Origin of the sequence: Burkholderia sp. BCC1977, assembly GCF_905339595.1 — a bacterium.
Classification (GTDB): Bacteria; Pseudomonadota; Gammaproteobacteria; order Burkholderiales; family Burkholderiaceae; genus Burkholderia.
The window spans coordinates 1-54,541 of record NZ_CAJPGQ010000033.1 but is presented as its reverse complement, the minus strand read 5'-3'; the positions used below and the strand labels follow the sequence as shown (position 1 = coordinate 54,541).

Here is a 54,541-nt window from a genome sequence, read left to right as displayed (position 1 = left end):
GCGTTCGGGGCGTGGTTGCGCGCGGGCGGTGACGCGCCGCGCGACGGGCTGGTGTGGGACTACCGGGCCTCGGCCAACGTCAGGATGCCGAAGTTCGGCGCGGCGAGGTAAGCGGAGCAGCGGGACTGCCTAGCGGCAACCTTGCTTCTCGGCCCATTGCTCCTGGGCGGCGACGCGGCGCTGCACGCGTTCGACGAGACCGGTCGAGAAGGTCCGCATGCTGACACCGCGACGCTTCGCGAGGATGGTTTGCGCGACGTCGGCGCGCGGGTTCGGCTGGCATGCCCAGTACAGCGTCATCAGCCAGCCGATGCCTGTCCACGCGAACAGGGCGTTGAACATCGCGATCGTCAGCTTGTCGTGCCGGCCGCGCCGGTCGGCGATGATGGCCGGAAGAAAATAGAGCGCGATCGCTGCGACCGAACCGGCCATCTGAATCAGGACTGCGTGTTGCATGTTGCTGCTCCATCCGAACTGCAATGAGGCCGATTGTCGCGCTTTTTCCGTTCGTGTGCCGGCAATTGATTGTTGCGCTTTTAATGACGATCAGCGCGTCGCGACGTCCTCCGGCTGCACTTCGTTGCGCAGCGCGAAACCTTCGTCGAGCCAGCCGGTGACGCCGCCGATCATCAGCTTCACCGGGCGGCCGAGGCGCGCGAGCCGGATCGCCGCGCGCGCGGCGCCGTTGCAATGCGGGCCCGCGCAATAGACGACGAACAGCGTGTCGGCCGGATGGTCGGCGAGCTTGCCGGCGACGATCTTGCGGTGCGGCAGGTTGCGCGCGCCGGGCACGTGGCCGGCGGCAAATTGCTCGGGGCTCCGGACGTCGAGCAGCACGAAATCGGGCGCGCCGGATGCAAGCGCGTCGTGCACGTCCCAGCAATCGGTCTCGAAACGCAGCGATGCTTCGAAGTGCGCGAGCGCGGTGGCGCTGTCGGCGGCGGGGATGTCGGTGACGTATGACATGAAAGGCGCTCCTGAAGGACGGCGCGGCATGCGCCGGAATGAAGGGCAGTATCGCGGTTCGGCGGCCGTCGCGGCAGTGGCGCGATCGACAAGTTCCGGTAACATCGCGCCATGCACAATCATCTCGTCGTCGCGCTCGCCTACGATCGCCTCTGCACCTTCGAATTCGGCTGCGTGGTCGAACTGTTCGCGCTCGAACGCCCGGAACTCGGCGTCGACTGGTATCGCTTCGCGGTCTGCGCGAGCGAGCCGGGGCCCGTGCGTGCGGCGGGCGGCATCACGGTCGCCGCGCCGTACCGGCTCGCGATGGTCGATCGCGCGGACACCATCGTGATTCCCGGCTGGCGCGATCCGGACGAGTTGCCGCCGGAACCGTTGCTGAAGAAGCTGCGCGCCGCGCATCGCCGCGGCGCGCGGCTCTGTTCGATCTGCTCGGGCGTGTTCGTGCTCGCGGCGGCCGGCGTGCTCGACGGGCTCACGGTGACGACGCACTGGCGCTACGCCGAGCGCCTGCAGGCGCGCTATCCGGCGCTGCGCGTGAATCCCGACGCGCTGTACGTCGACGAAGGGCAGATCGTCACGTCGGCCGGCTCGGCGGCGGGGCTCGACATGCTGCTGCATCTCGTGCGCCGCGATCACGGCGGCGCGATCGCGAACCGCGTCGCGCAGCGCCTCGTACTGCCGCCGCATCGCGACGGCGGCCAGGCGCAGTTCGTGCCGCGCCCGGTCGCACCGGGCGGCAGCGACCGGCTCGCGAAGCTGATCGACTGGATGCGCGCGCATGCGGCCGAGCCGCACACGCTCGCGTCGCTGGCTGCGCAGGCCGCGATGAGCACGCGCACGCTGCAGCGGCAGTTCGCGGATGCGACGGGGATGTCGCCGCTCGCGTGGCTGATCCGCGAGCGCGTGAACGTCGCGAAAGACATGCTCGAAACGCATCCCGCACTGTCGCTCGCGCAGATTGCCGCGCGCGCGGGGTTCGGTTCCGAGGAATCGTTGCGCCGGCATTTCCGGCGCGTCGCGGCGACGAGCCCCGCCGCGTACCGGCGCGGAATGGATCGCGGCGTCCGGCCGCCGGACGCGTGAGCGGCGCGTCTTCTCCTGCGGCAGCGTCGCCGGGCTGTCGTTCGCTTCTGGCCGGCTTCAAGCGCGCGTAAGATGGCGGTCGCCGTGCGGCGATCCTGGTCACGCATGCCGCGCCTTCCGCGCGGCAGCCAGACGCCGCCATTCCTCCATCAAAACCACAAGGACGATCGGCATGGGCGTCTTCGGCAAGCTGTTCGGCAAGAAACCGCGCGACGAAGCGGCATCGCCCGCACCTTCCGCGCACGACGCACCCGGCGCATCCGAAGGCACGGACGCGCAGAGCGGCCCCGACATCGCGCCGGAACTCGCGCCCGCGCTGCAGGCATTCCAGGCCGGCCGGCACGAGGCCGCGATCGCGGCCGCCGCGCCGCATGCGGAGCGGCTGGCCGATGCGGCGCGCCTGTGCGCGCTGTCGTACTCGGCGATGAAGCGTTACCGGGAAGCGTTTCCGTACTGGCTCGCGCTGTTCGACCACGAGCCGAGCGCGCACAACGCGGTGCAGCTCGCGACGACGTCGGCGATGTGCGACGAAGTGGCGCGCGGCGAAGCGTGGATGCAGAAGGCCGCCGAGGTCAATCACGACACGCACGAGCAGTCCGATGTCGCCGCGCGCGTGAACTTCATTTCCGCGTTGATGCAAAGCGGCCACCTGCGCGAGGCGCTGCCGCATCTCGCGTGGGTGCGCGACGTATACGGCCACGTGCGGATCACCGATTCGACCTTCCTCTACATGCGCGGCATTCCGTTCTTTTCGTCGTTCCTCGAGAACAGTCTCGAGATCCTGAAGGCCACGCAGCCGGCCGGCGCGATCGCACCGTGGTACGGCGAACTGAAGGGCAAGCTTGACGAAGAAGGCGAAGCGCAGCTCGCCGCGTGGGTCGATCGGTTGCCGGCCTGACCGGCGGGTCGTCGCGGGTCGTCGCGCATGGCGACGCCGGCCGCGTCTTGCCGGCGCGGCGTCGCCACGCGCATGCTCAGCGCGTGTTGGTATTGCGCGCGGTTTTCTTGATGCACGCGATCCGGTACACGCCGTCTTCCACTTCGACGCCATGCGTGTCGTGCGTGAAGCCGGGGAAGCGCAGGTCGTACTGCTCGAGCGCCTTCAGGTAGCCGAGCAGCGGGCCGTCGGCCGGCCCCGCGTTCTCGCCGGGCATCAGCAGCGGAATGCCGGGCGGATAGGGCACCACGCCCGTCGCGACGGTGCGGCCTTCCATCTCCGACAGTTCCAGCATCTCGATGTCGTTGTGCACGAGATGTTCGAACGCCTCGGCCGGGCTGAAGTCGGGCTGCGGCAGCGTCGAGAAGCCGCGCGACATCATCTCGGTCGTCTTCAGGTCGCTCATCGCGCTGAACATCAGGTCGCACAGGTCGCGCAGGCCGAGCTTGCCGTAACGGTCCGGATAGCGCGCGACGAGCTCCGGCAGCGCCTGTTCGAGCGGCACGTTCGCGTCGTAGTCGCGCTTGAAGTCGAGCAGCGTGTTGACGAGCGTGCCCCACTTGCCCTTCGTCACGCCGAGCGAGAACAGGAACAGGATCGTGAAGTCGGTCGTCTTCTCGACGACGATCCCGTGCCGGTCCAGGTACGCGGTGACGACCGACGCCGGGATGCCGACCGGCATCAGCCCGCCGTGCGGCGCGACGCCCGGCGTGACGATCGACACCTTGATCGGATCGAGCATGCAGTAGTCGTCCTCGATCTCGCCGAAGCCGTGCCACGTCTCGCCCGGATGCAGCACCCAGCATGACGGCTCGGTGGCGAGCAGCGTTTCGTCCGCTTCATGGAAGGGCACGCGCCGGCCCGTCTTGCGATCGACCACGGTGTCCGGCTGCCAGCCGTTGAAGAACCAGTCGTTGTTCTCCTCGCATTCCGCATGCAGCCGCGCGAGCATCCGGCGGAACGACACGGCCTCGCGGATCGCGTCGGTGGTCAGCGCCTCGCCGCCGGGGCCGTCCATCATCGCGGCGCTCACGTCGTTCGACGCGATGATCGCGTAGTTCGGCGACGTCGACGCATGCATCATGTACGCCTCGTTGAAGCGCGCATGCTCGATCGGGTTGCGGCCGTCGCGGACATGGATGAACGACGCCTGCGACAGCGCGGCGAGCAGCTTGTGTGTCGACTGCGTCGCGAACACGGTCGGCTTGCTCGCGTCGTGCTGCGACGGATCGCCGTGCATCGCATGACGGTCGCGGTAGATCGGGTTGAAGCGCGCGTAGCCGTACCATGCTTCGTCGAAATGCAATCGGTCGACGCTCTGGCCGAGCAGTTCCTCGACGCGCGCGACGTTGTAGCAGAGGCCGTCGTACGTCGAGTTCGTGATCAGCGCATGCACCGGCGTCGGATCGATGCCGTCGCGGCCGCGCACCAGCGGGTTCGCGTCGATCGCGAGGCGCACGGCGGCCGCGGTGAGCCGTTCCGGCATGATCGGCCCGATGATCCCGTAATGGTTGCGCGACGGGATCAGGTAGGTCGGAATCGCGCCGGACATCGTCATCGCGTGCTCGGCCGACTTGTGGCAGTTGCGGTCGCACAGCGCGACCTGGTTGCGCGTGACGCTCGCCATCAGGATCACGCGGTTCGACATCGACGAGCCGTTCGTCACGTGATACGTGCGGTGCGCGCCGAACACGCGCGCCGCGTAGCGTTCGCTTTCGCCGATCGGGCCCGAGTGGTCGAGCAGCGAGCCGAGTTCGCCGACCGAGATCGACAGGTCCGAGCGGAACAGCGCTTCGCCGAAGAATTCGAAGTACGCACGGCCGACCGGCGATTTCAGGAACGCGGTGCCGCCGGTGTGGCCCGGCGTGTGCCACGAGTATTCGTACACGCGCGAGAATTGCGCCAGCGCGCGGAACATCGGCGGCAGCACGGTCTCGCGGTAGCGTTCGATCGCGGCGACGATCCGCCCGCCGATGAACGCGGTGGTGTCCTCCAGCATCCAGATGAAGTCGTCGGCCTTGCGCATCGCGTCGACGGGAATCGCGGCCGCGCTCGCGCGGCTCGCGAGCAGGAACACCGGCACCGTCGCATTGCGCGCGCGCATCGCGTCGAGCACGGCCTGCGCGGGCACGTGACCGGGATCGTTGCCGAGCTCCCAGTTGAGCAGCAGGCACTGGATCGCGGGATCGGCGTCGACCACCGCGCGCGCGTCGTCGGCGGAGGTCGCGATCACGACGTCGACGAGCCGCGTGCGCAATTCTTCGACGAGCGCGGTGGCCGCGCGTCCGGTGGCCGTGCGTTCGTCGATGTCGTGCTGCACGAGCAGCGCCTTCATGCCGAGGCGGCGGAACGCCGGTTGGGTCAAGGAAGCGGTCATGGGTTATTCCCCCGTTTGCTGGGTTGCCTGGACGCCCGCGGCCGGCGAGCGTGCGTGAAGGAGGTCGGCCTTGTGTTGGCCGACGGAGATCCAGAAGGTCGCGACGAGCGCGACGATGGTCACGCCGAGCGCGAAGTAGCGCACCCAGCGCGGCGAGCGGCCGCCCGGATGGACGTGGGTTTCCTCGATTTCGCGCTGGCGGTTGATCGACAGTTCGTAGAACACGATCGTCGCGATCACGAAGATCAGCGACCAGCGCGTCTGCTGGCCGTCGGAGCCGACCATCGCCCACAGCGCGTAGACGGCGCCGATCAGGCCGACGATCGTGTAGAAGGTGAACTGGTGCGACGGCATCTTGCCGTAGCCGAGCACCTTGATCGCGATGCACGAGTAGATGTACGGCAGGAGCGTCATGATTACGGCGATCGACGCGATCTTGCCGAACTGCTCGCTCGCGCTCGGCGACATCGTCGCGAGCACCTGCACCGACATGATGACCGCGACGATCGCGAGGCCGGCCGACGGCACGTTCTTCGAGTTGACGCGGGCGAACACGCCGGCGAACAGGCCGTCGTCGGCCGCGGCCTTCGCGGTCTGGCCGACCAGCAGCGTCCAGCCCGCGAGCGAGCCGAGGCAGCCGAGCGCCGCGCAGATCGCGACCGCGTTCGCGGCGGTGTCGCCGAGCGCGAGGCGCGCGGCATCCGCGAACGGCGCGCTCGATGCGAGCAGCGCCTTGTTCGGGATCATCCCCATGATCACGGTCGAGCTGAGCACGTAGCAGACGGCCGCGAGCACGACGCCGCCGACGGTCGCGATCGGCACGTTGCGCGACGGGTTCTCGACGACACCGGCCGACACCGACGCGCTCTCGACGCCGATGAACGCCCACAGCGTGAAGTTCAGCGTCGCGCCGATCGCGCTGAAGCTGCTCGCGCCCGACACGTTCCAGCCGGCGAAGTACACGTCCTTGCTGAACCAGAACCAGCCGAACACGGCCATCCCGAGGATCGGCACGAGCGCGAAGATGGTCGTGACCGACTGCACGCGGCCGACCACGTTCGGCCCGAGGATGTTCGCGTAGGTGAACAGCCAGATCACGAAGATCTGCGCGAGCGCGAACACGAGCGGGTCGTGCAGGACCGGGAAGAAGTGCGTGAGATAGCCGAGGCCGGCGACCGCGAGGCCGACGTTGCCGAGCACGTTCGCGAGCCAGTAGATCAGGTTGGTCTGGTAGCCGATGTACGGGCCGAACGACTTGCGCGCATACGCGTACGGGCCGCCGGCGGCCGGGTCGATCGCCGCGAGCTTCGCGAACACCAGCGCGAGCGACACGGCGCCGACCACGGTGATCAGCCAGCCGAAGATCGCGATGCCGCCGGTGGCGGCGAGGTTCGCGGGCAGCATGAAGACGCCGGAGCCCATCATGTTGCCCGCGACCATCAGCGTGGCGGGGATGACGCCGATTTTCGGCGCGGAAGTCGCGGCTGGCGCGGCGGCGGAACGGGAGGAGGACGAGCTGGCATCGGACATGCGAGGCTCCTTGCAAAGACGTGATGCGGTTGAGGTGGCGCGGCCCTGCGCCGGTCGACGATTCCGGAATGGATCGTCGTTTTATTGAACGACAGCATCTTATCTCTTAATGAAGTTTGAATAAGAGTAAACGATGCAATTTAATATCTTGAATATTGACGAGGATCATTGAAGAAGGTGAAACGCTTTGGCGCGACCGGATGGGGCGTGCCGGGCCGGGTGGCGCGTGTGGGCTGGTCAGCCCGTGTTCGCGGGTGAAAGTGCGGTGCGGCGTAAATCGAGCAGTTAATCGAATTTTTGACGAACCGGTTAATTCAATTGATGAAATGAATGACTCGACAATCCCTGATTGAATTGGTCGGTTATTATCGAGCGCTCGAAATGCGCGCGCTTGCGCCCGTGATTATTTCTACCGAACGGTGATTCCGATGACGATGCTGCCTTCCCGCCTGCCGCTGATCCAGGCTCCGATGGTCGGTTCCCTGAGCCCGCTGACGATTGCAGTCTGCGAGGCGGGCGGGCTCGGCTCGCTCGCATGCGCGGCGCTCGGCCCGCAGCAACTGCGCGTCGAGATCCTGGCGATTCGCGCGCGCACGCCGGCGCCGTTCAACGTCAACTTCTTCTGTCATGCGCCGCCCGCGCCCGACGCCGAGGTCGACGCGCGCTGGCGCGCGGCGCTGACCGGCTACTACGCGGAAGCCGGGCTCGATCCGGCGGACGTGCAAGGCGGCGCCGGTCGCGCACCGTTCGACGACGCGGCGTGCGCGGTCGTCGAAGAGTTGCGGCCGGCCGTCGTGAGTTTTCATTTCGGGTTGCCGGACGACGCGCTGCTGGCGCGCGTGCGTCGCACCGGGGCGCAGGTCGTGTCGTCGGCGACGACCGTCGAGGAGGCGCGCTGGCTCGATGCGCGCGGCGTCGATGCGATCGTCGCGCAGGGCGCCGAGGCAGGCGGGCATCGCGGGATGTTCCTGACCGGCGACATCCACGCGCAGCCGGGCCTGTTCGCGCTGCTGCCGCAGATCGTCGACGCGGTGCGCGCGCCGGTGATCGCCGCCGGCGCGATCGCCGACGGCCGCGGCATCGCGGCCGCGTTCGCGCTCGGCGCACGGGCGGTGCAGATCGGCACCGGCTATCTGCTGACGCCCCAGGCCGGCCGCTCGGCGCAGCATCGCGCGGCGGTGCGGGCCGCACGCGACGACGGTACGCGCGTGACCAACCTGTACACGGGCCGCCCCGCACGCGGCCTGCTAACGCGCTTCATGCGCGAGCAGGGGCCGATGAGCGCGCTTGCGCCCGCGTTCCCCCTCGCGACGGCCGCCGTCGATCCGCTGCGCGGCGCGTTCGAGCGGCAGGGGCGCGACGATTTCTCGCTGCTGTGGTCGGGCGAGGCCGCGGCGCTGGCGCGGGAAGAGGATGCCGGGGCGCTGACCCGGCGCCTGTGGGATGACGCGATGGCGTGCGCGGCGGGCCTGCGCGACGCATTCCCGCAGGCCGTTTGAGCGGCCGCGCAAGGCGCGTGCGGGAAACGGGCCCGAAAAGGTCCCCCAAAACGGCCCCCAAAACGGCCCCCAAAACGGCCCCCAAAAACGCCCGTGGAAAGGGCCCCGGGGCGGGGGCCATCGGCGTATCATCCGGTTTTTCGTCAGCCCGATCCAGGCACCCCCACCATGACCTCCGTCGACACTACCCCCGTCCTCGACCATGACAAGCTCGTTACCTTCGTCGAGCGCAAGTGGAACGATGAAATCCTCCACGCACTGACCGACTACATCGCGATCCCCGCGAAGAGTCCCGCATTCGACCCCGACTGGGCGAAGCGCGGGTATCTCGAACGGGTCGTCACCGATGCCGCGCAGTGGGCCGAACGCCAGCCGGTGAAAGGCCTGAAGCTCGAGATCGTGCGCCTGCCCGGCCGCACGCCGGTGATCTTCTTCGAAACTCCCGCAACCCGCTCGGGCAGCACCGACACGATCCTGCTGTACGGCCACCTCGACAAGCAGCCCGAATTCGACGGCTGGCGCGCGGACCTCGGCCCGTGGACGCCGAAGTTCGAGAACGGCAAGCTGTACGGCCGCGGCGGCGCGGACGACGGCTACGCGATCTACGCGAGCCTCGCGGCGCTCGGCGCGCTCGACGAGCAGGGCGTCGAACGGCCGCGCTGCGTCGGCCTGATCGAGACCTGCGAGGAGTCGGGCAGCTACGACCTGCTGCCGTACGTCGACGCGCTGCGCGACCGGCTCGGCCAGGTGTCGCTCGTCGTGTGCCTCGATTCGGGCGCCGGCAACTACGACCAGATGTGGCTCACGACGTCGCTGCGCGGGCTGGTGTCCGGCGACCTGCAGGTCGAGGTGCTCGAGGAAGGCGTGCACTCGGGCGTCTTCGGCGGCATCGCACCGTCGAGCTTCCGCGTGATGCGCCAGTTGTTCGAGCGCCTGGAAGACGCGAGGAACGGCAACCTGCTGCCGGGCGAGTTCCACTGCGAGATTCCCGACAGCCGTGTGCGCGAAGCCGATGCAGCCGCCGCGATCCTCGGCGATGCCGTGTGGAAGGGGCTGCCGTGGGCGTGCGGCGCGGACGGCAAGCCGGTGCTGCCGACCACGACCGATCCGCGCGAGGCGCTGCTGAATTCGACGTGGCGTCCGTCGCTGTCGGTGACGGGCGCGGCCGGCCTGCCGGCGCTCGCCGACGCGGGTAACGTGCTGCGTCCGCGCACCGCGTTCAAGCTGTCGCTGCGCCTGCCGCCGCTGGTCGACGCCGCACAGGCCGTGCAGCAGCTCAAGGCACTGCTGGAACTCGATCCGCCGTACAACGCGAAGGTCACGTTCAAGCCGGATGCGGGTGCCGCGACGGGCTGGAGCGCGCCGGATCTCGCGCCGTGGCTCGCGTCGTCGCTCGATGCCGCGTCGCGCCGCCACTTCGGCGCGGATTGCGCGTACATGGGCCTCGGCGGCACGATCCCGCTGATGAACGTGCTGCAGGCCGGCTTCCCGTCCGCGCAGTTCATGGTGTGCGGCGTGCTCGGGCCGAAGTCGAATGCGCACGGCCCGAACGAGTTCCTGCACGTGCCGTACGCGAAGAAGCTGACCGCGGCGGTGGCGGACGTGATCGCGTCCGCGCGCTGAGCGTTCGCGCTGCCCGACCCAACCCGACCGGATCCCACCCGACCTGACGGAGCCTTGCCGATGACCGCGCTGCCGACCCTCGATACCGACCCGCTGCGCATGCGCGCCGAACCGCTGCACGCATTCGTCGCGGCACTCTGGGAGCGGGCCGGCAGCAGCGAGCGCGAGGCGCGGCTCGTCGCCGATCATCTGGTCGGCGCGAATCTGGCGGGTCACGATTCGCACGGGATCGGCATGATCCCGAACTACGTGGCTTCGTGGCGGGAAGGGCAGTTGCAATTGAACGGGCACGCGTCGATCGTCCGCGACGGCGGCGCGGTGCTCACCATTGACGGCGGGCGCGGCTTCGGCCAGGTGATCGCGTTCGAGGCGATGGTCGAAGGGATCGAGCGGGCACGGCGCATGGGCATCTGCGCGATCGGGCTGCGCGACGTCCATCACCTCGGCCGCATCGGACACTGGGCCGAGCAATGCGCGCGCTCGGGGCTCGTGTCGTTCCATTTCGTCAACGTGCCGGGCGACTTGCTCGTCGCGCCGCTGCACGGCACCGATGCGCGCTTCGGCACGAATCCGTTCTGCGCCGCGTATCCGCGCGCGGGCCGGCCGCCGCTGCTGCTCGATTTCGCGACGAGCGCGATCGCGTACGGCAAGACGCGGGTCGCATATAACCAGGGCAAGCGCGTGCCGGCCGGGTCGCTGATCGATCATCGCGGCCAGCCGACCGACGATCCGGCCGTCATGCACGAGCAGCCGTTCGGCTCGCTGCTGCCGTTCGGGCTGCACAAGGGGTATGCGCTGGCCGCGATGTGCGAGATCTTCGGCGGCGCGCTGGTCGGCGGGCATACGACCTACGGCGACACGCTGCAGAAGACGAGCGCGATCGTCAACGGGATGCTGTCGGTGCTGATCGATCCGAACGCGTTCGACGCGGCCGATGCGGAGCGCGAAGCCGATGCGTTCGTCGAATGGGCGAAGGCGTCGCCGCCGGCGGGCGATGCGCCGGTGCGGATGCCCGGCGAGCCGGAGGAGGCGAGCCGCGCCGCGCGCGGCGCGGACGGCATTCCGGTCGATCGCGCGACGTGGCGGCAGATCCGCGAGAGCGCGGCGGCTGTCGGGTTCGACGACACGGAACTCGAAACGTGGACGCAGCGCTGCACCGGCGCTGCCTGACGAACCCGCGGAAGAGGGCGGCCGATGAGCTGGCAGGCGGACAAGGCGCACGGCGACGAGATCGCCTATCAGATCGCGAGCCTCGGCCGTGTCGAGGTCACGCGGTTCTTCAGCGGCGCGGCGATGCGGCTCGACGGCGTGATGTTCGGGTTTATCGCGCGCGGGTCGCTGTTCCTGCGGGTCGACGACGTGAACCGGCCCGCGTTCGTCGCGGCCGGGATGGGGCCGTTCTCGTATGAGCGTCCCACGCGAACCGTCGCGCTCGAAGGCTATTACGAAACACCCGCCGACGTGCTCGAGGACGCGGGCGCGCTGTTCGACTGGTGCCGCGGCGCGTACCGGGCGGCGTTGCTGGCCGGGGCGCCGAAGCGCAAGGCGAAGGTGAAAGCGGCGGCGAAGCCGGCGCAGGAGCCGGAATCGGGTGCGGCGTTGAAACCCGCGCCGAAGCGCAAGTCGCAGGGGAAATCGGCTTCGGAACCGGAACCTGCGCTGAAACGGCGCCCGCGACCGGCCGCGAAATCGCCGACGCAACCCGCCTCGAAGCCGACCATGAAGTCCGCGCCGAAGCGCAAGCAGCCGTAGCATCGGTCGCACGCCGCCTCGGCACCGCGATTGCCGTTGTCGTTTCTTTTCGGCTCACCCGTCGATGGGCGAGGCGTGCGATACACGCTGCCTGCACCGACCCACGAAAGCATCAACCTTGCCGCCCCGGACATGCGTCATGCTTCACAACGGCGGCTTCGACGTTTATGATCGGCGCGGATCGCGTCCGCGTCTGGCGCGACCCGCGCCGGCCGTGACACCGGCCCCGCGAGCGGCGCATCGAACGCCGCCCGGAATGCATTCCCCACTCATCGTTCCAGACGGAGATAGCCGATGCTCGTCCTGATTCTCGGTTTAGCGATCTTTCTCGGTGTGCACTCGATCCGGATCGTGGCCGACGGCTGGCGTACCGCGACCATCGAGCGGATCGGCGAGAAACGCTGGAAGGGCCCCTATGCGCTCGCGTCGATCGTCGGCTTCGTCCTGATCATCTGGGGTTACGGCGTCGCGCGCCAGGGCGGGACGCTGCTGTGGGTGTCGCCCGTCGGCGTTCGTCATCTCACCGGCATGCTGACCGCGATCGCATTCGTGCTGATCGCCGCGTCCTACGTGCCGGGCAACCGCATCAAGACGCTCGTCGGCCATCCGATGGTGGCCGGCGTGATGGTGTGGGCGATCGCGCACCTGCTCGCGAACGGCACACTGCACGCGGTCGTGCTGTTCGGCGCCTTCTTCGTGTGGTCGCTGGTCGATTTCGTCGTGTGGCGTGCGCGCGATCGCCGCAACGGCGTCCGCTATCCGGCCGGCAGGCTGTCGGGCGATGCCGTGACGATCGTCGCCGGACTCATCGTATGGGCCGTCTTCGCGTTGTTCCTGCATGGCCCGCTGATCGGCGTGCGGCCGTTCGGTTGAGCGGGCACGCCTGCAAGGATCGACGAACGGGGCGCACCGGCAGCCGATGCGGGTGCGTCAGATCGGCTTGACGAACAACCCGACCGTCAGCGCGGCGCCGATGCAGACGATCGCGATCCGCAGCACGCGTTCGTTCACGCGGTGCAGCGCCCAAGCGCCGAGCAGGCCGCCGACGATCGCGCCGCCGCCAAGCGCGATCGCCGCCGGCCAGTGCAGGTGCGGCGAGGTCAGGAACAGCACGACCGCCGACGCGTTCATCACGCCCGCGAGCGCGTTCTTGGTCGACATCGCGTGACGCGGCGACAGGCCGGCCATCGTCAGCGCGGCCATCATCAGGAACCCGATGCCGCCGCCGAAGTAGCCGCCGTAGATCGCGATCAGGAATTGGGAGATCGCGGCCGTGACGGGGCCGAGATGCTGCGTGCCGGCGCCGGGCTTGCGGAAGAAACTGCCCCATGCGAACACGACCGTCGCGAACAGCACGAGCCACGGCACGAGGTGCGAGAAGATCGACGACGGGGTTTTCAGCAGCAGCAGGCCGCCGAGCGCGCCGCCGACCACGCTGATCGCGAACAGCGCGCGAAACGGCAGCTTGCCCGCGCCGCGCACCATGTTCCGGCTGGCCCAGCCCGTCGTGACCTGGCCGGGGAACAGCGCGACCGTCGACGTGATGTTCGCCGCGAGCGGCGACATTCCGGACACGATCAGCGCGGGTAGCGTGACGAACGAGCCGCCGCCCGCGAGGGCGTTCTGCAGGCCGGCCCACAGGCCGGCGATGATGATGAGGGCGAGCATCGGTGCGGGAGCGGAGAGGTGGCGGGCGCGCATGCCGGAGGCGGGCAGGCGCGGTGGAAGCACGATGGTAATGCAGGTTCGGGGCGGCGTGAACGGGGGAAGTCGCGGCGTTTTCCAGGCTCGCCCGGCTCGATTCCAGCAACCCCTGCGTTCGGCGACACCGAGACGCCATTTCCGTTCACCATAGTGGCATTTCCCCTGTTCGACTCATCGAACCAGCAGGTGGTCGTCTGCCACCTAGAGAACGCTGACCACTGGCGGTTGCGTTGCGGGGTTGCTCGAGCGGTGGGGTTCGATTTTCACGACTCGTGACGCAAGGCCCTTGCGTTCGCGGCGACCCGGCTCCGGAACCTGCTTTCGGGCGCTTGCGGTCGGAATGCAGGTCTGAAGCGGCACGGCGCACGCGGCGAGAAGTTTCCGGTTCTCGCGCGAAAGCGGACGGGGTGGCCCGCTCACACGGCATCCAGGAGGCCGTGGCGTCGCGCCGGACAGCGGCATTCCACCAACGGTGCCGGCGGTAGTGCACCGGCACCGCCGCTGGCGTTACGACCGTTCCGAATCGAGCTGCTCGTTATTTTTCGCGGCATCCTGGGCCTTGAGATAGCTCTCGATGAGCAGCCGGTACGGGGGGAAAATCATCCCGTAGACTTCAGCCCATTGCTGTGCATCGGGGCGATGCCAGGTCTGTTGCAATTCGGCGGCGACCGCCGCCGTGTCCATCGGAACCGCACCGGCTTGAACGACGCGAGCGAGCGTGATCTCCTGCGCCATTTTCGAATATGTGCCGGATGCGTCGACCACCGCGAAGACCTTGTAACCTTCGTGGACGGCGGAGATGGCGGGGAAGGCCATGCAGACGCTCGTGATGGTCCCGGCGATAATCAGCGTCGTGCGCCCCGTTGCCTTGACCGCGTCGACGAAATCGGGGTTGTCCCACGCGTTGATCTGCCCCTTGCGAGCGACATATCTGGCATGCGGCGCATGCTCGTGGATTTCGGGGATCAGCGGACCGTTCGGGCCCTGCGGCACGGACGCGGTCGTAATGACGGGTATCTTGCAGAGCGTCGCCATCTTGGCCAGCGCGATCGCGTGACTGCGCAGGACGGTCATTTCCATGTCCTTGACGGTCTGGAACAGGCCGCTCTGATGGTCGATCAGCAGCATGGTGGAATCGTTCGGGTCGATGACGGGGCGCTGGCCTTTGAAATTCGCGGGGATGCTCATGGTAGTACTCCTGATGGTGCGGCCTGTCGCAGCGCCCGAACACGGGGCTGAAAAGACCGGGGTTGCGCGGTTGCGCGAACAACTGCCTTGCCGCATTGGCACTACAGTCGGAAACTCTTCGTGAAAAGGACGCGCAGCAAGCCGCGGATCAACGCGAACAGCACCAGGGATGCGACGTACAGGCCGGCTGCCGCGGCAATGTCAGGCCGCATCGGTCGGCGATGCTGCGGAAATCGTCGTACCGATCGCCACCATGACGGTCGCGAAAAAATGCCGCTTCGGGCCGACGCGTTGCATGCCGAACAGCATGATTCCAGGGAATCCTGCCTCGAGAAAGAAAGCGGTGAGTATCTCGAGTGCGATCGACGGACCGATCACAGGCCCGGCCAGTCGCGCGAATCCGGCGAAGTTGGCTCCGAATCCGAATGACAGTGCGATGCCGCTGATCACACCCACGCCGAATCCCAACGCGAAAATCGTCAGCCAGAATCGGTCGATCTCGAGATAGCGTGCGGCACGCGTCTTGAGCCACAATCCTTCGACGATGGCGAGCAATGTCGCGAGCCCGATCGACAGCGTCGGGAAGATGATGTGAAAGGTGCCCGTCAATCCGAACTGGATGCGTGCCGGCATCACGATATCCATCTGCGTCCTCGTTGCGTGTGTCGCCTTGTTTTCGAGCGCTTGCGTGGGGCGGATCAGCTGGCCTGGTCGGTTGTCGTGCGATGCCAGGCCACGATCGCAAGCGCGATGAATGCGATGAGGACGGCGTAACCAACGCCGTCACCAAAGATCCTGGTCAGTGCCATCGCGGCGGCTGCGATGGCGAGCGTCGACACCAGAGCGGTGCTCGCCACGATGGAAAATGGAAGAATCTTCGAGGCAGGCATGATGGGTGTGAGATGTGTTTTAACACCACGTTTTCGGATATGTGTCAGTCGGATTGCTAATGAAATTTTAGTTTACGGGCATGTTCCGGCGTGGGCTAGGCGCTTAATCGCAAACACGATGTTTCTTGCTGTCGAACACGGGTCGTTCGTTGGATGAGAACGCAATTCAAGCCTGCGCGTCCGGCGCATCGTATGCGGCTTGTCGGTTCAGGCGGAAACGGCTGGCATCGCTTCGAAACATCGTTCTTCGTCCGAGCGCCCGGACCACGGCCGATCGAGTAGCGCGATTCGCACGTGCTCGATGAAAAGCTTCAACTTGTTGCGCGAGAACGGGCTGTGCGGGTAGACGGCATAGATGATTTCATCCTGCGGTGTCTCGCCGGCCAGCACACGGACGAGTCGCCCGTCACGCAGGCAGGTGTCGGCGATGTAGCGTGGCAACATGGCGATGCCGATTCCTTGTATCGCGGCATCGCGCAGCGCTTCGCCGTTGTTGGCGAGAAAGGCGCTCCCCGGGTTGATCGTGCGGGTTTTGCCCGGGCTGCCCGGCGTGGAGAAGGACCACGTGACGGACGGTGCCGTATTGCTGTAGTTCAGGCATTTGTGTTCGAGCAACTGGTCGATCGACGTCGGATCGCCATGCGCTTCGAAATAGCCGGGGCTGCACACCGCGACCCGCTCGCAGGTGGCGATCCGGCGTGCGATCAGCGTGCTGTCCGGAAGTCGCGCGGAGCCGATGGCGACGTCGAACCGCTCGGCTTCGATGTTGACGATACGATCGTCGGTTTCAAGTGTGACGCGCACCTGCGGATGGGCCGCGGCGAACTTCGCGATCGCCGGGCCGAGCCAGCATCGCGTCAGGCTCACGGGCGACGTAATGCGCAGTTCGCCGCACAGTCCGTGCGACCGCTCGGCAATTGCCTCGGCAACTTCGACGAGTTGCTGCATCGATTTCGACGCAGTCTGGTAGAAGGCCAGGCCGACCTCGCTCGGGACGACGTTGCGTGTGGAGCGTATCAGCAACTGCACACCGAGCGTTCGTTCGAGATGGCTGATGCGTTTGCTGACAACCGATTTCGACAGCCCCAGCCGGCGCGCGGATTCGGTGATGCTTTGCTGCTCGACCGCAAGCAGGAAAGCCCGGATATCGTCATGGTTCAGGGGTTTCATGAGGCGGTTCGATGGGTTGCCGATGTGGATCGGAAGCGGACGTTCGGCGCGAGTCGGCGCGGCGCGAGCCCGGCAACGGACAGGTAGCGGTAGCGCGCGTCGTGTGGCCGCGTGGCCGTCATGTCAGTGGGCATGTCGACGAGGTGCGGAAGCAGAGATTTCGGCGAATCGGGCGATGAATTCCCTGAGCTGCTCGCGGATCGCGTCATCGGCCAGCATCATCTGCGCGTCGAACACGTGTCCGGCCCGCGACACGAGCAACCGGTCACCGAACCATGCGCGCGTGCCGAGCGCGCGGAATACCTGCAACCATGCCGCTTGCGCAAGCACGGTGCCGAATCCGCCAGGCGACGCGCCGATGATCGCGACCGGAAGGTCTCCGAACACCGCCGGGATGTCGGCGGCAGGCCGGCTCAACCAGTCGATCGCGTTCTTCATGACACCAGGGATCGAATTGTTGTATTCGGGGGTGGCAAGCAGCAGGCCGTCGGCATGCCGGATCGCGGTTTTGAGATTTCGAACGGCTTCCGGCAATCCGGTGGCATCTTCCATATCGCCGTTGTACAGCGGGATGTCGTGAATCGGTGCAATCTCGACCGCTACGCCAACGGGGGCGAGATCTGCTGCCGCGCGCAACAACGCACTGTTATAGGACCTGCTGCGTAGACTGCCCGAAATGGCGAGGAGTTTGATCATGGTGTTTTTCAGGAGGAAAGATTTCATCCGGCCCGGATCATTCGTTGTCCTGTTGGGAATCCGGGGCTGACGTGTCGGTCGACTTGCGTGGCGAGATGGGTGCATGGTCAACCGTTTCCCCGCGAGTACACGGAAAATCGGTTGCGATAGCGCGAGGGGGCAGCTTGATCGCGTCGGTGTGGTGTTGACGGGGCGCTCGCATGCCGTAAGCGTAGAGGATCGCGTTTTGCGTCGGTAGTCTGCGTGAGTTATCCTCAGTGTCCCATTTGTGGAACGATTGACCGCGCCGATGCAAGACCTGAACGATCTATATTTCTTCGCCCAGGTGGTTGACCACAGAGGGTTTGCGCCCGCCAGTCGCGCGTTGGGCATCCCGAAATCCACCTTGAGCAGGCGAATCGCGACGCTCGAGCAGCAACTCGGCGTGCGGCTCGTCCAGCGGTCTACGCGTCAGTTCTCGATGACCGATATCGGCCAGCAGTTCTACGACCGCTGCAAGGCGGTGCTGGTCGGGGCCAAGGCGGCGCAAGACGCCATCGAGCAAATGCGGGCGGAGCCGCGGGGTGTGATCCGGCTGGTCTGCCCGGTCGCGATGCTGCACGCGCGGATTGGCGCAATGCTGGCTGAGTTCATGGCCGTCACACCGCGAGTCACGGTCCATCTTGAAACGGTCAGCCGGGATGTCGATGTGATCGGTGAGGGCGTGGACGTCGCCATTCGCGTACAGCCGCCACCATTGAACGACAGCGACCTGGCGACGCGCGTGCTCGGCGAGTGCGCATCGTGCCTTGTCGCGAGTCCCGCGCTCGTGCAACGGCACGACATTGCGACGCCGATCGATCTTGCCGGCTGCCCGAGCCTCGATTTCGGTTCGCCGCAGCCGCGGCATGTCTGGCAGCTCGACGGCCCCGATGGTGCCCGGACGACGATTCGACATGTACCCCGGTTTGTGACCGATGACATGATTTCCTTGCGCCAGGCCGCAGTGGTCGGCGCCGGCGTTGTCCAGTTGCCCCTGATGATGGTGAGCGACGAGATCCGGCGCGGCGACCTTGTCCGCGTATTGCCGGACTGGTTCACGACAAGCGGCATCGTCCACGCGGTATTCCCGTCCCGCCGTGAATTGCAGCCCTCAGTGCACGCCTTGCTGGATTTTCTGGCCGATTCGTTTGCGCGGATCGACGAGACGTGAAAAGGACGCGACGATGGCTGAAGTCCGGGTAGCGCGTGTCGTGTACTCCAGGGCGCTATGCATCTTCCACGGCCTCGAAGCGTTGTGCGAGAAAATCCAGAAGTAGCCGTACCGCGGTCGGCATGCCTTTTCTCGTCGAAAAGACCGCATGAATCGCATCGCGACGCGGCGACCAGTGAGGCAGGATTCGAAGCAGGGCACCGTCGTCAAGCTGGTCGCGGACCATCATCATCGGCAGTTGCGCGACACCCAGACCGGCGACGGCAGCTTTGCGAAGCGTCAGCAAGTCGGTCGTTACGAAACGCGGGTCATAGTGAACGGAAATTTGCGTGCCGCTCGGGTCGGTGAGCGACCACACGTGCCCCCGTGCCGGCAAGCCGGAGCCCAGGCTCGGCCAGGATCGAAGATCGGTCGGCTTGAGCGGCCGGCCGAGACGTTCGCATAAGGCTGGGCTCGCGACCAGGCATTGGGCGGCATGACCCAGCACACGAACGACGAGATCCTGAGTGTCGAAGGGTTCGGCACTCGAATAGAGCGCGATATCCAGTCGTTCTCGAATGACATCAGTACGCCGATTCATTCCGACGAGTTCGATCTTGATTTCCGGATAGCGGGCGGCAAACGCGATGATTGCCGCGCCGACGTGTGTATGGAGGAGCACGATCGGACACGATAGACGAACGGTTCCGCGCGGTTGCACATTGACGGATTCGATCAGCGCCTGAGCGGCTTCGACTTCCGCGAGCATGGTCTTGCAACGGGCGTAATAGGCTTGGCCGTATTCCGTCGTCGAGAACGAGCGGGTAGAACGGTGGATCAGCTTGACACCTAATCGTTGTTCCAGCACGGCGATACGGCGACTCAATCGCGATTTCGGCAATTGAAGTACGCGTCCGGCTGCCGCGAATCCACCGTAGTCGACAACCTGGACGAAGTAATACAGGTCGTTGAGGTCGTAGCCGAGCGCCGGTGCGATCGTTCGTGAGGGGCGTATGCCATGGGCGGTCGAGCGGCTGCTGTTGGTCATGGGGAGCATCCGATTTCAATCGATGCTCAAATCGCATCGGCGGATCGAAGGTAGAGCGGCGCCTGAACGGTGTGACTCAAGGTGTGACGTAAGCGAGATCCTGTTCGGTCTGATTCCGGCGAGAGACTTCATCTTTTCAACCGCATCCCGGTGGTGGGCCTGGCAGGTCAGGATGGGTGGGCGTTCGTCGTGATGCGTGGCCCGGGTCGGTTCGTTTTCGCGGAACTCGACGAAAACGAGGCCGCGTGGATCGCCTTCGTCGAGCCGCGACGCATCACGCGGAGTGCCTTCCGCTTGCCGGGACGGCACGACGGGTTCGGTCGGTTTGATGCGCAGGCATGCTTCATGGCTCGGCTTGGCGTGCAGTTTGTGAAGATATGAAGTTTCGGCACGATTGTACTGCCCGACATCAAGTTCATGCGCCGGAAGGTCATGCGCCGGCTGCGAGATGCGGCCACTGGCCGAGCCTTCATCGCGCCCGGCAGTTCGTGGCAAAACGGGTTCGTTGAGCGCTTCAACGGCAAGCTGCGTCGGGATCGCGATTCTCCCGCTTGCCCTCGTGAAATTGCCGTGCTAATTTTTCATGAAATTAACCGGCGAGAATTTCACGGGAGTCCGCATGTTCGTGCAGTCCGACCGTCACGTCGCAAGCTACTACGCCGGCACCTATCCGGCGCCGATCCCGCAGCGTCCTGAACTGGACGAACGCATCGACGCCGACGTGCTGGTCGTCGGTGCGGGCTTCAGCGGGTTGCACACGGCATTGCGCCTCGCGCTGGCGGGCAAGCGCGTGGTCATGCTCGAAGCGAGCCGCGTCGCGTGGGCCGCATCGGGTCGCAACGGCGGACAGGCGCTGCTCGGCTGGTCGTGCGACATGCAGCCGCTCGAGGATTCGCTCGGTCGCGACGGCGCGCGCGTGCTGTGGGACAGCATGCGCTGGGCCGCGGCCGAAGTGCGCGAACTCCCCGCGCGGCACGGCTTCGACATCGACTACCGGCCCGGCAGCCTGTGGGCCGCGGTGCGGCCGCGCCGTGTCGCGATGCTCGCGCAGGCCCGCGACGAGGCAGCGGAGCGCTGGGGCTACGACCGGCTGCGCGTGATCGGGCAGGCCGAGATGCCCGAATGGATCGGCAGCGCACGCTATCTCGCCGCGCTCCACGATCCCGAGGCCGGTCATCTGAATCCGCTGAAGCTCGCGCTCGGTCTCGCGCAGACGATCGAACGGGCCGGCGGCCGCATCTTCGAGCAGAGCCGCGTGCTCGACTGTCGCGAGACGGCCGGCGGCCATGTCGCCCGCACCGCGCGCGGCCAAGTGCGCGCGGACGTGCTGGTGCTCGCATGCAACGCGTATGTCGACCGGCTCGATCCCGCGCTGTCGCGCCGGCTGCTGCCGGTCGGCACCTACCAGGTCGCGACCGCGCCGCTTGCGCCGGACGTCGCACGCGCGCTGCTGCCGCGGAACAGCTGTGTGATCGACAACCAGTTCGTGCCCGACTACTTCCGCCTGAGCCCCGACAACCGCCTGCTGTTCGGCGGCGGCTGCACGTATCTCGGCGGGATTCCGGCCGACATCGCGGCCGCGACGCGCCCGCACCTCGAACGCGTGTTCCCGCAACTGGCCGGCGTGCCGCTCGACTTTGTGTGGGGCGGCCACATCGACATCAGCATGCGCCGCACGCCCGATATCGGCCGCCGCGGCCTGCGTTTCTGGCTGCAGGGCTTCTCGGGGCACGGCGTGCTGCCGACGCTCGCCGGCGCGCGTGCGGTCGCCGATGCGGTGCTCGGCGACGATCGCCTGCTCGCGCAGTACCAGCGCATCCGCAACCCGCGCTTTCCCGGCGGCGACCGCCTCGCCGCGCCGCTGGAAGCGATCGGCAAGGCCTGGTACCGTTTGCGCGATACCGTCTGACGCACCGGAACTCATCATGAACGAACAGGAAGAGATAGAAAGTCTGGCGATCCTGATCCGCGACCTGCGCAAGCATCGCAAGGTCACGCTCAACGATCTCGCGGAACGGATCGGCCGCTCGGTCGGCTTTCTGTCGCAGGTCGAGCGCGGGCTGTCGCGTCCGACGGTCGCGGATCTCACCGCGATCGGCGAGGCGCTTGGTGTGCCGACCACGTATTTCTACAGCCTCAGCAAGCCGCGCAGCGTGCCGTGGGTCACGCGGCCCGACGAGCGGCGCACCGTGTATTACGCGGCCGGCATCACGGACATCCTCGTATCGCCGAACATGCGTTCGCGCTTCTCGATCCTCGAAAGCCATCTCGCGCCCGGCGCGAGCAGCGGCGAGCGCTCCGTCGACGACAGCGACGAGCAGGGCGGCTTCGTGCTCGAAGGCGAGCTGACGATCTGGATCGACGGCGACGACACGCCCGTCACGCTCGGCCCGAACGACGCATTCCAGCTTCCCGCGCACAAGCGGTTTCGTTACGCGAACCTGAGCGATGCGCCGGCGCGCGTGATCTGGGTGTTCACCTGAGTTGTCGGCGGGGCGGCCTGACGGGTCGTCGCGCCGTGCTGCTGGTCTGCAGTACTGATCGATATCGGGCATGTGACGTGCCGCATGCCGATGAGTCCGGTTCGCCGCGCCGCGGCACCGCCCTACAAGACATGGAAAGGAGGAGACATGGCTGACGTCGTTCCCGTGCTGGTCGATGAAGTCCGCGCATTCCGGCAGGCGCACCCCGAGATCCGTTATGTCGACCTGATCTGTCTCGACCTGCCGGGTCATTTCTACGGCAAGCGCTATCCGATCGATGCGCTCGAGAAGGTAGCGTCGGGCTCGCTGCTCAAGCTGCCGCAGAATTGCGTGCTGCTCGGCACGCAGGGCGGCCTCTACAAGATCGGCGATTACTGCTTCAACGACGGCGACCCCGACGCGCCGCGCCGCCTGATTCCCGGCACGCTGAAGCCGGTGCGCTGGGAGCGGCAGCCGCTCGCGCAGATGCTGATCAGCTCCGACGGCACGGATGCGCCAATCGAGTTCGAGCCGCGCGAGGTGCTCGCGCGCGTGCTGCGGCGGTTCGCGGCGCGCGGCATCCGGCCGGTCGTCGCGTTCGAGCTCGAGTTCTACCTGTTCGCCGCGCAGCTCGCGGACGGGATGCCGCAGTATCCGCGCGATCGCTTGAGCGACGACCGCGACGATCAGCCGAACATGCACATCGAGCGGCTGTCGCGGTTTTCCGACGTGCTGCACGGGATGGTCGAGGCCGCGTGCGAACAGGGCGTCGACGCGACGGTGATCACGGCCGAGCTCGGGCCCGGCCAGTTCGAGATCAACTTCGGCCATACCGACGACGCGTTGCGCGCGGCCGACTGGTCGGCGCTGTTCTGCCGCAGCACGCGCGGCGTCGCGTTGCAGCACGGCTATCGTGCGAGCTTCATGGGCAAGCCGTACCTGCATGCGCCGGGCAGCGGCATGCACGTGCACGTGAGCCTGTACGACGACGCGGGGCGCAACCTGCTCGCCGCCGATGCGCAGCGGCCGCTGCGGCATGCGGTGGCCGGCTGCCTCGCGCTGCTGCCGCACTGCATGCCGGTGTTCGCGCCGAATCACAATGCGTTCCGCCGCTACGGCTCGATGGTGAACGCGGCGAGCCGTGCGAGCTGGGGCTTCGAGGATCGCGACGCGTGCATCCGGATTCCGGAGTCGGATGCACGCAATCTGCGGATCGAGCATCGGCTCGCGAGCGCGGACGCGAATCCGTACCTGGTGCTCGCGGCGATCCTGACCGGGATGGAGCACGGGCTCGATGCGCGGATCGAGCCGATCGCGCCGCTCAACGACGATCGCGGCAGCGGAATCGATTTTCCGAAGGACATGCTGTCGGCCGTCGCGGCGATGCAGGATCACGCGGCCGTGCGTGACGGGCTCGGCAGTGAATTCGTGATGGTGTATTGCGAGAACAAGCGGCAGGAGGAGCTGGATTTCCGCAACGAGATCGGCGCGCGGGAATATCGGTGGTTTTTGTGACGGCGTGGCGGGGTGACGCGTGACCCCACCGCGGGTCACGCGCAAGCGGCAGGTGTCGGCGCGATCGAACGCGCTCAGTACGCGGACAGCGGGTTCCAGCGATCGCTGTCTCTCACTTCGATGGCTGCCGTCGCGACCGGTGTCATGATCAGCAGTTCCGTCGGGCGTACCGACCAGACGACGGCGATCAGCGTCGAATCGTTGACCGACGTTCCGTTCAGGTACAGGCTCATTCCCTTGACGTCGGCCTTCATCGCGCTCCAGTCGACTTTCTTCAGGCCGTCGATCGCGAGACGATAGAAGAAGTCGTAGTTGTCGTAAGCCGTTTGCGTGTCCGTGCCGGTGCTGAAGAACCAGCCGTTCTCCTTGTTCTTGTACATGCACCAGCTTTGCGCCTGCTGCGCGAGCGTGCCGGTCGTGACGAGCCGCACGAGGTTGCTTCTTGCGTCGTCGACGGTCTTCGCCTGCCACGGCGTGAAGCCGCCGGCTGCCTTGACGTCCGCCGGCGCGCGGCCGGGTTTGCCCGCGCGGGCGTTGTCTTCACCACGATATGCGTATTGCATGATGCGCCTCCGGTTCGATGTCGGTCGGTCTGGATGTGTCCGCGATGCGAGCGGACACGAGCACGATATCGGCGGCAAACCGGACGGGAAATGGACCGAAGGTGTGGCGGGGCGTCAGGGGCGGGATGGCACGGGACGATTGTCCGGGGGGATCGAGCGATGCTGAATCGCAGAGATGTGCCGCCCGGAATGGACCGAGGCCGCGGTCGAGATGTCCGGTCATGCGGCCGGTTGACGGGAATGGCGAAATCCTGCCATTCCCGTTCGATGCACGGCACGCCGGCGCAGAGCCGGTAGCGTGCTTACTGTCCGAGCTTCGCCGTCACGCACCCCGTGCTCGTGCACTCGCGCTCGCGTTCGCGCAGGAACGACAGGCGCGATTGCGTGAAGTCGATCGCGCATTGCAGGTTCACGAGATAGCCGTCGTCGCGTGTTTCGCTGCAGCGGTCGTCGCGCTGCTTCATCCACGCGAGCTGGCCGGTCTTCAGTTTCGCTTGCTGGTCGCCGCTCAGTTGCTTGCGCACGCGGCCGTACTCGTCGTTCAGTTCGCGGTCGACCTGCGAGAACTCATTGCTGCTGCAGTACACCTGGTCGAACGCACTGCGCGGCTTTCCACAGCCGGCCGCATGTGCGGCGAACGGCACGGCGAGCGCGAACAGCGCGCAGGATACGAGCAGATTCTTCTTCTTCATGGTGGTGCTCCTCACTGGGTGAAAACCGTTGATACCGATCGGCGGTGTCGCCGTTACCTGGCCGCCGTACACGCATCGATCCCGCCCGCGATCGCGGTGGCAAGACGCTGGATCGTCTCGCGCTGCGCGAGACGCTTTTCCTCGTCGGGATTGACGATCACGCCGGCCTCGACCAGCACGGCCGGAATCGGCGCGGTACGCAGCACGACGAGATCGTCGAAGCGGTGGATGCCGAGTGGCGGATCGATCAGCGGGCGGTTCTCGCCCTTGATCGGCTGCGCGTGATACAGCGACGGCCGTTCGCCGGCCGCGACCAGCCGCTCGGCGATCGACTTCGCGCAACGCAGGCTTTCCGCGTAGTGCGGATTGCGCTCCGACACGAACACGGCGAAACCGCGGAATTCGCGTTGCCGGCCCGCGTCGATGAACTGCTGCTGCATCGAATCGTGATGGATCGACACGAACAGGTTCGCGTCGGGCGCCTGCGTCGAGCGCTGGTCGAGCGCGATCTCGCGGCCGTCGGCCGACGTGCGCAGCACGCGATCGCCGTGTGCGGCGAGTTTCTCGGCGACGGCGGTGGACAGGTCGAGGTTGTACCGGTATTCGACGCGGCCGCTCGCGCCGGTTGCACCCGGACGGGCCGGCGTATGGCCGGTGTCGACAACGACGTAGCGGCCGGCGGCCGGCTGCGCGTCCGGGCTTCCGGCATCGGCCGCATGCAGCGCCGGCGGTGCGCCCAGCAACGGGGCGCACGCGAGCAGGCGCACGGCGGCGCGCGCGAACGGGCGAGAGCGTCGAACGGTTCGGTGTGTCATTGTTGTTGTCGAGGAGGGCATACGGCGCGGCGAATGGCACACGCCGCCGGCCTGCTCATTGCAGTCGGAATGTCGCGCGATTATAGCGGCTGGCAGCGGCACCGCAATGACGGCATGACCGATGCCGCACGGGGCCGGCAGCCGGCAATCAGGCAATCAGGCAATCAGGCGAGCACGCGCCGCGCCGCGAGCATGCCCCAGTACGACGCTTCCTCGAACAGCGACCGCCCGGACAGGTCCGCGTGCGCGAGCCAGCGGCGCGTGTCGTCCGGCGCGCGCGTGATCGGCGCGCATTTCCATCATTTCGGCGGTGAGCATGGTGTGACGGGTGTCGTGCTGCTCGCGGAGTCGCACATCACGATTCATACGTGGCCCGAGCATGGCTTCGCGGCCGTCGACGCCTTCATGTGCGGCGCCGCGCGCGCGGCCGATGCGGTCGATGCGATCGCCGCCGCGCTCGGCACGCGCGCGCAGGTCCGGCAGCAGGTGGCGCGCGGCGGCGCGTGAGCGACGCTCAGCGCGGCAGCGCTTCGGCTTCGGCCCAGCGCTTGAACGAGTCGAGACGCCGGCGCGTCTGCACGAGATAGAACGCGCCGATCAGCGGTTCGAGCAGCCAGCGCAGCCACGCCGGCTGCGCGCGGAACTGGTACGTGAACTTCACTTCGGTCGTGCCCGGCGTGCGTTCGGTGAAATTCCAGCTGCCGCTGAAGCGTTCGAGCACCTTCGGCCCGTCGACCATTTCGACGGCCGCCACCTGCGGCGGACGATACGAGATGTAGCGCGCCACCATCGTCGCGCCCGACTGGCTGCGGCAGAACGCGTCGACGCCGACGTCGGCCGTCATCCCGTCGAGCAGATACGCGTCGGCGAGGAAGCTGTCCCAGACGAGCCGCCGCGCGTAGTCCTGCGACCACGTGAAGAGGCGCCTGCGATCGACACCGACGGTTCGGCTGACTGAGATCCTCATGATGGGGGGCGGGCGCAACGGCGCGAATCAGGATGAAATCGAGTGTAACCCGCCGGCGTCGCGCAATTCTTCAGACTTCGTCAAGTCTCGAGCGCGTGCTTCGATTGACCTTCTTCGGGAATTCCCCTACGATCGATTCCATGCCTTCGGGACAGACCCGAAGCGTTTCAATCTCTTGAGGGAGCCTCATGAGTACGCAACAGAACCGGCGCTTCGACGCGCTCGTTTTCATTGGTCGTTTCCAGCCTCCGCATCGTGGTCACCTGAACGTGCTGAAGTCGGCACTGAGCCGGGCCGAGCGCGTCTGCGTGCTGATCGGGTCGACCGACAAGCCCCGCACCATCAAGGATCCGTTCTCGTTCGACGAGCGCTGCCAGATGCTGGCTTCGCTGCTCGATCCGTCCGAGCGCGACCGCGTGACGGTTGCGCCCGTGCAGGATTCGACGTACAACGACGGCGACTGGGTGCGCTGGGTGCAGGATGCCGTGGCTGCCGCGCTCGGCGACGTCGCGCAGCGCAAGGTCGGGCTGATCGGCCACGAGAAGGACGCCACCTCGTATTACCTGCGGATGTTCCCGCAATGGGAGCTCGTCGACGTCGATGCGACCGAAGACATCTCCGCAACCGAAATCCGCGACCAGTATTTCGCCGAACGCACCAACAGCTTCGTGCAATGGGCCGTGCCGGAACCCGTGTTCGGCTGGCTCGAACGTTTCCGCACGCAGCCGGCATTCGCGCAGCTGAAGGCCGAGGCCGAATTCATCGCCGGATATCGCAAGGCGTGGTCGGCCGCGCCGTATCCGGTCACGTTCGTGACGGTCGATGCGGTGGTCGTGCACTCGGGCCACATCCTGCTCGTGCGCCGGCGCAGCGAACCGGGCCGCGGCCTGTGGGCGCTGCCGGGCGGGTTCGTGAACCAGGACGAACGGCTCGACGCGGCGTGCATTCGCGAACTGCGCGAGGAGACCGGCCTGAAGCTGCCGGAGCCCGTGCTGCGCGGCTCGATCAAGGATCGCCAGGTGTTCGATCATCCGACACGTTCGCTGCGCGGCCGCACGATCACGCATGCGTGCCTGTTCAACTTCCCGACCGGCGAGCTGCCGCGCGTGAAGGGCAGCGACGATGCCGACAAGGCGCGCTGGGTGCCGCTCAACGAATTCGCGCAGATGCGCAACGTGATGTTCGAGGATCATTTCGAGATCGCGTATCACTTCCTGGGGAAGCTGTGATCCGCTGATTCCCCGGAATCCGGTCCGCCGCGACAGACGCGGCGGCACTTCAACGGCCTAGAGGAGCTCTAGCCATGCAAAACGATCCCGGCGGCTTTGCCGCGGTTCTCGCCAATCCGATCCTCAACACGGATTCGTACAAGGCATCCCACTTCCTGCAATACCCGCCCGACGCGCAGGCGATGTTCTCGTACGTCGAATCGCGCGGCGGCCGCTACGACCGCACGCTGTTCTTCGGCCTGCAGATGCTGCTGAAGGAATATCTGTGCCGGCCGGTCACGCACGCGATGATCGACGACGCGCGCGATTTCTTCGCGGTGCACGGCGAGCCGTTCAACGAGGACGGCTGGCGTCATGTCGTCGAGCACTACGACGGCTACCTGCCCGTGCGGATCCGCGCGGTGCCCGAAGGTTCGATCGTGCCCGTGCGCAACGTGCTGATGACCGTCGAATGCGACGACCCGAAGGTGTTCTGGCTCGCGTCGTATCTGGAGACGATGCTGCTGCGCGTGTGGTACCCGGTGACGGTCGCGACGCGCAGCTGGCACCTGCGGCAGACGATCCGGCGCTTTCTCGAGAAGACTGACGACGATCTCGCGCAGTTGCCGTTCAAGCTGCACGACTTCGGCGCGCGCGGCGTATCGAGCGCGGAATCGGCCGCGATCGGCGGCGCGGCACACCTCGTGAGCTTCATGGGTTCGGACACGGTGCTCGGCGTGCTGGCCGCGAACCGCTTCTACCGCGAGCCGATGGCCGCGTATTCGGTGCCGGCGGCCGAGCACAGCACGATCACGTCGTGGGGGCGCGAGCACGAAGCCGATGCATACCGGAACATGATCAGCCGCTTCGGCTTGCCCGGCGCGATCGTGTCGGTCGTGTCGGACTCCTACGATCTGTTTGCCGCACTCGAGATGTGGGGCGGCCCGCTGCGCCAGGCAGTGATCGATTCGGGCGCGACGCTCGTCGTGCGTCCCGATTCGGGCGACCCGGTGACGATCGTGCTGCAGACCGTGCGCGCGCTCGACGCGTCGTTCGGTTCGGCCGTGAACGGCAAGGGGCGGCGCGTGCTGAACCGTGTGCGCGTGATCCAGGGCGACGGCGTCGACGAGCAGTCGATCGGGGCGATCCTGGCAGCGCTCGACGATGCCGGTTATGCGGCCGGCAACGTCGTGTTCGGGATGGGTGGCGCGCTGCTGCAGCAGGTGAATCGCGACACGCAGCGCTTCGCGATGAAGTGCTCGGCGATCCGGCGCGACGGCGTGTGGCACGACGTGCGCAAGGATCCTGTCACGGATCAGGGCAAGCGCTCGAAGAAGGGCCGGCTCACGTTGCTGCGCAATCGCCGCACGGGCGAGTATCGGACTGCGACGCTCCCCGTCGAATGGAACGATCGCGCGCTGGAGGGCGAGTGGGACGATGCGCTCGAAACGGTGTTCGACACGGGGCGGATGCTGGTCGATACGACGTTCGCCGAGGTGCGGGCGAGGGCGCACGCGGCGGAAGTGTGAGGGCGGCGGCGGGGTGGCCGTGCGCCCCGCCGTCTTCAGTGTTCATCGGTCGCCGGCCGGTGTCCGGTCGCTGCGTTCTGCCGCACGCGCGGCTTCCATCGCCCGCCCGAGCGCATCGAACACCGCCGGCCCCTTGCAGCGCGACACGTTGAAGCGCATGAACGACGTCGCGCTGTGCGACGCACTGAACACGTTGCCCGGCGCGAGCACCACATCGTGGTCGAGCGCATGGCGCGCGACGCGCGCGGCATCGAGCCCGTCGGGCAGTTCCGCCCACACGAACAGGCCGCCGCGCGGTTCGGTCCAGATCCGGAGCCCGGCCCGCGCGAGCCGCCGGATCGTTTCGCCCATCGCATCGGCAAGCCGCGCACGCAGGCCGTCGAGATGGCGCCGGTAGGTGCCGTCGACCAGCAGCCGGTGCACGACGTTCGCGCCGATCTGCGCATTGCCGAACGACGTCGCGAGCTTCAGGTCGACGAGCGCGTCGATCCATTCGGGGCGCGCGGCGATATAGCCGCAGCGGATCGCGGCCGACAGCGTCTTCGAGAAGCTGCCGATCGACACGACGCGCGACAACCCGTCGAATGCCGCGAGGCGCGGCGCGGGCGTGCTCTCGAAATCCGCGAAGATGTCGTCCTCGACGATCAGCAGGCCGTGCTCGGCCGCCAGCGTGAGCAGCCGGTGCGCGACCGGCGGCGCGAGCGTTGCGCCGGTCGGGTTGTGCAGCGCCGCGTTCGTGATGTACAGACGCGGCCGGTGTGCGGCGAGCACCTGTTCGAAACGCGCGAGATCGGGGCCGTTCGGCGTGTACGGCACGCTGACGATCCGCGCGCGATGCGCGCGCAGCAGCGCCTGGAAGTTGAAATAGCACGGATCGTCGAGCACGACGGTGTCGCCCGGCTCCAGCAGCAGCCGGCACACGAGATCGAGTGCATGCGTGCCGCCGTCGGTCAGCATGATCTGCGTGGGCTCCGCATGGACGCCGTGTTGCGCGAGCCGCCACGCGAGCTGCTGGCGCAACGCGGGCAAGCCGAGCGGCGTCGCGTAGTCGGTCAGCGCGTCGGGTTCGTCGCGCGACACCGCGCGCAGTGCGCGGCGCAGGCTTTCGTCCGGCAGCCACGACGACGGCAGCCAGCCGCAGCCAGGTTTCACGGAGCTCGGCGCGGCCTCGAGCGCCTGGCGCGACAGCCACAGCGGATCGAGTTCGCGATCGAGGCGCGGGCCAAGTTCGGCGAGCGCGAGCGGCGGCGCGTGGCCCGACACGTAGAAGCCGGAGCCGCGCCGCGCGACGAGCACGCCTTCGCTCGCGAGCCGCTCGTACGCGTCGACGACGGTCGACTTCGACACGTGCAGCGCGTCGGCCATCATCCGGATCGACGGCACGCGCGCACCGGGCATCAGCGCGCGGCTCGCGATCCGCGCGCGCAGCGTGTCCATCACGGTTTCGACGCGCGTGCGCGACGGCGCGGGCGGAGCAGGGTTCGGCACGGAGCGGTTCATGGCGAGAGGAAACTGTACGGACGGTTGTCCAGTACAGTTTGTCCGAATTGTATTGGTCTGTAGCTTACGCGCTTTTCGCGGGCGGCGGATCATCGGTCATCCACCTTTTTCCGACCAGGATTTCCCGTGCAAAAGACGACCGACGGATGGCTCAGCGGCCTGCTGGGCGTGATCATCTTCAGTGGCTCGCTGCCCGCGACGCGCGTCGCGGTGCAGGGGCTCGACCCGCTGTTCCTCACGTTCGCGCGCGCGACGATCGCCGGCGTGCTCGGCCTGATCCTGCTCGTCGCGCTGAAGCAGAAGCGCCCGACGCGTGCCGAGACCGCGTCGCTCGTCGTCGTCGCGCTCGGGGTCGTGGTCGGTTTTCCGTTGCTGACCGCGCTCGCGCTCAAGCACGTGACGTCCGCGCACGCGATCGTGTTCGTCGGGCTGCTGCCGCTCGCGACCGCGCTGTTCGGCGTCTGGCGCGGCGGCGAGCGGCCGCGGCTGCCGTTCTGGGTCTTCTCGCTGGTCGGCAGCGGCGCGGTGGCCGCGTTCGCGCTGCGCAACGGCGGTCAAGCGTCGGTGGTGGGCGATGCGTTGATGCTGGCCGCGATCGTCGCGTGCGGGCTCGGCTATGCGGAAGGCGCACGCCTGTCGCGCCAGCTCGGCGGCTGGCAGGTGATCTCGTGGGCGCTCGTGCTGTCGCTGCCGGTGATGCTGCCGCTCACGTGGTTCACGTGGCCCGCGACGTTCGACGGCGTCGACGCCGCCGCGCTGTGGGGGCTCGCGTATGTGTCGCTGTTCAGCATGCTGATCGGCTTCGTGTTCTGGTATCGCGGCCTCGCGCTCGGCGGGATCGCGGGCGTCGGCCAGTTGCAGCTGCTGCAGCCGTTCTTCGGCTTCCTGCTCGCGGCCGGGCTGCTGCACGAGACGGTGCCGCCGTCGATGCTCGTCGTGACGGTCGTGGTGGTCGGCTGCGTGGCCGGTGCGAAGTATTTCTCGAAGATGGCGCCGGTGCGGCGCGCGGGCTGATTCACGCGCGGAGCGGTCGCGCGACGACGTGACGGGCCGCCCGTTCGCCGTCGCGCGTGCGCCGTTTACCCCATCACCACGTTCGCGAGCCGGAACTGGTACGCGGTTGCGGTGGTGCCGCCGCCGCCGCCCGTCATCACGATGTCGGCGCTCTTGATGCCCAGCAGCGACAGTTCGGTGTTGATGTCGGACAGCACGGCCGAATTCATCACCGCGCCCTGTTCGATCTGCGACGCGGTGCCGATCCACAGCGTCGGCTTGAACTCGAACACGGCCTTCTGGCCCGGCACGATGCCCGTCTTGTGCGCGAGCAGACGGTTGTCCTTGAAGACCGACGCGGTGATCGCCCCCTGGCTCAGGTCGTTGCGCAGCTGGATCTCCCGCGACGTCGGGGCAGGCCCGGCCAGCGCGAGCACGTTGCCCGACGTCGAGCGCGACACGTTGAAGACCTGTCCGTTGTCCGCGCGCTTCTGCGGCATGTAGTTGCCGTCGGCATCGCTCGCGGAGACGGTCGTCAGCATCGGGAACACGAACGGATGGTTGTCGCCGCGCCCGCAGTTGGTGATGACCTTCCACGCGATCGCGAGCTCGTCGAAGTCCGTCGACACGTTCTTCTGGAAGAGCACGATCTGGCTGTTGTTGACGTCGTTCGACAGGTTGACGAAGTTGAGATTGATGTCCATGAGTCACCTTGATTCGATTCGGATCACTGAATGAACGGGCGCCGGCCGTGCGTCGCCGGCGCGCGGACCGTTACGCCATCACCACGTTTTCCAGCCGGAACGTGAACGGCATCGAGCGCGGGCCGGGGCCGCCGCCGGTCATCACGATGTCGGCGCTCGCGATGCCGAGCAGCGACAGCTCCGTGTTGATGTCGGAGATCACCGCGGAATTCATCAGCGCGCCCTGTTCGATCTGCGACGCGACGCCGATCCAGATCGTCGGCTTGAACTGGAACACGGCCTTCTGGCCCGGCGCGACGGACGTCTTGCGTGCGAGCGCGCTGCCGTCCTTGTAGATCGTCGCGTTGATCGCGCCGGCCGGCAGGTCGTTGCGCACCTGCACCTCTGAGCTCGCGCCCGGGTCGCCGCCGAGCTGCAGCACGTCGCCCGAGCTGGAGCGCACGACCTGGAACACCTGGCCGTTCGTCGCGACCTGCTGCGGCATGTAGTTGCCCCAGCTGTCGCTCGCGCTCACGCTCATCGTCATCGGGAACTTGAACGGATGGTTGTCGCCCTGGCCGCAATTGCGGATCACCTTCCACGCGATCGCGAGTTCGTCGAAGTCGGTCGCCACGTTCTTCTGGAAGATCACGACGCTCGAGTTGTTCGCGTCGTTCGAGCGGTTGATCAGGTTCAGTTGGATATCCACGTCGTTGCTCCTTGAGTTTGAAAAAAAACGGCAGTCGGTCTGCCGCACACCTTTCCCGCCGGCCCGGCCGCGAAGCCGTGCCGTCAAGCCGGTTCAAGCCGTGTCGGGCGGCGCTACGCGCGCACGATCTGTTCGAGCGCGAACCCAAACGGCTGCGCGTCGGTGCCGGTGCCGCCGCCCGTCATCACGATGTCGGCCGCGGCGACGCCCGCCAGCGGCAGCAGCGTGTTCGCGCTCGACATCACCGCCGCGTGCAGCGCGCGGCTTTCCTGCACCTGCGACGCCACGCCGATCCACAGCGTCGGCGTGAAGCGGAACACGGCCTTCTGCCCGGGGGCGACCGCTTCCTTCACCGCGATCAGCCGGCCGGCGCTGAACGCGTTGACGTTCACCGCGCCGCGCCGCATCCGGTTGACGACCTCGATGTCGCCGCCCGGCGCGTCGGCCGGATCGGGCACGAGCCGGCCGCGTCCGGTCGGCTGCGCGTCCACCACCAGGCGCACGCCGGCGGGCGCCGTGACGCGCGGCGAGAAGTTGCCGTGTTCGTCGCCGAGCGCGACGTCGATGTCGGTCGAGTAGTCGAACGGATGGAAGCAGTCGCGTCCGCAATGGCGGATCACCTTCCACGCGATCGCGAATGCGTCGAGATCGGGGATCACGTCGCGCTGGAACAGCACGACTTCGCTGTTGCCGCGGTCGTTCGAGCGATTGATGAAGCGCAGCCTGATGTTCATGACGCTTGCTCCTGATCGGGCGCGGCGCGATCGTCGCGCAACGTGCGGTCGGCCCACTGCGCAAGCGCGGGTGCGACACCGTTCGCGAGCGACGCGACGTGCAGCGCATGCGCGCGCGCCTGGGCCTGCAGGTCGGCGGCGAAGCGGCCGAGCGCCATCGCGGCATCGGCCGGGCCGCGCGTGCGGCCGAGATCGTCGAGATATTGCGCGGCCGCGTCGGCCATCGCGCCCGCATGCTGCAGATGGCTCTGCGTGAAGCGCGTCGCGAGATCCGCGTTCAGCGCCGCCAGCTCCTTGACCGCGGCGGCCGAACTGCCGGGCGCGAACCGTTCGAGCTGGCCGCGCCACCACGCGTCGGTCGCGGCCTGGCAGGCATCGGTGTAACGGTGGCCGGCGAGCAGCGCGGTGTGCGCGAACGCGCGCCATGCGGGGCTGCCGGGCGTGCCGCCGGTGCCGGTCGTCTGCGCGGCGACCTTGCCGAACAGCTGCAGCGCGTCGGCGTGCGCGCGTTCCCATTGGGCGATGAACGTGGAGAACATGGCGATTCCTCGTGATGAAGGGGCGATGACGGCGTGACGGCGGCCGGTACGCGGATTACTGACGCGCGGCGCCGAGGCGCTGAACCATCCGCATCACGGCGGCCATCTGCGGCGCGTCGCGGCGGTAGAAGCCGGGGTGGAGCGGATCGGTGCTCGTATAGCCCCAGAAATCCCAGCAGCCGAGCGGATTGACGGCCGATTTCTCGACCTGCGGATAGAGCACGATCAGCCGGTTCGTATCGGCGATCTCGTTGTAGCCGACGCCGCGAATCATTTTCTCGCCGACGGCCGCGACGTTCTGCACGCAGCCATGAAACACCACGTGCACCGCGCAGGTCACGCGCTCGCAATCGGCCGGCACGTAGGCGTAGCCCGTCTCGCCGAGCGACGCGCGGCGCTGCGGATCGAACGCGCGCTGGTCGAACTTCAGCAGCTTGCCGCCGGCCTGCGCGGCCGGCGGATTGAGCGGCTGCCCGGGTGTGCCGTAGATCCAGCGCACGATGTCGTGCGCCTGCTGGAAGCCGCAGTTGTCGATATACGGGCTCGCGTTCGCACTGCACGCGTTGTCCTCGGGGCGGTTCGTGATGAACGCATGCCCGGCGTCCGGCGATTCGCGGTACTGGAGGTTCGCGGCCGGGACCTGGGCGAGCGTGTAGAAGCGCGCGGTCTGGTCGACGACGCGCGTCGACACCACCGTATCCTTCGCGCCGCTGAACACGTAGATGCGCTGACCGCGCAGCGCGGCCGGATCGTCGATCTCGCCGCGCTGCGCGAACACGCGCGCGGCGCGCCATGCGTCGGTCGCGGATGGCGCGGGGCCGATCGGCTGCATGCACAGCGTGGTCGCGGCCACCGCCGGCGGGATCAGCGCGTTGACGCCCGCGCAATAGAACGGGCCGCCCGCGACGATGCCCGCGCCGATCAGCCGGCTCGAGAACGCGACGTCGAACTGCGCGGCCATGAAGCCGCCGGACGACAGCCCCGACACCGACGTGCGCTGCAGGTCGGCTGCGTAGGCGGGCAACGGGTCGGCGGCGGCGGCGACGGCCTGCGGTGCGACCGTCGCCAAGGCGGCGACGGCGACGCAAGCGGCGCCCAGCGCGCGGTGCAACCTGCGCGAGACGGTGAAGCGAGGCGGCGTCGAACGGCCGGGCGTGCGAGTGACGTTCATGAGGGTCTCCTGTCGTGACGAGTGACGAGTGGCGAATGACGAATGGTTGAAACGGAACCGATGCGGCAGGACTTCAGCGACGGTTTCAGCTTACGGGTAGCCGACGACACGCGATATGGCGCGAACGGCATGCGCGGCGACCCGTGACGTTCGACCGGTGCGGCGTCACGTCGCTCATGACAGAAACAGCGCGCGCTCGGCCTGGCGGCGCTTCGTGAGCCCCGCGAGCGGCTTGCCGCCGGCCTTGTTCCAGACGAGGAACTGGTCGGCCGCACGCGCGCTCGCGCCGGCGTTCAGGTAGCGCAGCAGCGTGGACGCGCGCAGCCGTCCCGCGCCGAGATTGAAGACGAACGACATCAGCGCATCGAACTGCTGCTGCGTGACCGGCACGCGCAGCAGCTTGCGCAGGTTCAGCTCGGCGCCGCGCAGGTCGCGCCGCAGCAGCGCCTCCGCTTCGGCCGGCGTGAGCGGGCGCGTGAAGCGCTCGTTCGGCAGGATCAGGTGCCCGTAGCCGATCGTCGGCTTGCCGACCGCGTCGAGATAGCGCGCGAGCCGCAGCCCCTCGAACTGCTTGATCAGCGCGATGCCTTGCTCACCGGTGTGTTCAGGCTGGTTCGCCATCGTCGTTCTCCTTGCTGCCCGGCCGTGCGCGCGGCACCAGGCGATGCGTGTACTCGTCGATCACGCGCATGATCGCTTCGGGCGGCGGCAGCGCCGCGAACTGCATTTCGATGTCGATATGCTCGGTGTCGCGCTGCCGCCCGTTGCCCTGCGCGTCCTTCTTGCCGGAGCGCGGCGCGAACGTCACGTAGAAGCGGCCGCGCTGGTCGTCGTCGCCCGCGACGCCGCCGGCCGGCAGCGCCTCGGTGAAGTCGCCGCGCACGGTCAGGTGCACGATCATCCGGTCGAGCGCGAGCCCGCGCGGTGTGGCGAGCGCGACGAGCGGCACCGGCATCGTGTGCTCCGCGTCGAGCGCGACCGTGACCTCGCGCGGCGCGAGCAGGCCGTCGTCGCGCAGGTCGAAGAACTGGTCGAGCACGGCCGTGTACTGGTGCGCGAGCAACTGGTTCGCGGCAGCGGCGGCGTGCTGCATCCCGCGCGCGATCTCGTCGAGCGCGATGCCGCGCGGCGGCGGGCGCGCGTCGTCGGCCGGTGTGCCGGGCGGAGCGGTGGGCGGCGCCGGCGGAGCGGGGGGAGCGGGCGGCAAGCCGCCGGTGGGCGCGCCGGGCGCGGCGGCCGCTGCGTCGTTCGTGCCCGGCCCGGCACCGGCCGGCGAGCCGGCGGGATCGGGCGGCACATGACGCACCGGATCGGCGGTCACCGCCGCCGGCGCAGCGGCGCCCGCGACCGCGCCGGCATGGCCCGCGGCCGGCGGCGGGACCGGCCCGTCCGGTTCGTGCCGGGCGTTGCCGCCACCCGGACGCGTATCCCCGTCGTCGTGCCCGCCGCCGCCCGTGCGGCGCGACCGTCTGAAGAGCCTGAACATGGCCGGTCCGCGCGCTTACGCGTGCGCCGGCTGCTGGGCATCCGCACCCGCACCGGCAGGGGCGGCCGCGCTACCGCCCGACCCGGACGCGTCGCCGACCAGCTTGCCGTCGGTCGGTGTCGCCGGCAGCGGCTTCACGGCCTTCGCGTTGCCTTCGGTGACGACCGGCTTGGTCGCGGCTTCGGTCAGGAAGTCGATCACGCGCATCAGCGCTTCGGGCGGCGACTGGCGCTTCACCTGCGTATGGATCGAGTATTTCGCGCGCGTGTCGGTGCTGCGCGTCTGCTCCGCCTTGTGCGACACGCGCCCGGACACGCTGACGCTGATCGGCCCCCAGCCGAACTTCGCCTGGAATTCGCCGCCGGCCTCGGTGGACGACGACGACTTCTCCGACTGCGTGATCTCCATCTCGAAGTCGATCGTGCCTTCCTCGATCGCGATGATCGGGTGCACGATCGCCGCGAGCAGCGGGATGCGCATCGTCTTCTGCACGACGCCTTTCGTCACGCCGCTTTCGTCCACCAGCGTCTCGTCGTAGTCGAACTGGACGGCCACGGCCTTGCCGCCCTGGATGCAGACCTGCATCAGGAAATCCGCGTAGCTCTTCGCGGCCTGCGTCTGCGCGCTGATCATCGCCTTAAGCGGGCCGGCGATCATTTGGTCCATGGGTAAAGCGTTAATCACTGAGCCGATGAAATTCGCGTCCATGAATAAACTCCTCTTCGCGTTGAAGACAACGGAAATTCGCTGTCGTTATTCACGTTACGAAATTGAAGACGTTTACCAAATATGACGTCCGTCACGTCCGGCGGCCCGGGCCGGCCCGCGACGGGCATCGGCACGCGCGGCGGGGCCCGGGGTGGACGAATTAGGCCATTCGGCACGGAGCGACGGGCCTAGTGCGCGGTGCGTAAAACAGCGGTAAAAAAAACGCCGGGTAGGGAAGCAAAAAAACCTAAACCGAGCATCCCGATTTCGAGGAAACCGCGCAATGAACGTTCTGATGATCGATAGCCCGCCGTTGTTCGTCGCGGGTGTGGCGGACGTACTGTGTAAACGCGATGTCAACTGGCATGTGTGGTCGGCTCGCCGTCCCGAGGACGTCTTGCGCTTGCGCGATGCGTTGCTGCCCGAGACGGTCGAGGCCATCACGATCGAATGCGACGAGCACGCCGCACGGCCGAGCTGGCCGAACGTGCTGCACGAGGCGTTCGGCGGTGCACCGTGGCTGTGCGTGGTGGCCGCCGTGTGCCGCCGCACGATTGCCGATGCGCTGCTGGCGGGGGCGGCCGGCATCATCGACCGGCACGCGAGCGCCGACGAGTTCGCGGATGCGCTCGGCCGGGTCGCGGCCGGTGCGATCTACGTGCCGCCGAACGACGGCGGCGCGACGCAGGCGCGCCCGGGCGGCGTGCCGGCCGGCGACGATCGCGCGTTCGAGCGCCTCACGCCGCGTCAGCGCGACGTGCTGCGGCTGCTGGCCGAAGGCAAGTCGAACAAGCAGATCTGCCGCGTGCTGAACGTCGCGGAAGGCACGATCAAGAACCACCTGTATGCGCTGTTTCGCCAGATCGGCGTGAGCAACCGGACCGAGGCCGCCTTGTGGCTCGCGCGCCACGTGCCGGCCGAACCGGCGGCATTCGCGTTCGCGCCCGCCTGCAGTTCGCCCGGCTGACGCCGGCCGCGGCCGGCCCCGGTGTGTGCCAGCATCCGGTGTCGTGTTGCGTTGGCGTCCATACGGCCGGGGCGGGGTGCCCGGGCCGGTCATCGGTAGCGGTGAATCCGCGTGGCCGAGTGCATGGCACGCGCGTGACGACGTGCGTGCCGGCAGCGCCGAACGGGACGCGCCTGCCGCGCGCCCCGTTCGGCGGCGCCCGTCGACATCGGGCGCCGGCGTGCTTACGCGACGTGCGCGACGCCGTATTGCGAGGACAGGTAGCGCCGGATATCGGCCGGCGAATCGATGAAGCGGCGGCCGTTGTGTTCGCGAATCCCGACCGCGTCATCCTTGGGCGCCTGTCCGTCGCCGAGCACGAGCACCGGTGCCGACTGGTTGTCCTCGCCGATCAGCGCGACGATCGGCCGGCGCGGCCGCGGCGCGTCGACGTACTCGACCGCGACGGCGTCGCGCAACTGCGGATAGAAGCTCAGCAACCCTTCGACGGCAACCGAATCGCCGCAGTAGAACGGACCTTCGGAGTCCTTGAAAAAGCCCGGGCGGAGAATGAACAGCGTGTCTTTCATGATGGCCTCGCTATCAGTGGTGGTCGAACGTTGAAGAAAAAGGGGGGATGCGTGTGAGGTTCCCGATGTCAGGCTTCCGCGAGCGCGGCCGCGGCGGCACGCAGTCTCGCGAAGCCGGCGTCGAGGTCGGCGATCATGTCGTCCGGATGCTCGAGCCCCGCGTGGATGCGCAGCAGCGGGCCGGCCGCCTGCCATTGGGTCGCGGTGCGGTGACGCGACGGATTCGACGGGATGATCAGGCTTTCGAAGCCGCCCCAGCTGTAGCCCATGCCGAAGCACGTCATGCCGTCGAGCAGCGCGCGCACCGCCTCGTCGGGCTGCGGATGGAGCACCAGCCCGAACAGACCGCACGCGCCCGTGAAGTCGCGCTGCCACAGCGCATGGCCGGCATCGCCCGGCCGGGCCGGATACAGGATCCGAGCGACTTCCGGCTGCCGCGCGAGCCATTCGGTCAGCACGTGCGCGTTGCGCTGGTGGCGTTCGAGGCGCACCGACAGCGTGCGCAGGCCGCGCAGCGCGAGATACGCATCGTCGCCGCTGACGGTCATCCCGAGCTGCCGGTAGCAGCGCGTGACTTTCCGCGCGAGCGCCTCGGTCGTCAGGATCACGCCCATCAGCACGTCGGAGTGTCCGGCGATGTATTTGGTCGCCGCGTGAAGCGACACGTCGACGCCGTGCGAGAACGAGCGGAAGTTCAGCGGCGTGCCCCACGTGTTGTCGAGCAGCACGACCGCATCGTGCTGGTGCGCGACGCGGCAGATCGCGGGGATATCCTGCACCTCGAAGGTCAGCGAGCCCGGCGATTCGGTAAAGACCGCGCGCGTGTTCGGCCGCATCAGCGACGCGATGCCGGCGCCGATCGACGGATCGTAGTAGGTCGTCTCGATGCCGAGGCGGGCGAGCGTCTCGTCGCAGAACGCGCGGGTCGGGTCGTACACCGAGTCGGCCATCAGCAGATGGTCGCCGGGATTCAGCACCGCGAGCAGCGCGGTCGTGATCGCGCTGAGCCCGCTCGGCGTCAGCAGCGCGGCGTGCGCGCCTTCGAGGCGCGCGAGCGCCTTTTCGAGCGCCCGCGTGGTCGGGCTGCCGTGGCGTCCGTATGCGAGCGGCGTGCCGCGCACCGCGTCGAGCGCGTCGGTGCCGTGAAAGAGCAGTGTCGACTGGCGATACACGGGCGGGTTCACCGGCGAGCCGGGCTGGCCGTGCGCGCGGCCTTCGTGAGCGAGCAGGGTGTCGGTCGAGTGCGGTTGGTTCAAGATGTCGTCCTTTGAAAGTCGGTCAAATCGCGGCGAGGCCGTCGCGCGGTCAGTGCAGGATCTTGTCGAGGAAGTCGCGCGCGCGTTCGGAGCGCGGCGCGGCGAAGAACGCATCGCTCGCCGCGTCCTCGACCACCGCGCCCTGGTCCATGAAGATCACCCGATGCGCGACCTTCCTCGCGAAGCCCATCTCGTGCGTGACGCACACCATCGTCATGCCGTCGCGCGCGAGTTCGACCATCACGTCGAGCACTTCGTTGATCATCTCCGGGTCGAGCGCGGAGGTCGGCTCGTCGAACAGCATCGCGACCGGGTTCATCGAGAGCGCGCGCGCGATCGCGACCCGCTGCTGCTGGCCGCCCGACAGCTGGCCCGGAAACTTGTGCGCATGCGCCTTCAGGCCGACGCGATCGAGCAGCTTCATCGCCTTCTCGATCGCTTCGTCCTTGCGGCGGCCGAGTACCTTGACCTGCGCGAGCGTCAGGTTGTCGGTGATCGACAGGTGCGGAAACAGCTCGAAATGCTGGAACACCATGCCGACCCGCGCGCGCAGTTGCGCGAGTTTCGCGGCGGGATCGCCGAGCCGCATGCCGTCGACGACGATGCTGCCCTTCTGGAACGGCTCGAGACCGTTGATCGTCTTGATCAGCGTCGACTTGCCGGAGCCCGACGGCCCGCAGACGACGACCACTTCGCCTTTCGATACCGCCGCGCTGCATGCGGAAAGGACCTGATGCTTGCCATACCACTTCGAGACGTTGTCGAGCGTAATCATGGTTGTCCGTGGTTGAGGTTCGGGTTGACTGACGTGCGTGGGTTCAATGCGTGGACGGCAGCGACAGGCGTGTCTCGACGCGGCCCTGCAGGCGCGTGAGCAGCGTGCTCAGCACCCAGTAGATCGCGGCGGCCGCGAGGTAGAGCGGCAGCGGCTGGAACGTCGCGGCGATCACTTCCTGCGTCGAGCGCAGCAGCTCGGTGACGGTGATCACGGACACCAGCGACGTGTCCTTGATCAGGCTGATCAGCGTGTTGCCGAGGCTCGGCACCGCGAGGCGCAGTGCCTGCGGGCAGACGATGTAGCGCAGCGTCTGCACGTGCGTGAGGCCGAGGCTGTGCGCGGCCGCCCATTGCCCGCGGCCGATGCCGAGGATCGCGCCGCGCATGCTTTCCGACAGGTACGCGCCGGCGTTGAGCGTCAGCGTGAAGATGCCGGCCGTCGTCGGGTCGAGCGTGATGCCGAGATCGGGCAGCCCGTAGTAGACGACGAACATCTGCACGAGCAGCGGCGTGCCGCGCATCAGGCTGACGTAGCCCTGCGCGAGACCGGACGCGAACCGGTTGCTGCCGATCCGCATGATCGCGACGACGAGCCCGACGACGAGGCCGAGCGCCATCGACGCCACCGCGAACTTCAGCGTGAACAGCGCGCCCTTCACCATCACGGGCAGGGTTTGAATGACCAGATCGAGTGCTTCCATCGCGTGTCTCCTGATTGTGTGTCGTGTGCCGCTTGTGTGTCGGCCAGGTGGCGGCCGGCCCGCGCGTTCGAGCGCGCGGGCGCGTGACGGCTGCGTTATTGCGCGACCGGCTTCGTCGTGTCCGAGCCGAACCACTGCATCGAGATCTTCTTCAGCGTGCCGTCCTGCTGCAGCGACGCGACCGCGTCGTCGATCGCCTTCGCGAACTTCGGATTGCCCTTGCGGAACGGGATGCCCATCCGGTCCTCGCCGCCGGCGAGCACGGCGCCCGGGCGCAGCGGCAGGCGCGAGTTCTTGATCAGGTAGCTCAGCATCAGGCGGTCGTTGACCGCCGCGTCGATACGGCCGGCCGCGAGGTCGCGCAGGTTCTCCGGCGTGCCCGGATAGACCTGCAGGTCGACCGCGGGCACCGTCTTCACGAGGTCGACGTAGTTGCTGCCCATCGTCACGCCGACCTTCTTGCCCTTCAGCTCGTCGAGCGACTTGAACGCACGCGTGTCGTTCTGGCGTTGCAGCAGCTGCGCGGACGAATACACATACGGCGTGCTGAAGTCGAGTGCCTGCTGGCGCGACGGCGTGATGGCGACCTGGTTGACGATCACGTCGAACTTGCCGGCCTGCAGCCCGGCGAGAATCCCGCTCCATTCGGTCGTGACGAACTGCGGCTTCACGCCGAGCCGCGCGGCGACCGCCTTCGCGACGTCGACGTCGAACCCTTCGAGCTGCCCGTCCGCATTGCGATAGTCGAACGGCGGGTAGGTGCCTTCGAGCGCGATCTTCAGCACGCCGGCCTGCTTGACGGTGTCGAGCAGGTCCGCCGCGTGCGATGCCGTGGCCGCCACGCAGAGGAGGGCGGCGACGAGGCCTTGCTTGAGCGTCGGGGTGAAGTGCTTCATGGTTGTCTCCGGAGGTGGTCGAAACGTTGTTGTCGAAAATTCAGGGTGCGCGCGGCCGCGGCGACGGGCGGCGTCGCCGTGGGCGGGAAGCGGGCCGCAGCGGTATGCGGCGCGGGAAAAAGGTGCGGCGAGAGACGGCGGAGAGGCGCGCGCCGTGTGCCGCGATGCGTTACGGCATGCGTTCGCGCACGGTGGCGTAGCGGTGCGCGGCGAAGAGTTCAAGCATCGTGTTCATGAGTGCCCGTGCGGCTTGCGAGTGGGGTAGACCGGCTGCATCGTCGATGCGTATCCGGTGACGCAAATGCTGAACGACTGAGGGCAATCTTAGTTTTGTCAAAAAGGAAAGTGCTTCCAAAATTGCACGGACTTTCCACGTGGCGTGGAATGTTTTTCTCCGTGGATGGAGCGCGATGCATGCGATCTACTGCGGTTGCACGGGGTGCGCAGCATCAGGTGCTACGGCGTGGTCGATCGGTTGCTCCCGGGACGGCCGCCGAAAAGCAAAACGGCCAGGCATGCCGATCGCGGCAAGCCTGGCCGTTGGCGTCCGGTTCGTCGAACGCCGTGCGAATGCGCGTGTTACTCGAACGTTTCGAGCGCGAGCAGTTCGTCGATCGTCTGCCGGCGGCGGATCAGCCGCGGCGTGCCGCGATCGACGAGCACTTCCGGCGCGAGCGGCCGGCTGTTGTAGTTCGAGGACATCGACGCACCGTACGCGCCCGCATCGTGCAGGAACAGCAGGTCGCCGATCTGCGGCTGCGCGAGCTTGCGGTGCGTGACCACGCCGCCCGCGTCCTGCGTGAACACGTCGCCGGATTCGCACAGCGGCCCCGCGATCGCGATGTCGACGAGCGGCCGGCCGGCCGGCAGCGCGCCATCCTGCGCGTGCACGGACATCGCGTGGTAGCTGCCGTACATCGACGGACGCATCAGGTCGTTGAAGCCCGCGTCGATCAGCACGAAGTCGTGCTGCGGGCGGCGGTTCACGGCCTGCACTTCGGTGACGAGCGTGCCGGCCTCGGCGACGAGGAAGCGGCCCGGCTCGATCTCGATGCGCACCGCGTGGCCGAGATGCCGTTCGATCCGCTTGCGCGCGGCATCCCACTGGCTGAAGTAGTGACCGACGTCGACGCGCGGCTCGCCGTCGCGATACGGAATCGACAGCCCGCCGCCGGCGGAGATCGCTTCGATGTCGTGGCCGAGCGACGTGACGAGGTCGACCATCGCGTCGCACACCTGCGACAGGTGGCCGTAGTCGACGCCCGAGCCGATATGCATGTGGATGCCGACCAGCTTCAGCCCGTACTGGCGCACGATCTCGATCGCGCGCGGCACGTCGTCGATCCAGATCCCGTGCTTGCTCTGCGGGCCGCCGGTGTTGGTCTTGTTGCTGTGGCCGTGGCCGAAGCCGGGATTCACGCGCAGCCACACGCGGTGGCCGGGCGCATGCTCGCCGACGCGCGCGAGCATGTCGAGCGAGCCGGCGTTCACGGTCACGCCGTGCTTCAGCACGGCCGCGAGCGTCGGACGGTCGATCAGGTCGGCCGTGAACACGACGCCTTCCGGCTCGCCCGCCGGGCTGAACCCCGCCGCGAGGCTGCGCTCGATCTCGCCGAGCGATACGGCGTCGACGCATGCGCCTTCGTCGCGCATCAGCTTCAGGATATGCAGGTTCGAGTTCGCCTTCTGCGCATAGCGGATCACGTCGAACTGGCGCAGTTGGGCGATGCGGTCGCGGATGACGTCGGCGTCGTACACCCACAGCGGGGTGCCGTATTGCTGCGCGAGCGTCGCGAGCTGGCGGGAATCGAGGGACATGGCGGAGGAATCGAATGAGCGGATCGAATGAACGGATAGCGTGAATGATGCGCCTGAACGGCTATACAGTAAAATGCCTGTTTATCGACATTCGATTCATTATTGATATAGAAGGCCATGCTCACACACCGGCACATCGAGGTCTTCCGCGCGCTGATGGTCACCGGCAGCACCACGCGCGCGGCCGAGATGCTCTATACGTCGCAGCCCACGATCAGCCGCGAGCTCGCGCGGATGGAGCAGGTGGTCGGCTTCGCGCTGTTCGAGCGCTCGCATGGCCGGCTGCGGCCGACGATGGCCGCGCTCACGCTGTTCGACGACGTGCGGCTCGCGTATGTGGGGCTCGAGCGCGTCGCGGCGACGGCCGCGCGGCTGCGCGAGTTTCGCGACGGCCAGTTGTCGGTGATCGCGCTGCCGGCGTTTTCGCACGCGATCCTGCCCGGCGCCTGCCGGCGCTTCCATGCGGCGCATGCAGGCGTCAGCGTGTCCGTCGCGACGCAGGAGTCGCCGGTGCTCGAGGAGTGGCTGACCGCGCAGCGCTACGATCTCGGGCTGACCGAACACGACGTCGCGCCGGCCGGCACCGTGCTCGCGCCGCTGCTCGAAGTCGACGAGGTGTGCGTGCTGCCGGACGGCCATCCGCTGCTCGCGCAGCGCGCGATCGATCTCGCGGATCTCGCCGATCGTCCGTTCGTGAGCCTGTCGCTGAACGACCCGTACCGGATCCTGATCGACGAGGCGTTCGCGCAGCTCGGCGTCGCGCCGCGTTCGGTGGTGGAGACACCGTCGGCCGTGTCGGTGTGCGCGTTCGTGCGGCAGGGCCTCGGCGCCGCGATCGTCAATCCGCTGACCGCGCTCGATTTCGTCGGGCGCGACCTGCACGTGCGGCCGCTCACGCGCTCGTTTCCGTATCGCGTCAGCGTGATCGTGCCCGAGCACCGGCCGAAGAGCCTGCTCGTCGACGCTTTCGCCGAGGCGCTGCGCGGCGAAGCGCAGGCGATTCGCGAACGGCTTGCCGCGCTGCCCGGCTGACGACGGTCGTATGATGGGTGTTGCGCCGCGCGCGGCGTCAGCCGCCTCGTCCCTTTCACGGAAACGGAACCCGTCATGACCGACGCTTCATCTTCCCTCGAACAACCGACCCTCACCGGCGAGCGCGTGGTACTGCGGCCGCTCGACGCATCCGACCGGCAGGCGCTGCTCGATGCCGCCGCGGACGGTGAGCTGTGGAATCTGAAGGTCACGGTCGTGCCGGGTGAAGACACGATCGACGCCTATCTCGACACCGCGCTGCAAGGCCGCGCGGCCGGCACCGTGATGCCGTTCGTGATCGTCGATCGCGCGTCGGGCCGCGCGATCGGCAGCACGCGTTTCTGGAAGATCGACCGCAAGCATCGCAAGCTCGAGATCGGCCATACGTGGCTGAGCGCATCGGCGCAGCGCACGCGCGCGAATACCGAAGCGAAATGGCTGCTGCTCGCGTACGCGTTCGACACGCTGCACTGCGTGCGCGTGCAGTTCACGACCGACGAGCTGAACGAGCAGTCACGCGCGGCGATTCTGCGGCTCGGCGCGAAGCAGGAAGGGATCGTGCGTCACGAGCGGATCATGCCCGACGGCCGCAAGCGCAATTCGGTGCGCTTCAGCATCATCGACGACGAATGGCCGGACGTGAGCGAGCGGTTGCGGGCGAAGCTCGCGCTCTGACGCGAAGCGGGTGCCGCAGGCGTCGCGCCGCCGGAGAGGGGGGCGGCGACGCGACGAGGGGGGAAGCGGCGTGCCGCGCGCGATGCGCGGCGGGGTAGCGCGTTACTGCGCCGATGCGAGGTGATGACGCTGCGCAAGCTTCTGCGCGGACGCGTAGTGCGCCTGCAGGATCGGCAGCGCCTGGCGCGCGACTTCCTTCAGCTTCGTGTCGCGGCCCGACGCGATTTCGGCCTGGAATGCCGAGATCGCCTTTTGCTGGCCGGCGAGCGCGACCTGCTCGATGTACGCCTTGTCGAATTCCGCGCCGCGCAGGTTCTTGATGCTGTCCAGCACGGCGGTGTCGGGATCGTTGGCCGGAACGTCGACGCCGCGCGGGCTGGCCGCGCGCATCGCCTGGATGATCTTTTCATCGTCGGTCGACACGCGTTGCGCGAACGCCTTCACCTGGCTGTCCGACGTGCGCGAATCGGCGATGCGTGCGGCGTCGTGCTGGGTCGACACGGTTTTCGTGCCGTCCGTGATGAACGTCTGGTCGGCTTCGTGGATACGCGTTTGCGTGGCGGCGGCCGGTGCGGACGGCGCCGGTTGCGCGGTTTGCGCGGTCGCCGTCACGGCGACGAGAAGCAGGCCGGCGGCAGACAATGCAAGGCGCGAGAGTTGGGGAAAGCGGTTCATGGGACCTCCTTTCGATCGGGGCTCTGATTAACGGACGGATCGCGTGATCCGCAGCTGTGCGAGAGACCGGGCGCGCCCGGGCCGGGCTCGATCGTCGCTCTGCCGCGGCGGCGTTCGAAGTGTTTCCCGGCCCGACTGATTCTAGGAGAGCGCTCAGGTAGCAGGTGCAACCGCGCTGTGGTTTGTGTAACGGTTGGTAAGACGAATCGATGGGCATGCGCGCGGACCGGTAGTGCGTACCTGTCGGGCACATCGTGGCGGCAATTTTTGCGTGCGCGACGCGCCTGCGATGGCCGCGATGGCCGCGATAGCCGCGATAGCCGCGATAGCCGCGCGCGTCATCGGCGTTTCATCGTCGTGCGGGCGGGGGCTTCGGGTGATGGCGCGACGCGACGCGTGGAATCGCACGCGCGATGCGCGCGGCACGCTTACACGCGGTCGAGCAATGCGTCGAGATGCGGCAGCAACGGCGTCGCGCAATGCGCCTGCAACGCATCGGGGGCCGTGTAACCCCATGCGACGCCCTGGAAGGCGATCCGCGCACGGCGTGCCGCTTCGGCATCGCGGATTTCATCGCCGACGTACAGCACGTCGTCGGGCGGCATGCCCGCTTCGCGCACGAGCGCGCGCAGCCGGCGTGCCTTGCCGAACAGCGGAATGCCGCACGCGAACGTATCGACGCGGCGGCTCGCGTGCGGGCCGAGCCGGTCGCGCACGATGTCCTCGGTGTTCGACGTCGCGATCGCGATGCGGATGCTGCGCGCGGCAAGTGCGTCGAAGGTCGCGTCGACGCCGGGGAACAGCTTCACGTGCGCGATGTGCGGCCGCATCAGCCGGCGCATGTCGAGCGTCACGCGCGGCACTTTCCACATCGGCACCTCGAGCGCGCGGATGATCTCGCGTGCCGACATCCCGCGCAGCGCGGGGCGCAGTTCGGGCGTCGCGTCGCGAAAGCCGTGCAGGCGAGACGCCTCCGTGAGCGCCGCGAGAAAGCAGTCGAGCGAATCGGCGAGGGTGCCGTCGAAGTCGAACGCGATGAGTCGATAGGGCATGAAGCGAGGCGGCAGGTTCATCGAGACGGCGACGATATCACCGAATCGAGCCCGGTTGCCTGCACGACCGGTTGCGCCTGCGGCGACGCGAGATAGTCGAGCAACTGCTTCGCGTCGTCCGGATGCGCGGCATCGACCGGAATGCCGCCCGCGAAGCGCGTGACGGACTGCACCGATTCGGGCACCTTGCCCGCGTAGGTGACGCCGGGAATCGGCAGCAGCTCGCTGACCTGCTGGAAGCCGAGTTCGTAGTCGCCGTTCGCGACGACCGACGCGACCGGAATGCGCGGCACCATCGACGCCTTCGGCTTCACCTGATCCTCGACGCCGAGCTTCCGGAACATTTCCTTTTCGATGTAGACGCCGCTCGCGCTGTCCGAATACGCGATCGATTTCGCGTGCAGCAGCACGGCCTTCAGCTTGTCGACGGTGCCGATGTCGGGCGTCGGCGCACCGGCGCGCACGACCATGCCGATCCGTGAATCGGCGAGCTCGACGCGCGACGCGGGGATCACCTTGCCTGCCTTGATCAGTTGGTCGAGCGCGTAGCCGACCATGATCAGCACGTCGGCCTGCTCGCCGCGCGCGAGGCGGTTCGGAATCGCTTCCTTCGAGGCGCCCATCGACGGGCCGGAGATCGTGTCGAGCGTGTCGCCGGACGACGCGGTGAAGCGCGGGCCGAGCTGTTTGTATGCGGCGGTGAAGCCGCCGGAGATCATCACGCGGAGTTCGGCGGCTGCGGCCGGCAGCGTCGCGCAGGCGAGCGCGGCGGCGGCCAGCAGGAACGCAGCGCGGTGCGCGGGCGTACGGTCGAGGGCAGGCATCGGGGTGTCTCCTTCCAGTCTGTCGTGGTCGGTATGCGTGGCCGCAATGGGGCTCGCACAGGCTACCTGATTCGACGACGTCCGGGCGTGGACATGCCGGCGTGCCCCGACCTGGAAATCGACCCCTCACACGCACGAGGTGACGCGGAGCGTGGCGGCCCGGCCGCTGCCGCTGAAGCGCTGCAAAGTCGATCGGGCGTTGCCGGCATGTCGTCGGCAAGGGGCGGGGGGCGGGATCGATGCGACCGTGCGTGGGCGTCGCTTGCCGCCCACCCGGCGCCGCGCTATCGTTGCTGCTCCGCCCCCGACCTGACCGGAGAGCCGACGTGCCCGCAGCCACACCCGCCACGCTGAGATTTTCCACCGACAAGCGCGAACTCGACATCGACGCGATCTTCGATTTCCTGCACCGCGATGCGTACTGGTCGCAGGGCATTCCGCGCGACGTCGTCGAGCGCGCGATCGACGGCTCGCTGTGTTTCGGCGCGTACGTCGGCGACCGGCTCGTCGGGTTCGCGCGGCTCGTGACCGACCACGCGACGTTCGCGTATCTGTGCGATGTATTCGTGTTGCCGGCCGAACGGGGCAACGGCTATGGCCGCGCGCTGATCGACCATGTATTCGCGCAGCCGATGGTGCAGAGCCTGCGCCGCATCATGCTCGTGACGACCGATGCGCACGCGCTGTACCGGCCGGTCGGCTTCGGGCCGTCCGCGAATCCCGAGCGGCTGATGGAGATTCGCCGCCCCGATATCTACGCGAAGCGCTGACGCGCGGCGAGCGCATACAATACGCGCTTTCGTTTTTGCCGAAGGGAAGCAGATCATGACCGAACAGGAAGCCGAACAGCTCGCCACGCATCGTCACTACAAGGGCGGGCTGTATCGCTATATCGGCGTCGCCCGTCATTCCGAAACCGAGGAATCGGTGGTCGTGTACGAGCATCTGTGGCCGCATGCGCGCGGCCTGTGGGTGCGGCCGGAAGCGATGTTCAACGAGAACCTGCCGGACGGCACGCCGCGTTTTCGCAAGCTGCGCGACTGAGCGCGCCCGCCGTACGACACGGCGGGCGTTGCCAGCCCGGCCTAGCCGGCGGCGCCCGGCGGGTCGTGCGGCGTTGACTGCCGGTGCATCGCCAGCGCGAAGAAGCGCCGGATTTCGTCCATCAACTCCGCACGCGCCGATGCGAAATCGAAGGCGCGCCGGTTTTCGTGCGCGAAGCGCCGGCGCCACTCGTCCGCCGCTTGCCGCGCTTCGCGGGCACGCAGGTCGTCGAGTTCGGGCGTGCGCAGCGCGTGATCGGCGATCAGCGTCACGCCGTCGCGGCTGACTTCCAGCAGGCCGCCCGCGACGAGCAGGCGGCGGTGCTCGCCGCCCGGTGCGGCAACGAGCGTCACGACGCCGGGCCGCAGCCGCGTGAGCAGCGGCGCATGATGCGGGTAGATGCCCAGCTCCCCGCTTTCCCCCGGCACGACGACGAAATGTGCGTCGCCCGAATACAGCACGTCTTCCACGCTGAGGATGTCGAGCTTCATCGACGTCGGCATGCGTTCCTCCTTCAGACCGCCGCCGCGCCGGCGACGATCTCGCACAGCTCGGTGGTGATCTGCGCCTGGCGCGTCTTCTGATACAGGTGCCGCAACTCGCGCAGCACGCGATCGGCGTTCTCCGTCGCGGTCTGCATGCTGAACATCCGTGCGCACTGCTCGCACGCGTAATTCTCGACGACGGCCTGGTAGAGCGTCGCCTCGACGTAGCGCAGCAGCAAGGTGTCCACGGCCGGCTTCGGCGCGGGCTCGTACAGATAGTCGGGCGTCGCGGTGTCACCGGACGGCGCGCCGGTGTCGAGGCCGGTGATCGGCAGCACCGCGTCGATGCGCGGCGAGTACGCGAGCGGGCTCGTCAATTGGTTGTACGCGATGTGCAGCTCGTCAAGTTCGCCGTTCACGAACGCGGTGAGCGGCACCAGCAGCGCGCCGAGCAGTTGCTCGAACTGCGGCGCGGCGGCGAGGCCGCTTGCGCGGGCGGTGATGGTCGCGCCGTGGCGCATCAGCGGTGCGATGCCGCGCGCACCGATCACGCTGAGTTCGCACGCGACGCCGGCCCGGTCCCAGCGTTCGAGCGCATCCACGCATTCGACCAGCAGCCGCGTGTTGAGCGGGCCGCACAGCCCGCGATCGGTGCTGACGACGATCAGGCCGACGCGGCGCACGGGCGTGCGTCTCGCCATCAGCGCGGAGATGTGGCCGGACCGGTCGCGCAGCACGCGCTCGGCCATCTCCCGGATGCGCGCCGCATAGGGCCGGAAATCGCGCGCCCGCCGCTGCGCACCCGCCATCTTGGTGCGGGCCATCATTTCCATCGCCTTCGTGATCTTGCGCGTGGACGAGGTACTGGTGATCTTCGAGCGGATTTCGCGGATGTGCATGTGAGGCGGAAGGCAGGTCGCCCGGTGTCGCCGGTGCGCTGTGGCGACGCGATGTCGGCCGCGAGGTCGGCGGGTCACGCGCCGCGGCCATCGAATTGTCATCGCGCGATTTCATGCTATCGGGATTTCACCTGAAACGATTGACGGCGATCAAGCGATCGTTTCCGGTTACGGACCAGAATGAATTCACCGATCGTCGCACCGGGTGTTCGATGGCCGATTGCCGTCGGCAGCGGACGATCGATGTAGACGCATCGAAGTGCGTATCCGTCACGGCAGCGCTGGTGACGTGCGATGCGTCGTCGGCACAGCGCGGACGATCGTCGCGCATCCCGGCGCACGGCTTTTCCCGTTCACGTTCTACTGGTAAGGAATTCGATGCATTCGAGCGATACCGATACAGTCACGCCGTCCACGCCTTCCGCGCCGCCCGCCAACGCCCCGGCGTTGCCGATTTTCTGGCCGATGGCCGCCGCCGCCGCGATGTTCCGGCTCGGCTCGGAATTCACCGCGCGCAACCTGCGCTTCGCCGCGGAAGAGGAGAAGCTGCATTGCGAGCCGCATCCGGCGCTGGCGTCGCCGAACCGCGCGCTGCTGGAGCTGCGGACGATGACGTTCCGCGATTATTCGGTCGCGCCGGCGCACGGGCTGCCGACGATCGTCGACGCACCCTACGCGGGGCACCGGGCGATGATCGCCGACTATCAGCCGGGGCAGAGCCTGATGCAGACGCTGCGCGAGCACGGCGTGACGAACGTGTACCTGACCGACTGGCGCTCGGCGACCGAGGACATGCGGGATCTCGAGATCGACCAGTACCTGGCCGAGCTGAATGTATGCGTCGACGAGCTCGGCGGGCGCGTGAATCTCGTCGGACTGTGCCAGGGCGGGTGGATGTCCGCGATGTATGCGGCGCGCTTTCCGCACAAGGTCGCGAGCCTCGTGCTCGCGGGCGCGCCGATCGACACGGATGCGGGCGACGGTCCGATCAAGCGGATGGCGCACGCGTATCCGACATCGTTCTACGAGGAACTGGTGACGATGGGCGGCGGCCTGATGCGCGGGCGTTTCATGCTGCGCGGCTGGAAGAACATGCATCCCGACCAGCACTATCTCGCCGAGCATGTCGACCTGTACGAACACCTCGACGACGCAGACTACCTGCGCAAGCGCGAAGCATTCGCGAACTGGTACGAAAGTCCGATCGATCTGCCGGGACGCTGGTATCTGCAGGCGATCGTGCAGATCTTCAAGGAGAACCGGCTCGCGAAGGGCACGTTCGTCGCGCTCGGGCGCACGCTCGACCTGAAGGCGATCACGTGTCCCGTTTATCTGCTTGCCGGCGCTGCCGACGACATCACGACGCAGGAGCAGGTGTTTGCCGCGCAGGACCTGGTGGGGACGCCCGCGTCGCAGGTGACGCGCCAGCTCGTGCCGGGCGGGCATATCGGGCTGTTCATGGGATCGCGCACGCTGAAGGACGCGTGGCCGGGCATTGCCCGCTGGATTGCCGCTAAACGGTAGCGGCTTTACGGGGGCTGCCGCGCGGTGCGCCGGTGTTTCGGCGCGGCGACAACGGTACCGACCCGAACGCATGCAACGGGCGCGCGGTCGTGCCGCGCCGGCGGATCAAGTACCGGCCAGCGCGTTCGCGAGCGCCGGCGGCGCGTGCGCGACCGTCACCGCCGGCGTGCCATGCCACGCCGCCAGCCGTTTCACGGCCTTCGCGACGTCGGCCGCGAGCCCCGTGCCGAACCGCACGCCCGGCTCGACATGCACCGCCTTCAATTCGAACGTGCCGAGCGCGCGATGCGCTTTCGCGTCGACGCGTGCGACCAGCCGGCCGCGATGCAGCACCGGCAGGCAGAAATAGCCGTAGCGCCGCTTGTGCGCGGGCGTATAGCACTCGATCGTGTAGTCGAACCCGAACAGCGTCGATGCACGGCGCCGGTCCCACACCACCGGATCGAACGGCGACAGCAGCGTCGTGACCGTCGAGCGCAGCGTGTCGGCCGCGGCGGCCGGCAGCAGTGCTTCGAGCGAGCGATGCACGTAGGCCGCCTCCTTCCAGTCGGCGATCTCCACCGGAATCAGCTCGCCCGCGTCCGCGAGTTGCTCGAGCTCCGCGCGATACGAACGGCGCGGCAGCCGGTAGTAATCGGCCACCCAGTCCGCGCGCACGATGCCGAGCGCGCGGCACGTGTAGTCGAGCAGCGCGGGCAGCACCGCGTCGCGCGGCGGCAGGTCGCGCGCATCGTCCCAGCCGGGCAGCACGCGCTCGCGCACGTCGTAGATCCGCTGAAAGTTGCGGCGCTCGGACACCATCAGCTCACCGGTCGTAAACAGCACCTCCAGGTGCATTTTCTCGGGCTTGCGGTCCCACCATCCATTGCCTTTCGCGCCGTCTTCGCGAATGAAATCGGCCGACCGCACGGGGCCTTCGTCGCGAATCCGCGCGAGCAGCCGCTCGATGTCGGCGCGGTTCCGCGCGTGCCAGTCGGCCGCATATTTCCAGCCCATCCCCGACGGATCGAGCATCTTGTATCGCATCAGCCCGAATTGCTCGACCGGCAGGAAGCACGCTTCGTGCGACCAGTATTCGAACAGGCGCGCCTCGGCGAGATGTTCGTCGAGCCACTGCGGAGAGAAGTCGCCGAGACGGCTGAACAGCACGAGGTACGGGCTGCGCGCGACGACGTGAATCGTATCGATCTGTAACTGCGCCATCCGGCGGATCGTGTCGAGCACGTCGGCCTTGGTGGCCTTGCGGCGGGGCGGGGTCAGCAGGCCCTGCGCGGCGAGATGCAGCGCGCGGGCGGCGGCGGGCGAGAGCGTAAGCATCGGATCGGCGGCTGAGGGTGGAGGTCGGGCACCACTTTAGCGCGAAAGCGGCGCACGTGTGCGACGCGCGCACGCGCAGGGCAATCGCATGAAGGGCCTTACCAGCCCAGGAGTTGAGT

At 67.7% G+C, this 54,541-nt stretch carries 58 protein-coding genes and 1 pseudogene (1 of these 59 cut by a window edge); 23 read left to right on the top strand and 36 right to left on the bottom strand.

What is annotated here, in order from left to right; all coding sequences use genetic code 11:
- Positions 1-111, top strand: partial view of a cytochrome P450 gene (locus U5771_RS24545; RefSeq protein WP_322026351.1) — the final stretch only. Its footprint begins 1,056 nt before the window's first position; only the last 111 of its 1,167 coding nucleotides appear in the window; its start codon lies beyond the left edge, outside the window; its stop codon occupies positions 109-111.
- Between the two features lie 18 nt (positions 112-129).
- Here U5771_RS24545 and U5771_RS24540 read toward each other — a convergent pair whose 3' ends face one another.
- Both U5771_RS24540 and U5771_RS24535 read right to left on the bottom strand, forming a co-directional pair.
- Positions 130-456 (bottom strand): superinfection immunity protein, encoded by a 327-nt coding sequence (locus tag U5771_RS24540; protein ID WP_322026350.1) that lies wholly within the window; start codon positions 454-456, stop codon positions 130-132.
- A 90-nt stretch (positions 457-546) separates the two neighbouring features.
- Positions 547-966 carry a rhodanese-like domain-containing protein gene (locus U5771_RS24535; RefSeq protein WP_322026349.1) on the bottom strand — a complete coding sequence of 140 codons (420 nt, stop codon included), beginning with the start codon at positions 964-966 and terminating at the stop codon, positions 547-549.
- 111 nt (positions 967-1,077) lie between these two features.
- On the opposite strand from U5771_RS24535, the gene ftrA reads away from it, so the two are divergent.
- The gene (gene ftrA / locus U5771_RS24530) at positions 1,078-2,052 is read left to right on the top strand and encodes a transcriptional regulator FtrA (RefSeq protein ID WP_322026348.1); all 975 of its coding nucleotides are present in this window, start codon (positions 1,078-1,080) and stop codon (positions 2,050-2,052) included.
- Between the two features lie 172 nt (positions 2,053-2,224).
- Positions 2,225-2,950: a hypothetical protein gene (locus U5771_RS24525; RefSeq protein WP_322026347.1), complete on the top strand. Its 726-nt coding sequence runs from the start codon at positions 2,225-2,227 to the stop codon at positions 2,948-2,950.
- A gap of 76 nt (positions 2,951-3,026) precedes the next feature.
- Here the strand turns inward: U5771_RS24525 and U5771_RS24520 are convergent, their stop codons facing one another.
- Together U5771_RS24520 and adiC are read right to left on the bottom strand one after the other, a co-directional pair.
- The gene (locus U5771_RS24520) at positions 3,027-5,366 is read right to left on the bottom strand and encodes an Orn/Lys/Arg decarboxylase N-terminal domain-containing protein (RefSeq protein ID WP_322026346.1); all 2,340 of its coding nucleotides are present in this window, start codon (positions 5,364-5,366) and stop codon (positions 3,027-3,029) included.
- A 3-nt stretch (positions 5,367-5,369) separates the two neighbouring features.
- Entirely contained in the window at positions 5,370-6,896 is a 1,527-nt protein-coding gene (gene adiC, locus U5771_RS24515) for an arginine/agmatine antiporter (RefSeq protein ID WP_322026345.1), read from the bottom strand.
- 428 nt (positions 6,897-7,324) lie between these two features.
- On the opposite strand from adiC, the gene U5771_RS24510 reads away from it, so the two are divergent.
- The 5 genes from U5771_RS24510 (at position 7,325) to U5771_RS24490 (ending at position 12,643) form a co-directional block, all read left to right on the top strand.
- Entirely contained in the window at positions 7,325-8,395 is a 1,071-nt protein-coding gene (locus U5771_RS24510; protein ID WP_322026344.1) for a nitronate monooxygenase, read from the top strand.
- Positions 8,396-8,563: 168 nt separating this feature from the next.
- Positions 8,564-10,018 carry a M20 family metallopeptidase gene (locus tag U5771_RS24505; protein ID WP_322026343.1) on the top strand — a complete coding sequence of 485 codons (1,455 nt, stop codon included), beginning with the start codon at positions 8,564-8,566 and terminating at the stop codon, positions 10,016-10,018.
- A 60-nt stretch (positions 10,019-10,078) separates the two neighbouring features.
- Entirely contained in the window at positions 10,079-11,188 is a 1,110-nt protein-coding gene (locus U5771_RS24500; RefSeq protein WP_322026342.1) for a malate/lactate/ureidoglycolate dehydrogenase, read from the top strand.
- Between the two features lie 24 nt (positions 11,189-11,212).
- Positions 11,213-11,770, top strand: a complete 558-nt coding sequence (locus tag U5771_RS24495; protein WP_322026341.1) for a TfoX/Sxy family protein — start codon at positions 11,213-11,215, stop codon at positions 11,768-11,770.
- A gap of 294 nt (positions 11,771-12,064) precedes the next feature.
- Positions 12,065-12,643 (top strand): NnrU family protein, encoded by a 579-nt coding sequence (locus tag U5771_RS24490; RefSeq protein WP_322026340.1) that lies wholly within the window; start codon positions 12,065-12,067, stop codon positions 12,641-12,643.
- Between the two features lie 57 nt (positions 12,644-12,700).
- Here U5771_RS24490 and U5771_RS24485 read toward each other — a convergent pair whose 3' ends face one another.
- The 6 genes from U5771_RS24485 to U5771_RS24460 all read right to left on the bottom strand — a co-directional run bounded on the left by U5771_RS24485 (position 12,701) and on the right by U5771_RS24460 (position 17,418).
- Positions 12,701-13,438: a sulfite exporter TauE/SafE family protein gene (locus tag U5771_RS24485; protein ID WP_322026339.1), complete on the bottom strand. Its 738-nt coding sequence runs from the start codon at positions 13,436-13,438 to the stop codon at positions 12,701-12,703.
- 543 nt (positions 13,439-13,981) lie between these two features.
- The gene (locus U5771_RS24480; protein WP_322026338.1) at positions 13,982-14,662 is read right to left on the bottom strand and encodes a hydrolase; all 681 of its coding nucleotides are present in this window, start codon (positions 14,660-14,662) and stop codon (positions 13,982-13,984) included.
- A 201-nt stretch (positions 14,663-14,863) separates the two neighbouring features.
- Positions 14,864-15,307: a cytochrome ubiquinol oxidase subunit I gene (locus U5771_RS24475; RefSeq protein ID WP_322026337.1), complete on the bottom strand. Its 444-nt coding sequence runs from the start codon at positions 15,305-15,307 to the stop codon at positions 14,864-14,866.
- A 53-nt stretch (positions 15,308-15,360) separates the two neighbouring features.
- Positions 15,361-15,552, bottom strand: coding sequence for a hypothetical protein (locus tag U5771_RS24470; protein ID WP_322026336.1), 192 nt, complete (start codon positions 15,550-15,552; stop codon positions 15,361-15,363).
- Positions 15,553-15,759: 207 nt separating this feature from the next.
- Positions 15,760-16,713 (bottom strand): LysR family transcriptional regulator, encoded by a 954-nt coding sequence (locus U5771_RS24465; RefSeq protein ID WP_322026376.1) that lies wholly within the window; start codon positions 16,711-16,713, stop codon positions 15,760-15,762.
- A gap of 132 nt (positions 16,714-16,845) precedes the next feature.
- The gene (locus U5771_RS24460; RefSeq protein ID WP_322026335.1) at positions 16,846-17,418 is read right to left on the bottom strand and encodes an NADPH-dependent FMN reductase; all 573 of its coding nucleotides are present in this window, start codon (positions 17,416-17,418) and stop codon (positions 16,846-16,848) included.
- Positions 17,419-17,707: 289 nt separating this feature from the next.
- Between U5771_RS24460 and U5771_RS24455 the strand changes: the two genes are divergently transcribed.
- Positions 17,708-18,610: a LysR family transcriptional regulator gene (locus tag U5771_RS24455; RefSeq protein ID WP_322026334.1), complete on the top strand. Its 903-nt coding sequence runs from the start codon at positions 17,708-17,710 to the stop codon at positions 18,608-18,610.
- A gap of 55 nt (positions 18,611-18,665) precedes the next feature.
- Here U5771_RS24455 and U5771_RS24450 read toward each other — a convergent pair whose 3' ends face one another.
- Positions 18,666-19,637, bottom strand: a complete 972-nt coding sequence (locus U5771_RS24450) for a LysR substrate-binding domain-containing protein (RefSeq protein WP_322026333.1) — start codon at positions 19,635-19,637, stop codon at positions 18,666-18,668.
- A gap of 411 nt (positions 19,638-20,048) precedes the next feature.
- Here U5771_RS24450 and U5771_RS24445 point away from each other — a divergent pair.
- The 4 genes and pseudogenes from U5771_RS24445 to U5771_RS24430 form a co-directional block, all read left to right on the top strand.
- Positions 20,049-20,168 (top strand): annotated as a pseudogene (locus tag U5771_RS24445) (integrase core domain-containing protein); the annotation flags it as partial.
- An 88-nt stretch (positions 20,169-20,256) separates the two neighbouring features.
- Positions 20,257-21,546, top strand: coding sequence for an FAD-binding oxidoreductase (locus tag U5771_RS24440; RefSeq protein WP_322026332.1), 1,290 nt, complete (start codon positions 20,257-20,259; stop codon positions 21,544-21,546).
- A 16-nt stretch (positions 21,547-21,562) separates the two neighbouring features.
- The gene (locus U5771_RS24435) at positions 21,563-22,120 is read left to right on the top strand and encodes a helix-turn-helix domain-containing protein (protein WP_059819447.1); all 558 of its coding nucleotides are present in this window, start codon (positions 21,563-21,565) and stop codon (positions 22,118-22,120) included.
- A gap of 147 nt (positions 22,121-22,267) precedes the next feature.
- A complete protein-coding gene (locus U5771_RS24430) occupies positions 22,268-23,614 on the top strand; it encodes a glutamine synthetase family protein (protein ID WP_322026331.1) in 1,347 nt (448 codons plus the stop codon).
- 74 nt (positions 23,615-23,688) lie between these two features.
- Here U5771_RS24430 and U5771_RS24425 read toward each other — a convergent pair whose 3' ends face one another.
- The 3 genes from U5771_RS24425 to U5771_RS24415 all read right to left on the bottom strand — a co-directional run bounded on the left by U5771_RS24425 (position 23,689) and on the right by U5771_RS24415 (position 25,684).
- Positions 23,689-24,177, bottom strand: coding sequence for a hypothetical protein (locus tag U5771_RS24425; RefSeq protein ID WP_322026330.1), 489 nt, complete (start codon positions 24,175-24,177; stop codon positions 23,689-23,691).
- Positions 24,178-24,479: 302 nt separating this feature from the next.
- The gene (locus U5771_RS24420) at positions 24,480-24,869 is read right to left on the bottom strand and encodes a lysozyme inhibitor LprI family protein (protein ID WP_322026329.1); all 390 of its coding nucleotides are present in this window, start codon (positions 24,867-24,869) and stop codon (positions 24,480-24,482) included.
- A gap of 53 nt (positions 24,870-24,922) precedes the next feature.
- The gene (locus tag U5771_RS24415) at positions 24,923-25,684 is read right to left on the bottom strand and encodes an N-acetylmuramoyl-L-alanine amidase (RefSeq protein ID WP_322026328.1); all 762 of its coding nucleotides are present in this window, start codon (positions 25,682-25,684) and stop codon (positions 24,923-24,925) included.
- 192 nt (positions 25,685-25,876) lie between these two features.
- Here U5771_RS24415 and speD point away from each other — a divergent pair, with 192 nt between their 5' ends.
- Positions 25,877-26,191 carry an adenosylmethionine decarboxylase gene (gene speD / locus U5771_RS24410; protein ID WP_322026327.1) on the top strand — a complete coding sequence of 105 codons (315 nt, stop codon included), beginning with the start codon at positions 25,877-25,879 and terminating at the stop codon, positions 26,189-26,191.
- 7 nt (positions 26,192-26,198) lie between these two features.
- On the opposite strand, the gene U5771_RS24405 is transcribed toward speD, so the two are convergent.
- The gene (locus U5771_RS24405; RefSeq protein ID WP_322026326.1) at positions 26,199-26,651 is read right to left on the bottom strand and encodes a type II toxin-antitoxin system RatA family toxin; all 453 of its coding nucleotides are present in this window, start codon (positions 26,649-26,651) and stop codon (positions 26,199-26,201) included.
- Between the two features lie 188 nt (positions 26,652-26,839).
- Here U5771_RS24405 and U5771_RS24400 point away from each other — a divergent pair, with 188 nt between their 5' ends.
- On the top strand, positions 26,840-27,880 hold the full coding sequence (locus U5771_RS24400) for a bifunctional nicotinamide-nucleotide adenylyltransferase/Nudix hydroxylase (protein ID WP_322026325.1): 1,041 nt from the start codon (positions 26,840-26,842) through the stop codon (positions 27,878-27,880).
- 74 nt (positions 27,881-27,954) lie between these two features.
- Positions 27,955-29,388: a nicotinate phosphoribosyltransferase gene (locus U5771_RS24395; RefSeq protein WP_322026324.1), complete on the top strand. Its 1,434-nt coding sequence runs from the start codon at positions 27,955-27,957 to the stop codon at positions 29,386-29,388.
- A gap of 42 nt (positions 29,389-29,430) precedes the next feature.
- Here the strand turns inward: U5771_RS24395 and U5771_RS24390 are convergent, their stop codons facing one another.
- Positions 29,431-30,888: a PLP-dependent aminotransferase family protein gene (locus U5771_RS24390; RefSeq protein WP_322026323.1), complete on the bottom strand. Its 1,458-nt coding sequence runs from the start codon at positions 30,886-30,888 to the stop codon at positions 29,431-29,433.
- A 126-nt stretch (positions 30,889-31,014) separates the two neighbouring features.
- Between U5771_RS24390 and U5771_RS24385 the strand changes: the two genes are divergently transcribed.
- Positions 31,015-31,902, top strand: a complete 888-nt coding sequence (locus tag U5771_RS24385) for a DMT family transporter (RefSeq protein ID WP_322026322.1) — start codon at positions 31,015-31,017, stop codon at positions 31,900-31,902.
- A 65-nt stretch (positions 31,903-31,967) separates the two neighbouring features.
- On the opposite strand, the gene U5771_RS24380 is transcribed toward U5771_RS24385, so the two are convergent.
- The 8 genes from U5771_RS24380 to U5771_RS24345 form a co-directional block, all read right to left on the bottom strand.
- Positions 31,968-32,585 (bottom strand): hypothetical protein, encoded by a 618-nt coding sequence (locus tag U5771_RS24380; protein WP_322026321.1) that lies wholly within the window; start codon positions 32,583-32,585, stop codon positions 31,968-31,970.
- A gap of 70 nt (positions 32,586-32,655) precedes the next feature.
- Positions 32,656-33,273 carry a hypothetical protein gene (locus U5771_RS24375; protein WP_322026320.1) on the bottom strand — a complete coding sequence of 206 codons (618 nt, stop codon included), beginning with the start codon at positions 33,271-33,273 and terminating at the stop codon, positions 32,656-32,658.
- 113 nt (positions 33,274-33,386) lie between these two features.
- Positions 33,387-34,007 (bottom strand): hypothetical protein, encoded by a 621-nt coding sequence (locus U5771_RS24370; RefSeq protein ID WP_322026319.1) that lies wholly within the window; start codon positions 34,005-34,007, stop codon positions 33,387-33,389.
- Entirely contained in the window at positions 34,004-34,546 is a 543-nt protein-coding gene (locus U5771_RS24365; RefSeq protein WP_322026318.1) for a hypothetical protein, read from the bottom strand. Before U5771_RS24365 ends, U5771_RS24370 begins: the two co-directional genes overlap by 4 nt.
- Before the next feature lie 55 nt (positions 34,547-34,601).
- Positions 34,602-35,717: a poly(3-hydroxybutyrate) depolymerase gene (locus tag U5771_RS24360; RefSeq protein ID WP_322026317.1), complete on the bottom strand. Its 1,116-nt coding sequence runs from the start codon at positions 35,715-35,717 to the stop codon at positions 34,602-34,604.
- Positions 35,718-35,891: 174 nt separating this feature from the next.
- Positions 35,892-36,338 (bottom strand): lysozyme, encoded by a 447-nt coding sequence (locus tag U5771_RS24355; RefSeq protein ID WP_322026316.1) that lies wholly within the window; start codon positions 36,336-36,338, stop codon positions 35,892-35,894.
- Positions 36,322-37,203: a DUF2589 domain-containing protein gene (locus U5771_RS24350; protein WP_322026315.1), complete on the bottom strand. Its 882-nt coding sequence runs from the start codon at positions 37,201-37,203 to the stop codon at positions 36,322-36,324. Before U5771_RS24350 ends, U5771_RS24355 begins: the two co-directional genes overlap by 17 nt.
- A 15-nt stretch (positions 37,204-37,218) precedes the next feature.
- Positions 37,219-37,911, bottom strand: a complete 693-nt coding sequence (locus U5771_RS24345; protein ID WP_322026314.1) for a DUF2589 domain-containing protein — start codon at positions 37,909-37,911, stop codon at positions 37,219-37,221.
- Between the two features lie 283 nt (positions 37,912-38,194).
- Between U5771_RS24345 and U5771_RS24340 the strand changes: the two genes are divergently transcribed.
- The gene (locus tag U5771_RS24340; protein ID WP_322026313.1) at positions 38,195-38,878 is read left to right on the top strand and encodes a response regulator transcription factor; all 684 of its coding nucleotides are present in this window, start codon (positions 38,195-38,197) and stop codon (positions 38,876-38,878) included.
- Between the two features lie 224 nt (positions 38,879-39,102).
- Here U5771_RS24340 and U5771_RS24335 read toward each other — a convergent pair whose 3' ends face one another.
- The 6 genes from U5771_RS24335 to lysA all read right to left on the bottom strand — a co-directional run bounded on the left by U5771_RS24335 (position 39,103) and on the right by lysA (position 44,895).
- Positions 39,103-39,447, bottom strand: a complete 345-nt coding sequence (locus U5771_RS24335; RefSeq protein WP_322026312.1) for a DUF3088 domain-containing protein — start codon at positions 39,445-39,447, stop codon at positions 39,103-39,105.
- Between the two features lie 68 nt (positions 39,448-39,515).
- Positions 39,516-40,703: a cystathionine beta-lyase gene (metC, locus tag U5771_RS24330; protein WP_322026311.1), complete on the bottom strand. Its 1,188-nt coding sequence runs from the start codon at positions 40,701-40,703 to the stop codon at positions 39,516-39,518.
- Positions 40,704-40,752: 49 nt separating this feature from the next.
- A complete protein-coding gene (locus tag U5771_RS24325) occupies positions 40,753-41,478 on the bottom strand; it encodes an amino acid ABC transporter ATP-binding protein (protein WP_322026310.1) in 726 nt (241 codons plus the stop codon).
- A 43-nt stretch (positions 41,479-41,521) separates the two neighbouring features.
- Positions 41,522-42,181, bottom strand: coding sequence for an amino acid ABC transporter permease (locus U5771_RS24320; RefSeq protein WP_322026309.1), 660 nt, complete (start codon positions 42,179-42,181; stop codon positions 41,522-41,524).
- Positions 42,182-42,276: 95 nt separating this feature from the next.
- A complete protein-coding gene (locus tag U5771_RS24315) occupies positions 42,277-43,077 on the bottom strand; it encodes a transporter substrate-binding domain-containing protein (protein ID WP_322026308.1) in 801 nt (266 codons plus the stop codon).
- 579 nt (positions 43,078-43,656) lie between these two features.
- Positions 43,657-44,895, bottom strand: coding sequence for a diaminopimelate decarboxylase (gene lysA / locus U5771_RS24310; RefSeq protein ID WP_322026307.1), 1,239 nt, complete (start codon positions 44,893-44,895; stop codon positions 43,657-43,659).
- Positions 44,896-45,012: 117 nt separating this feature from the next.
- Between lysA and U5771_RS24305 the strand changes: the two genes are divergently transcribed.
- Both U5771_RS24305 and U5771_RS24300 read left to right on the top strand, forming a co-directional pair.
- Positions 45,013-45,927 carry a LysR family transcriptional regulator gene (locus U5771_RS24305; protein WP_322026306.1) on the top strand — a complete coding sequence of 305 codons (915 nt, stop codon included), beginning with the start codon at positions 45,013-45,015 and terminating at the stop codon, positions 45,925-45,927.
- A gap of 75 nt (positions 45,928-46,002) precedes the next feature.
- Complete coding sequence (locus tag U5771_RS24300) at positions 46,003-46,602, top strand: GNAT family protein (protein ID WP_322026305.1); 600 nt, start codon at positions 46,003-46,005, stop codon at positions 46,600-46,602.
- A gap of 102 nt (positions 46,603-46,704) precedes the next feature.
- Here U5771_RS24300 and U5771_RS24295 read toward each other — a convergent pair whose 3' ends face one another.
- The 3 genes from U5771_RS24295 to U5771_RS24285 form a co-directional block, all read right to left on the bottom strand.
- Positions 46,705-47,277: a DUF4142 domain-containing protein gene (locus U5771_RS24295; protein WP_322026304.1), complete on the bottom strand. Its 573-nt coding sequence runs from the start codon at positions 47,275-47,277 to the stop codon at positions 46,705-46,707.
- 428 nt (positions 47,278-47,705) lie between these two features.
- The gene (locus tag U5771_RS24290) at positions 47,706-48,329 is read right to left on the bottom strand and encodes an HAD hydrolase-like protein (RefSeq protein WP_322026303.1); all 624 of its coding nucleotides are present in this window, start codon (positions 48,327-48,329) and stop codon (positions 47,706-47,708) included.
- Between the two features lie 17 nt (positions 48,330-48,346).
- Positions 48,347-49,153, bottom strand: coding sequence for a substrate-binding domain-containing protein (locus U5771_RS24285; protein WP_322026302.1), 807 nt, complete (start codon positions 49,151-49,153; stop codon positions 48,347-48,349).
- A 326-nt stretch (positions 49,154-49,479) separates the two neighbouring features.
- Between U5771_RS24285 and U5771_RS24280 the strand changes: the two genes are divergently transcribed.
- Entirely contained in the window at positions 49,480-49,923 is a 444-nt protein-coding gene (locus U5771_RS24280; protein WP_322026301.1) for a GNAT family N-acetyltransferase, read from the top strand.
- A 55-nt stretch (positions 49,924-49,978) separates the two neighbouring features.
- Positions 49,979-50,197, top strand: coding sequence for a DUF1653 domain-containing protein (locus U5771_RS24275; RefSeq protein WP_006751720.1), 219 nt, complete (start codon positions 49,979-49,981; stop codon positions 50,195-50,197).
- Positions 50,198-50,238: 41 nt separating this feature from the next.
- Here the strand turns inward: U5771_RS24275 and atpC are convergent, their stop codons facing one another.
- Positions 50,239-50,700 (bottom strand): ATP synthase F1 subunit epsilon, encoded by a 462-nt coding sequence (atpC, locus tag U5771_RS24270; RefSeq protein ID WP_322026300.1) that lies wholly within the window; start codon positions 50,698-50,700, stop codon positions 50,239-50,241.
- Positions 50,701-50,711: 11 nt separating this feature from the next.
- A complete protein-coding gene (gene atpG, locus U5771_RS24265; RefSeq protein WP_322026299.1) occupies positions 50,712-51,581 on the bottom strand; it encodes an ATP synthase F1 subunit gamma in 870 nt (289 codons plus the stop codon).
- Between the two features lie 378 nt (positions 51,582-51,959).
- On the opposite strand from atpG, the gene U5771_RS24260 reads away from it, so the two are divergent.
- Positions 51,960-53,105 (top strand): alpha/beta fold hydrolase, encoded by a 1,146-nt coding sequence (locus U5771_RS24260; protein ID WP_415859427.1) that lies wholly within the window; start codon positions 51,960-51,962, stop codon positions 53,103-53,105.
- A 105-nt stretch (positions 53,106-53,210) separates the two neighbouring features.
- Here U5771_RS24260 and U5771_RS24255 read toward each other — a convergent pair whose 3' ends face one another.
- The gene (locus U5771_RS24255; protein ID WP_322026298.1) at positions 53,211-54,422 is read right to left on the bottom strand and encodes a winged helix-turn-helix domain-containing protein; all 1,212 of its coding nucleotides are present in this window, start codon (positions 54,420-54,422) and stop codon (positions 53,211-53,213) included.
- Positions 54,423-54,541 lie beyond the last annotated feature (119 nt).

Excerpts from the sequence above, each read along its gene's own strand:
- U5771_RS24260 (WP_415859427.1), top strand. The coding sequence starts at position 51,960 with ATGCATTCGAGCGATACCGATACAGTCACGCCGTCCACGCCTTCCGCG.
- U5771_RS24535 (WP_322026349.1), bottom strand. The coding sequence starts at position 966 with ATGTCATACGTCACCGACATCCCCGCCGCCGACAGCGCCACCGCGCTC.
- U5771_RS24255 (WP_322026298.1), bottom strand. The coding sequence starts at position 54,422 with ATGCTTACGCTCTCGCCCGCCGCCGCCCGCGCGCTGCATCTCGCCGCG.
- U5771_RS24480 (WP_322026338.1), bottom strand. The coding sequence starts at position 14,662 with ATGAGCATCCCCGCGAATTTCAAAGGCCAGCGCCCCGTCATCGACCCG.
- U5771_RS24485 (WP_322026339.1), bottom strand. The coding sequence starts at position 13,438 with ATGCTCGCCCTCATCATCATCGCCGGCCTGTGGGCCGGCCTGCAGAAC.
- U5771_RS24315 (WP_322026308.1), bottom strand. The coding sequence starts at position 43,077 with ATGAAGCACTTCACCCCGACGCTCAAGCAAGGCCTCGTCGCCGCCCTC.
- adiC (WP_322026345.1), bottom strand. The coding sequence starts at position 6,896 with ATGTCCGATGCCAGCTCGTCCTCCTCCCGTTCCGCCGCCGCGCCAGCC.
- U5771_RS24335 (WP_322026312.1), bottom strand. The coding sequence starts at position 39,447 with ATGAAAGACACGCTGTTCATTCTCCGCCCGGGCTTTTTCAAGGACTCC.
- U5771_RS24320 (WP_322026309.1), bottom strand. The coding sequence starts at position 42,181 with ATGGAAGCACTCGATCTGGTCATTCAAACCCTGCCCGTGATGGTGAAG.
- U5771_RS24295 (WP_322026304.1), bottom strand. The coding sequence starts at position 47,277 with ATGAACCGCTTTCCCCAACTCTCGCGCCTTGCATTGTCTGCCGCCGGC.
- U5771_RS24380 (WP_322026321.1), bottom strand. The coding sequence starts at position 32,585 with ATGGACATCAATCTCAACTTCGTCAACCTGTCGAACGACGTCAACAAC.
- U5771_RS24350 (WP_322026315.1), bottom strand. The coding sequence starts at position 37,203 with ATGTTCAGGCTCTTCAGACGGTCGCGCCGCACGGGCGGCGGCGGGCAC.
- U5771_RS24540 (WP_322026350.1), bottom strand. The coding sequence starts at position 456 with ATGCAACACGCAGTCCTGATTCAGATGGCCGGTTCGGTCGCAGCGATC.
- U5771_RS24510 (WP_322026344.1), top strand. The coding sequence starts at position 7,325 with ATGACGATGCTGCCTTCCCGCCTGCCGCTGATCCAGGCTCCGATGGTC.
- U5771_RS24355 (WP_322026316.1), bottom strand. The coding sequence starts at position 36,338 with ATGGCGAACCAGCCTGAACACACCGGTGAGCAAGGCATCGCGCTGATC.
- U5771_RS24345 (WP_322026314.1), bottom strand. The coding sequence starts at position 37,911 with ATGGACGCGAATTTCATCGGCTCAGTGATTAACGCTTTACCCATGGAC.
- U5771_RS24325 (WP_322026310.1), bottom strand. The coding sequence starts at position 41,478 with ATGATTACGCTCGACAACGTCTCGAAGTGGTATGGCAAGCATCAGGTC.
- U5771_RS24400 (WP_322026325.1), top strand. The coding sequence starts at position 26,840 with ATGAGTACGCAACAGAACCGGCGCTTCGACGCGCTCGTTTTCATTGGT.
- U5771_RS24370 (WP_322026319.1), bottom strand. The coding sequence starts at position 34,007 with ATGAACATCAGGCTGCGCTTCATCAATCGCTCGAACGACCGCGGCAAC.
- U5771_RS24470 (WP_322026336.1), bottom strand. The coding sequence starts at position 15,552 with ATGCCTGCCTCGAAGATTCTTCCATTTTCCATCGTGGCGAGCACCGCT.
- U5771_RS24460 (WP_322026335.1), bottom strand. The coding sequence starts at position 17,418 with ATGATCAAACTCCTCGCCATTTCGGGCAGTCTACGCAGCAGGTCCTAT.
- U5771_RS24490 (WP_322026340.1), top strand. The coding sequence starts at position 12,065 with ATGCTCGTCCTGATTCTCGGTTTAGCGATCTTTCTCGGTGTGCACTCG.
- U5771_RS24505 (WP_322026343.1), top strand. The coding sequence starts at position 8,564 with ATGACCTCCGTCGACACTACCCCCGTCCTCGACCATGACAAGCTCGTT.
- speD (WP_322026327.1), top strand. The coding sequence starts at position 25,877 with ATGCCCCAGTACGACGCTTCCTCGAACAGCGACCGCCCGGACAGGTCC.
- U5771_RS24450 (WP_322026333.1), bottom strand. The coding sequence starts at position 19,637 with ATGACCAACAGCAGCCGCTCGACCGCCCATGGCATACGCCCCTCACGA.
- U5771_RS24440 (WP_322026332.1), top strand. The coding sequence starts at position 20,257 with ATGTTCGTGCAGTCCGACCGTCACGTCGCAAGCTACTACGCCGGCACC.
- atpC (WP_322026300.1), bottom strand. The coding sequence starts at position 50,700 with ATGCCGACGTCGATGAAGCTCGACATCCTCAGCGTGGAAGACGTGCTG.
- ftrA (WP_322026348.1), top strand. The coding sequence starts at position 1,078 with ATGCACAATCATCTCGTCGTCGCGCTCGCCTACGATCGCCTCTGCACC.
- U5771_RS24360 (WP_322026317.1), bottom strand. The coding sequence starts at position 35,717 with ATGAACGTCACTCGCACGCCCGGCCGTTCGACGCCGCCTCGCTTCACC.
- U5771_RS24290 (WP_322026303.1), bottom strand. The coding sequence starts at position 48,329 with ATGCCCTATCGACTCATCGCGTTCGACTTCGACGGCACCCTCGCCGAT.
- U5771_RS24435 (WP_059819447.1), top strand. The coding sequence starts at position 21,563 with ATGAACGAACAGGAAGAGATAGAAAGTCTGGCGATCCTGATCCGCGAC.
- U5771_RS24405 (WP_322026326.1), bottom strand. The coding sequence starts at position 26,651 with ATGAGGATCTCAGTCAGCCGAACCGTCGGTGTCGATCGCAGGCGCCTC.
- U5771_RS24340 (WP_322026313.1), top strand. The coding sequence starts at position 38,195 with ATGAACGTTCTGATGATCGATAGCCCGCCGTTGTTCGTCGCGGGTGTG.
- U5771_RS24305 (WP_322026306.1), top strand. The coding sequence starts at position 45,013 with ATGCTCACACACCGGCACATCGAGGTCTTCCGCGCGCTGATGGTCACC.
- U5771_RS24495 (WP_322026341.1), top strand. The coding sequence starts at position 11,213 with ATGAGCTGGCAGGCGGACAAGGCGCACGGCGACGAGATCGCCTATCAG.
- U5771_RS24275 (WP_006751720.1), top strand. The coding sequence starts at position 49,979 with ATGACCGAACAGGAAGCCGAACAGCTCGCCACGCATCGTCACTACAAG.
- U5771_RS24525 (WP_322026347.1), top strand. The coding sequence starts at position 2,225 with ATGGGCGTCTTCGGCAAGCTGTTCGGCAAGAAACCGCGCGACGAAGCG.
- U5771_RS24420 (WP_322026329.1), bottom strand. The coding sequence starts at position 24,869 with ATGAAGAAGAAGAATCTGCTCGTATCCTGCGCGCTGTTCGCGCTCGCC.
- U5771_RS24390 (WP_322026323.1), bottom strand. The coding sequence starts at position 30,888 with ATGAACCGCTCCGTGCCGAACCCTGCTCCGCCCGCGCCGTCGCGCACG.
- U5771_RS24415 (WP_322026328.1), bottom strand. The coding sequence starts at position 25,684 with ATGACACACCGAACCGTTCGACGCTCTCGCCCGTTCGCGCGCGCCGCC.
- U5771_RS24300 (WP_322026305.1), top strand. The coding sequence starts at position 46,003 with ATGACCGACGCTTCATCTTCCCTCGAACAACCGACCCTCACCGGCGAG.
- U5771_RS24365 (WP_322026318.1), bottom strand. The coding sequence starts at position 34,546 with ATGTTCTCCACGTTCATCGCCCAATGGGAACGCGCGCACGCCGACGCG.
- U5771_RS24500 (WP_322026342.1), top strand. The coding sequence starts at position 10,079 with ATGACCGCGCTGCCGACCCTCGATACCGACCCGCTGCGCATGCGCGCC.
- U5771_RS24425 (WP_322026330.1), bottom strand. The coding sequence starts at position 24,177 with ATGCAATACGCATATCGTGGTGAAGACAACGCCCGCGCGGGCAAACCC.
- lysA (WP_322026307.1), bottom strand. The coding sequence starts at position 44,895 with ATGTCCCTCGATTCCCGCCAGCTCGCGACGCTCGCGCAGCAATACGGC.
- U5771_RS24475 (WP_322026337.1), bottom strand. The coding sequence starts at position 15,307 with ATGGATATCGTGATGCCGGCACGCATCCAGTTCGGATTGACGGGCACC.
- U5771_RS24430 (WP_322026331.1), top strand. The coding sequence starts at position 22,268 with ATGGCTGACGTCGTTCCCGTGCTGGTCGATGAAGTCCGCGCATTCCGG.
- U5771_RS24285 (WP_322026302.1), bottom strand. The coding sequence starts at position 49,153 with ATGCCTGCCCTCGACCGTACGCCCGCGCACCGCGCTGCGTTCCTGCTG.
- atpG (WP_322026299.1), bottom strand. The coding sequence starts at position 51,581 with ATGCACATCCGCGAAATCCGCTCGAAGATCACCAGTACCTCGTCCACG.
- U5771_RS24520 (WP_322026346.1), bottom strand. The coding sequence starts at position 5,366 with ATGACCGCTTCCTTGACCCAACCGGCGTTCCGCCGCCTCGGCATGAAG.
- U5771_RS24395 (WP_322026324.1), top strand. The coding sequence starts at position 27,955 with ATGCAAAACGATCCCGGCGGCTTTGCCGCGGTTCTCGCCAATCCGATC.
- U5771_RS24455 (WP_322026334.1), top strand. The coding sequence starts at position 17,708 with ATGCAAGACCTGAACGATCTATATTTCTTCGCCCAGGTGGTTGACCAC.